Annotated in this window: 49 protein-coding genes and 6 pseudogenes; 23 read left to right on the forward strand and 32 right to left on the reverse strand. The window is 70.1% G+C overall.

The window, feature by feature from the left end:
- Positions 1-211 precede the first annotated feature (211 nt).
- The 5 genes from IE273_RS39380 (at position 212) to IE273_RS39395 (ending at position 4851) form a co-directional block, all read left to right on the forward strand.
- Positions 212-583 carry a hypothetical protein gene (locus IE273_RS39380; protein WP_189819939.1) on the forward strand — a complete coding sequence of 124 codons (372 nt, stop codon included), beginning with the start codon at positions 212-214 and terminating at the stop codon, positions 581-583.
- A gap of 434 nt (positions 584-1017) precedes the next feature.
- The gene (locus tag IE273_RS44850) at positions 1018-1143 is read left to right on the forward strand and encodes a hypothetical protein (protein WP_268257541.1); all 126 of its coding nucleotides are present in this window, start codon (positions 1018-1020) and stop codon (positions 1141-1143) included.
- 791 nt (positions 1144-1934) lie between these two features.
- Positions 1935-3386, forward strand: coding sequence for a peptidoglycan recognition protein family protein (locus IE273_RS44240; RefSeq protein ID WP_229888018.1), 1452 nt, complete (start codon positions 1935-1937; stop codon positions 3384-3386).
- Complete coding sequence (locus IE273_RS44855) at positions 3377-3499, forward strand: hypothetical protein (RefSeq protein WP_268257542.1); 123 nt, start codon at positions 3377-3379, stop codon at positions 3497-3499. Before IE273_RS44240 ends, IE273_RS44855 begins: the two co-directional genes overlap by 10 nt.
- Positions 3500-3624: 125 nt before the next feature.
- Positions 3625-4851, forward strand: coding sequence for a cytochrome P450 (locus IE273_RS39395; RefSeq protein WP_189819940.1), 1227 nt, complete (start codon positions 3625-3627; stop codon positions 4849-4851).
- 71 nt (positions 4852-4922) lie between these two features.
- Here the strand turns inward: IE273_RS39395 and IE273_RS39400 are convergent, their stop codons facing one another.
- The 5 genes from IE273_RS39400 to IE273_RS39420 all read right to left on the reverse strand — a co-directional run bounded on the left by IE273_RS39400 (position 4923) and on the right by IE273_RS39420 (position 9456).
- Positions 4923-6161, reverse strand: coding sequence for a cytochrome P450 (locus tag IE273_RS39400; RefSeq protein WP_189819968.1), 1239 nt, complete (start codon positions 6159-6161; stop codon positions 4923-4925).
- Positions 6162-6184: 23 nt separating this feature from the next.
- A complete protein-coding gene (locus tag IE273_RS39405; RefSeq protein WP_189819941.1) occupies positions 6185-6802 on the reverse strand; it encodes a GTP-binding protein in 618 nt (205 codons plus the stop codon).
- The gene (locus tag IE273_RS39410; RefSeq protein WP_189819942.1) at positions 6783-7139 is read right to left on the reverse strand and encodes a DUF742 domain-containing protein; all 357 of its coding nucleotides are present in this window, start codon (positions 7137-7139) and stop codon (positions 6783-6785) included. The genes IE273_RS39405 and IE273_RS39410 overlap by 20 nt, the downstream gene beginning before the upstream one ends.
- On the reverse strand, positions 7136-7555 hold the full coding sequence (locus tag IE273_RS39415) for a roadblock/LC7 domain-containing protein (protein WP_189819943.1): 420 nt from the start codon (positions 7553-7555) through the stop codon (positions 7136-7138). Before IE273_RS39415 ends, IE273_RS39410 begins: the two co-directional genes overlap by 4 nt.
- A gap of 128 nt (positions 7556-7683) precedes the next feature.
- Positions 7684-9456, reverse strand: a complete 1773-nt coding sequence (locus tag IE273_RS39420; protein WP_189819944.1) for a sensor histidine kinase — start codon at positions 9454-9456, stop codon at positions 7684-7686.
- A gap of 877 nt (positions 9457-10333) precedes the next feature.
- Here IE273_RS39420 and IE273_RS44245 point away from each other — a divergent pair.
- The 4 genes from IE273_RS44245 (at position 10334) to IE273_RS44260 (ending at position 12243) form a co-directional block, all read left to right on the forward strand.
- Positions 10334-10570, forward strand: a complete 237-nt coding sequence (locus IE273_RS44245; protein WP_229888020.1) for a hypothetical protein — start codon at positions 10334-10336, stop codon at positions 10568-10570.
- A gap of 342 nt (positions 10571-10912) precedes the next feature.
- Positions 10913-11377, forward strand: coding sequence for a hypothetical protein (locus IE273_RS44250; protein ID WP_229888021.1), 465 nt, complete (start codon positions 10913-10915; stop codon positions 11375-11377).
- Between the two features lie 197 nt (positions 11378-11574).
- A complete protein-coding gene (locus IE273_RS44255) occupies positions 11575-11886 on the forward strand; it encodes a hypothetical protein (protein ID WP_229888022.1) in 312 nt (103 codons plus the stop codon).
- The gene (locus tag IE273_RS44260) at positions 11887-12243 is read left to right on the forward strand and encodes a hypothetical protein (protein WP_229888023.1); all 357 of its coding nucleotides are present in this window, start codon (positions 11887-11889) and stop codon (positions 12241-12243) included. It abuts the gene before it with no gap.
- Here the strand turns inward: IE273_RS44260 and IE273_RS39435 are convergent.
- Together IE273_RS39435 and IE273_RS39440 are read right to left on the reverse strand one after the other, a co-directional pair.
- Positions 12237-12878, reverse strand: coding sequence for a hypothetical protein (locus IE273_RS39435; RefSeq protein ID WP_189819945.1), 642 nt, complete (start codon positions 12876-12878; stop codon positions 12237-12239). The two genes, IE273_RS44260 and IE273_RS39435, sit on opposite strands and share 7 nt — an antisense overlap.
- 227 nt (positions 12879-13105) lie before the next feature.
- Positions 13106-13853 (reverse strand): annotated as a pseudogene (locus IE273_RS39440) (phosphotransferase).
- A gap of 164 nt (positions 13854-14017) precedes the next feature.
- On the opposite strand from IE273_RS39440, the gene IE273_RS39445 reads away from it, so the two are divergent.
- Both IE273_RS39445 and IE273_RS39450 read left to right on the forward strand, forming a co-directional pair.
- The gene (locus tag IE273_RS39445; RefSeq protein WP_189819946.1) at positions 14018-14371 is read left to right on the forward strand and encodes a hypothetical protein; all 354 of its coding nucleotides are present in this window, start codon (positions 14018-14020) and stop codon (positions 14369-14371) included.
- A 100-nt stretch (positions 14372-14471) separates the two neighbouring features.
- Positions 14472-14630: pseudogene (locus IE273_RS39450) on the forward strand (IS5/IS1182 family transposase); the annotation flags it as partial.
- Here the strand turns inward: IE273_RS39450 and IE273_RS39455 are convergent.
- From IE273_RS39455 to IE273_RS39470, 4 genes are all read right to left on the reverse strand, one after another.
- Positions 14602-14937, reverse strand: coding sequence for an ankyrin repeat domain-containing protein (locus tag IE273_RS39455; protein ID WP_189819969.1), 336 nt, complete (start codon positions 14935-14937; stop codon positions 14602-14604). The pseudogene IE273_RS39450 and the gene IE273_RS39455 overlap by 29 nt on opposite strands.
- A gap of 450 nt (positions 14938-15387) precedes the next feature.
- Positions 15388-15690, reverse strand: a complete 303-nt coding sequence (locus tag IE273_RS44270; protein ID WP_229888024.1) for a hypothetical protein — start codon at positions 15688-15690, stop codon at positions 15388-15390.
- A gap of 569 nt (positions 15691-16259) precedes the next feature.
- Entirely contained in the window at positions 16260-16514 is a 255-nt protein-coding gene (locus IE273_RS44275; RefSeq protein WP_229888025.1) for a hypothetical protein, read from the reverse strand.
- 407 nt (positions 16515-16921) lie between these two features.
- The gene (locus IE273_RS39470; RefSeq protein ID WP_229888026.1) at positions 16922-17884 is read right to left on the reverse strand and encodes a helix-turn-helix domain-containing protein; all 963 of its coding nucleotides are present in this window, start codon (positions 17882-17884) and stop codon (positions 16922-16924) included.
- A gap of 747 nt (positions 17885-18631) precedes the next feature.
- Here IE273_RS39470 and IE273_RS44280 point away from each other — a divergent pair.
- On the forward strand, positions 18632-19072 hold the full coding sequence (locus IE273_RS44280; RefSeq protein WP_229888027.1) for a hypothetical protein: 441 nt from the start codon (positions 18632-18634) through the stop codon (positions 19070-19072).
- Between the two features lie 547 nt (positions 19073-19619).
- Here IE273_RS44280 and IE273_RS44285 read toward each other — a convergent pair.
- From IE273_RS44285 to IE273_RS39495, 3 genes and pseudogenes are all read right to left on the reverse strand, one after another.
- Positions 19620-19817: a hypothetical protein gene (locus IE273_RS44285; RefSeq protein WP_229888028.1), complete on the reverse strand. Its 198-nt coding sequence runs from the start codon at positions 19815-19817 to the stop codon at positions 19620-19622.
- Positions 19818-20005: 188 nt separating this feature from the next.
- Positions 20006-20287, reverse strand: a pseudogene (locus tag IE273_RS39490) (helix-turn-helix domain-containing protein); the annotation flags it as partial.
- Between the two features lie 49 nt (positions 20288-20336).
- A complete protein-coding gene (locus tag IE273_RS39495) occupies positions 20337-21677 on the reverse strand; it encodes an epoxide hydrolase family protein (RefSeq protein WP_308437082.1) in 1341 nt (446 codons plus the stop codon).
- A 628-nt stretch (positions 21678-22305) separates the two neighbouring features.
- Here IE273_RS39495 and IE273_RS45495 point away from each other — a divergent pair.
- A pseudogene (locus tag IE273_RS45495) lies at positions 22306-23183 on the forward strand (transposase); the annotation flags it as partial.
- A gap of 516 nt (positions 23184-23699) precedes the next feature.
- Here the strand turns inward: IE273_RS45495 and IE273_RS39505 are convergent.
- From IE273_RS39505 to IE273_RS39525, 5 genes and pseudogenes are all read right to left on the reverse strand, one after another.
- On the reverse strand, positions 23700-25229 hold the full coding sequence (locus IE273_RS39505; RefSeq protein ID WP_189819951.1) for an alpha/beta fold hydrolase: 1530 nt from the start codon (positions 25227-25229) through the stop codon (positions 23700-23702).
- Positions 25230-26067: 838 nt separating this feature from the next.
- On the reverse strand, positions 26068-26406 hold the full coding sequence (locus IE273_RS39510; protein ID WP_189819952.1) for a hypothetical protein: 339 nt from the start codon (positions 26404-26406) through the stop codon (positions 26068-26070).
- 305 nt (positions 26407-26711) lie between these two features.
- Positions 26712-27113 (reverse strand): annotated as a pseudogene (locus tag IE273_RS39515) (transposase); the annotation flags it as partial.
- Positions 27092-27550, reverse strand: a complete 459-nt coding sequence (locus IE273_RS39520; protein ID WP_373309475.1) for an LLM class flavin-dependent oxidoreductase — start codon at positions 27548-27550, stop codon at positions 27092-27094. The pseudogene IE273_RS39515 and the gene IE273_RS39520, both read right to left, overlap by 22 nt.
- A gap of 297 nt (positions 27551-27847) precedes the next feature.
- Positions 27848-28774 carry an alpha/beta hydrolase gene (locus tag IE273_RS39525; protein WP_189819953.1) on the reverse strand — a complete coding sequence of 309 codons (927 nt, stop codon included), beginning with the start codon at positions 28772-28774 and terminating at the stop codon, positions 27848-27850.
- 321 nt (positions 28775-29095) lie between these two features.
- Here IE273_RS39525 and IE273_RS45395 point away from each other — a divergent pair, with 321 nt between their 5' ends.
- From IE273_RS45395 to IE273_RS39545, 4 genes are all read left to right on the forward strand, one after another.
- The gene (locus IE273_RS45395; protein ID WP_373309476.1) at positions 29096-29584 is read left to right on the forward strand and encodes a hypothetical protein; all 489 of its coding nucleotides are present in this window, start codon (positions 29096-29098) and stop codon (positions 29582-29584) included.
- 276 nt (positions 29585-29860) lie between these two features.
- Positions 29861-30745 (forward strand): aldo/keto reductase, encoded by an 885-nt coding sequence (locus IE273_RS39535; RefSeq protein ID WP_189819954.1) that lies wholly within the window; start codon positions 29861-29863, stop codon positions 30743-30745.
- Positions 30746-31733: 988 nt separating this feature from the next.
- A complete protein-coding gene (locus tag IE273_RS39540) occupies positions 31734-32942 on the forward strand; it encodes an MFS transporter (RefSeq protein WP_229888029.1) in 1209 nt (402 codons plus the stop codon).
- Between the two features lie 365 nt (positions 32943-33307).
- On the forward strand, positions 33308-33865 hold the full coding sequence (locus IE273_RS39545) for a hypothetical protein (protein WP_189819956.1): 558 nt from the start codon (positions 33308-33310) through the stop codon (positions 33863-33865).
- A gap of 394 nt (positions 33866-34259) precedes the next feature.
- Here IE273_RS39545 and IE273_RS39550 read toward each other — a convergent pair whose 3' ends face one another.
- The 4 genes from IE273_RS39550 to IE273_RS39565 all read right to left on the reverse strand — a co-directional run bounded on the left by IE273_RS39550 (position 34260) and on the right by IE273_RS39565 (position 36232).
- Positions 34260-34604: an ATP-binding protein gene (locus IE273_RS39550; RefSeq protein ID WP_373309478.1), complete on the reverse strand. Its 345-nt coding sequence runs from the start codon at positions 34602-34604 to the stop codon at positions 34260-34262.
- 407 nt (positions 34605-35011) lie between these two features.
- Positions 35012-35371, reverse strand: a complete 360-nt coding sequence (locus IE273_RS39555; RefSeq protein ID WP_189819958.1) for a GntR family transcriptional regulator — start codon at positions 35369-35371, stop codon at positions 35012-35014.
- Between the two features lies 1 nt (position 35372).
- Positions 35373-35858, reverse strand: a complete 486-nt coding sequence (locus IE273_RS39560; RefSeq protein WP_189819959.1) for a hypothetical protein — start codon at positions 35856-35858, stop codon at positions 35373-35375.
- Complete coding sequence (locus tag IE273_RS39565; RefSeq protein ID WP_189819960.1) at positions 35855-36232, reverse strand: DUF1648 domain-containing protein; 378 nt, start codon at positions 36230-36232, stop codon at positions 35855-35857. The genes IE273_RS39560 and IE273_RS39565 overlap by 4 nt, the downstream gene beginning before the upstream one ends.
- 248 nt (positions 36233-36480) lie before the next feature.
- On the opposite strand from IE273_RS39565, the pseudogene IE273_RS39570 reads away from it, so the two are divergent.
- Positions 36481-37264 (forward strand): annotated as a pseudogene (locus IE273_RS39570) (IS5 family transposase).
- Between the two features lie 24 nt (positions 37265-37288).
- On the opposite strand, the gene IE273_RS39575 reads toward IE273_RS39570, so the two are convergent.
- The 3 genes from IE273_RS39575 to IE273_RS39585 form a co-directional block, all read right to left on the reverse strand.
- The gene (locus IE273_RS39575; protein ID WP_229888030.1) at positions 37289-37816 is read right to left on the reverse strand and encodes a transposase; all 528 of its coding nucleotides are present in this window, start codon (positions 37814-37816) and stop codon (positions 37289-37291) included.
- The gene (locus IE273_RS39580) at positions 37813-38448 is read right to left on the reverse strand and encodes a helix-turn-helix domain-containing protein (RefSeq protein ID WP_308437083.1); all 636 of its coding nucleotides are present in this window, start codon (positions 38446-38448) and stop codon (positions 37813-37815) included. Before IE273_RS39580 ends, IE273_RS39575 begins: the two co-directional genes overlap by 4 nt.
- Positions 38449-38533: 85 nt before the next feature.
- Positions 38534-38914 (reverse strand): radical SAM protein, encoded by a 381-nt coding sequence (locus IE273_RS39585; protein WP_373309479.1) that lies wholly within the window; start codon positions 38912-38914, stop codon positions 38534-38536.
- 11 nt (positions 38915-38925) lie between these two features.
- Between IE273_RS39585 and IE273_RS39590 the strand changes: the two genes are divergently transcribed.
- Positions 38926-39093 (forward strand): hypothetical protein, encoded by a 168-nt coding sequence (locus IE273_RS39590; RefSeq protein WP_189819961.1) that lies wholly within the window; start codon positions 38926-38928, stop codon positions 39091-39093.
- A gap of 410 nt (positions 39094-39503) precedes the next feature.
- Here the strand turns inward: IE273_RS39590 and IE273_RS39595 are convergent, their stop codons facing one another.
- Complete coding sequence (locus IE273_RS39595; RefSeq protein WP_014670093.1) at positions 39504-39950, reverse strand: MarR family winged helix-turn-helix transcriptional regulator; 447 nt, start codon at positions 39948-39950, stop codon at positions 39504-39506.
- A 130-nt stretch (positions 39951-40080) separates the two neighbouring features.
- Between IE273_RS39595 and IE273_RS39600 the strand changes: the two genes are divergently transcribed.
- A complete protein-coding gene (locus IE273_RS39600) occupies positions 40081-41337 on the forward strand; it encodes an alpha/beta hydrolase (protein WP_189819962.1) in 1257 nt (418 codons plus the stop codon).
- A gap of 507 nt (positions 41338-41844) precedes the next feature.
- Here IE273_RS39600 and IE273_RS39605 read toward each other — a convergent pair.
- The 3 genes from IE273_RS39605 to IE273_RS44305 form a co-directional block, all read right to left on the reverse strand.
- The gene (locus IE273_RS39605; RefSeq protein ID WP_189819973.1) at positions 41845-42180 is read right to left on the reverse strand and encodes a hypothetical protein; all 336 of its coding nucleotides are present in this window, start codon (positions 42178-42180) and stop codon (positions 41845-41847) included.
- A 433-nt stretch (positions 42181-42613) separates the two neighbouring features.
- Positions 42614-43720: a hypothetical protein gene (locus IE273_RS44300; RefSeq protein ID WP_229888032.1), complete on the reverse strand. Its 1107-nt coding sequence runs from the start codon at positions 43718-43720 to the stop codon at positions 42614-42616.
- Between the two features lie 5 nt (positions 43721-43725).
- Complete coding sequence (locus IE273_RS44305; RefSeq protein ID WP_229888033.1) at positions 43726-44262, reverse strand: hypothetical protein; 537 nt, start codon at positions 44260-44262, stop codon at positions 43726-43728.
- Positions 44263-45208: 946 nt separating this feature from the next.
- Here IE273_RS44305 and IE273_RS39615 point away from each other — a divergent pair.
- From IE273_RS39615 to IE273_RS39625, 3 genes are all read left to right on the forward strand, one after another.
- On the forward strand, positions 45209-46285 hold the full coding sequence (locus IE273_RS39615; protein WP_189819963.1) for a fatty acid desaturase family protein: 1077 nt from the start codon (positions 45209-45211) through the stop codon (positions 46283-46285).
- 22 nt (positions 46286-46307) lie between these two features.
- Positions 46308-46544 (forward strand): hypothetical protein, encoded by a 237-nt coding sequence (locus tag IE273_RS39620; RefSeq protein WP_189819964.1) that lies wholly within the window; start codon positions 46308-46310, stop codon positions 46542-46544.
- 133 nt (positions 46545-46677) lie between these two features.
- The gene (locus IE273_RS39625; protein WP_189819965.1) at positions 46678-47517 is read left to right on the forward strand and encodes an IS5 family transposase; all 840 of its coding nucleotides are present in this window, start codon (positions 46678-46680) and stop codon (positions 47515-47517) included.
- Between the two features lie 51 nt (positions 47518-47568).
- Here the strand turns inward: IE273_RS39625 and IE273_RS39630 are convergent, their stop codons facing one another.
- Together IE273_RS39630 and IE273_RS39635 are read right to left on the reverse strand one after the other, a co-directional pair.
- Entirely contained in the window at positions 47569-47988 is a 420-nt protein-coding gene (locus IE273_RS39630) for a hypothetical protein (RefSeq protein WP_229888034.1), read from the reverse strand.
- Positions 47989-48119: 131 nt separating this feature from the next.
- Positions 48120-49444, reverse strand: a 1325-nt coding sequence (locus IE273_RS39635; protein ID WP_189819966.1) for an NF041680 family putative transposase, incomplete at its 5' end; no start/stop codon positions are given.

The raw sequence follows: 49444 nt of genomic DNA on the forward strand, positions 1-49444 counted from the left end.
TCTGGTTCCAGGGGGCCGAATGGGGTGCCCACGACACCCGGACGCCGCGCTCCCGAGCTGCTGGCGGCACAGCAAATCCCCTGAGTAATAAGCAGATTGACATACCATTGGGCCATCAAGGTGATTCCCTGACACCCGCTCACCCCGCCCAGCAGCGTGTCGCTGCGGACGCGATGAGGCGGAGTGCGTTAAAAGGGCCCCCTCGCGCAGCATGGCGACGCCCCTCGACCCCGGCCTGCCGCGGCATGGCCAACTCCCCAACCCCCATTACGGTCTGATCGAGCGGAGCATCCAGGACACGAGCACCAAGGACCAGGCCTCAGCGGATGCTGCCGCGCTGTCGCGGTTGAACGCGTCGCTGCCGGTGCCGGTCCACCTGGACTCGCAGGAGGTGACGCTGTCGCCGGAGGCCGGGGTCGACGTCGCGCGCCTGGTGCCGGACTGGTGTGTGGACGTCACGACGACAGCGACGTGCCGGAACATCTCACAGCGGATGAAGATCACCGGTGTGGCTGTGTCGGCGGATGGCGAGAGCGAGCAGGTGAAGGTCCAGTTCGGGCCCGTGAGCAGTGCGGAGGACTGATGGCGTACCGGCCGGCGACGAGGTTGATCCCGGACAACCCGATGGCGGGCGTGCTGCGGGAGACGCAACGGGTGACGAGGCAGCCTGGGCCGCGGGCGGCAAGGAGACCAGGGACCGCCTGGCCCCGCAGGACCGCAGGGCGATCCCGGCCCTGCCGGTGCTGCTGGTCCTGCCGGCCCCGTCGGCCCTGTCAGTGCAGTCGGGCCCGTTGGTCCCGTCGGGCCGCAGGGAGTGCCTGGTCCGGCCGCCGGTCCGGTCGGGCCCGCAGGTCCGTAGGGCGCGCGCCGCCGGCTGCGGCCGTCATCACGACCGCGGCTGACGGGCGCGCAACCTGGGGGTACGCCAGGCCGTTCGCGCAGCCACCGGTCGTCACCGCGGTCGCCGTCGACCCTGACCCGGCCGACGCGCGCGGCTTGTTCGTCACCCTGGAAGCGGTGACCGCCACTCAGGCCACCGTGAGGGTGTGGCAGCCGACCGGCGTCCTGATCGGCGAGCGGACCGCGGTACCGGCTGGGGCCGGGGGGAAGGTCCACGCGATGGCGGCGGGTGTCCCCGCGTAGGGCCTCGCGGTTCGCGCCCCTGGCTGGGCTGGAACCGGAAGTCGTTGGTTGAGGGCCAGGCTACGGAATCGGACATGTGGGGTCGTTCCGTGTCAAGAGCCTGCGCAGACGGAAACTACTTCGAGATCTACGCCGGCGGTCAGCTGACGATGGTCCCCGGCTCCCTGGGCCTGCGGAAAGATCCTCACCTACGGCCGGCCCGGCACCTGCACCTTCAAGAGGAGCGACTACCCATGGCTGGCCCGCGTGCGGGTCATCGTGCAGGGTGCGGGCGGCGGTTCAGCCGGCGCGAACGCGGGATCGGGGCAGTGCGTCGTCAGACCTGGCGGGGCCGGCGGCGACAGCCGACTGGGGTTCGGCGGCCTCTCCCGGTCGACTGAGGGTCCAGGAACGGCGGCCTGCGGCTGGGGCGGTGGCGCGGGCGGTCCGGTCTCCTACGGTGCGGTCGAGAACGGCGCGGACGGCGGCGGCTTGGTGGTGATCGAGCTGTACGGATAGTCCTCGCGGGCGCCTGCTCGTACATGCGTGCGGGCTAAACTTCTGCGAGCCGCTGGTTGTGAGCCGGGCCAGGATCCCCGAGAGGCGGGAAGCATCTTGGCCAGGTGTCAATGCGGCGGCGACGGCTGCAAGTGCGTCATCGTCGCCGGCGACAACACGACGGTCACGGGCGGCGGCAGTACCGCCAATCCGATCGTCATCAGCGCGCATGTGGACTGCGCGGACGTGCGGCCCTGTATCTCGGCGGGCCGGGCGCGACGTACGACCCGGCCACGGGCGTCGGCGGCGCGCACGTGTCGACGGACGCGGGCAACAACCTCGTCCTGGACCCGAGCGGCTGCCTGTACGTGCCGACCGGTGCCGTCACGGTTTCGACGGGCTGTGGTCGTACCGGCGACGGCTCGGCGAGTGCTCCGGTGCGGGCGCGGACGGGCACGTGGGACTTCCCGTGTGACCTGGACGCCAACGCCGGCCGGGTGTTCTGCGACCCATCGGGCGTGCTGCGCTCCGAGCCGCGAGGCCGCACCTTCTTCCAGCAGCAGTCGACCACTGATAACAAAGTCGGTGTGCCCACGATCTACTACCGCACCGCGGGCGGCAGCCTCGTACAAGAGGAGGCGAGCGACGGCGTCCACCTGGAGGCCCCGGAGGACGCGACACCGCTGGACCATGCCTCCTACCAGGCCGCGCAGGCGGCAGCCAATGCCGTGCGCGATCAGGAGAGGGCCGCCGCGCAGGCGGCGGAGCAGGCCGAGGCGAAGCCCGCGCACGACGCGCTGGCGCAGCTGGGCCTGCCGGCGTCTGTCGTGCAGCGGCTGACGGCTACCGGACGGCGGACCACGAGCCGGACACCCCGACCGGCACCGACCCGGACGGGGGCCACTGATGTCCTGGTGCCCGTTCGCGAAGAAGCTGGAGCTTCCAGCCCCGAGAGCGACGCGCAGCCGGCGATCCGGCCCACGCAGTTCATCGTGCACGGCATCGTCGCGCCGTGGACGCCCGAGCGGACGTACGAGTACTGGCGCGACTCGACCAACTGGGAGTCGCACTTCGGCCTGGGCTACGACGGCAGCCTGGCGCAGTACATCGGCGCGCAAACCCGCGCCGATGTGCACGCGGCGGCGAACCGGCGCCCGGACGGCACGGGCGCGATTTCGCTGGATTCCGCGTCCGACCTTCTGGCGTCGGACCCGTGGACCGGCGAGCAGGTCGAGACGCTGATCCGGCTCGGTGTCCGGGTGCACCGGGAGCACGGCATCCCGCTGCGGCTGCGCCGGTCGGCAGACGACCCGCGCTTCGGCTATCACCGCCAGTTCTCGGCAGGGAACCCGGACGGCCACACGTGCCCCGGCGACGCCCGCATGCGCCAGTTCCGCGAGGTCGTCTTCCCCGGGATCGTCGCGCGCGCCAACGGCCAGACCCAGCCCCCGAAGGAGGACGACATGCCCGACCACCTGAACCTCGGCAACGCGAAGCCGTTCACGCCCAAGCCCGGCCAGTGGAACTCGATCGAGTTCACCAGCGAGTGGAACGACACCGCCGGCCAGCACATGGCCGGCAGCAGCGTGTTCGCCAAGGGCCCCGCCCGCTTCACCGCCAGCTTCTCCCTGGCGTTCAGCGGCCTGCCCATCGGGGACGTCGTGCAGGCCCGCATGTCCGAGTACCAGGGCGACACCCACAAGATCGCCACCCCATCCACGAGGTCATCGGTACGCCCGGCGACTCGTACGTCGTCGTGTCTCTGACGAAGCGCCTGGGCGCCGGAAGGGGCATGCGGGTGCGGCTGCTGAACCAGTCCGCCAAGCCGGTCACCGTCACCAGCGCCGTCCCGACGGCGCTCGTCTTCAAGGAGTCCTGACGTACTGCTGCCTTCCCTCCTTCGTACGCTCGCGGGACACAACTCATGTACGCAGAGGACTGTTTGGGGGAGTGGAAGATCCATAACCTTGCGGTGACGGTCACGCATCTGACTTGAGGAGTTCCGTGTCCGCTGCCCACCACCTCCCGGACATCCTGTCGCCCGAGTTCGCCGCGAACCCCTACCCGGCCTACGCGGTGATGCGGGAGCAGGAACCCCTGCTCTGGCACGAGGCCACCAAGAGTTACGTCATCTCCCGCTACGAGGACGTCGAACGCGTCTTCAAGGACAAGAAGGCCGAGTTCACCACCGACAACTATGACTGGCAGCTCGAACCCGTACACGGCAAGACGATCCTCCAGCTCAGCGGTCGCGAACACGCCGTACGCAGAGCACTCGTCGCCCCCGCGTTCCGCGGCAGCGACCTCCAGCAGAAGTTCCTGCCGGTCATCGAGCGCAACTCGCGCGAACTCATCGACGCCTTCCGGCACACCGGCTCCGCCGACATAGTCAACGACTACGCGACCCGTTTCCCGGTCAACGTCATCGCGGACATGCTTGGCCTGGACAAGGCCGACCACGCGCGGTTCCACGGCTGGTACACGGCCGTCATCGCCTTCCTCGGCAACCTCTCGGGCGACCCCGAGGTCGCCTCCGCCGGTGAGCGCACCCGCGTGGAGTTCGCCGAGTACATGCTCCCGGTCATCCGGAAACGGCGCGACACCCCGGGCAACGACCTGCTGTCCACCCTGTGCGCCGCGGAAGTGGACGGGGTGCGCATGAGCGACGAGGACATCAAAGCCTTCTGCAGCCTGCTGCTCGCGGCGGGGGGCGAGACCACCGACAAGGCGATAGCCGGCATCCTGGCGAATCTACTGAGCCATCCCGACCAGCTCGCGGCCGTCCGTGCGGACCGCAGCCTGATACCCGCCGCTTTCGCGGAGACCCTCCGCTACACACCGCCGGTCCATATGATCATGCGGCAGTCGGCGACCGAGGTGGAGGTCACCGGTGGCACCATCCCGGCGGGCGCCACGGTCACCTGTCTCATCGGCGCCGCGAACCGGGACGAGCGGCGCTACCGGGACCCCGACCGGTTCGACATCTTCCGCGACGACCTCACCACGACCTCCGCCTTCTCCGCCGCCGCCGACCACCTCGCCTTCGCGCTGGGCCGGCACTTCTGCGTGGGAGCGCTCCTGGCCAAGGCGGAGGTCGAGGTGGGACTGAACCAGTTGCTGGACGCCATGCCCGACCTGCGTCTCGCGGAGGGACATGAGCTCGTCGAGCACGGGGTCTTCACCCGGGGCCCGAAGACACTGCCCGTGCGCTTCGCGCCGGTCACGGCCTGACGGACTGGTTCCCTTCGCGCCCGGGACCCGCCCGGTGCGCGGGGGGACGGCCGGGCGCGGTCCGCGAATCCCTAGTTCACGGACGGGGTGAACTCGACCGGCAGCGACTCCAGGCCGCGCATCCAGATCGAGGGACGCCAGGTCAGCTCCCTGGGCTCCACCGCCAGTACGAGGTCGGGAAGGTGTTCGAGCAGGGTTTCCACCGCCGTGCGCGCCATGACGTCCGCCAGCAGCGGCGCGGGATACGGACAGCGGTGCTCGCCGTTGCTGAAGGAGAGGTGTGCGGAGTTGCCGGAGCCCGCGTGCTGGTCCGGCCAGATCTGCGGGTCGGTGTTGGCCGCCGCCAGGCCGAGCACGAGGCAGTCGCCTTCCCGGATGTGGCGCCCGCCCAGTTGTGTGTCGCGCACGGCCCAGCGGCCGATGAAGTTCTGCGTCGGTGTGTCCAGCCACAGAACCTCGTTCAGCGCCTCCCCGACGCTGACCCGGCCGCCGGAGACGTTGACCGCGAAACGCTCGTCGGTCAGCAGCAGACGCAGGGTGTTGCAGATCCAGTTCGCGGTCGGCTGCTGCGCGGCGGCGATGACGGAGATCAGATCCTGCACGATCTCCTCGTCGCTGAGTCCCGCGGGATGGAGAAGCATGCGGGAGGTGACGTCCGGGCCGGGACGCTCCCGTTTCTCCTTCACCAGCCGCATGATGCGCTCGCCGACACGGGTGTACGCGGCCACCGGGTCGTCGCCTTCCCGGGCGTCCAGGGAGATGCGCAGGTCGTCGACGAGGCGCTCGGTGTCCGCGTCGCCCACCGGCATGCCGCACATCCACAGCACGCCGCGGGCGGGCAGCGCGTGCGCGTACATGCTCATCAGCTCCGCCCGGCCGCTGCCGGAGAAGGAGGAGACCAGCCGCGCGGCGATCAGCTGGCACTCCCGGGCCAGCTCGAACTGGTCCACCCCCTCCAGGGCCTGGGTGATCACGTCCGCCCGGCGCTGGTGCTCAGCGCCCTCGGTGAAGAGCACCGACGGCTGGTACCCGACGTACGGCAGCAAAGGCCAGTCGGGCGGGATGCGCTCCCACTGGTTCCAGCGGCGGGAGTCCCGCGCGAACAGCTCGTCATGGGCCGTCACGTAGCAGACCTCGGGGTAGCCGAGCACCAGCCAGGCCGGGATGTCGCCGTCGAGCAGCACCGGCGCGACCGCTCCGTGCTCCCGGCGCAGGGAACGGTAGAGCTGCGCAGGCGTCTGCTGGTACTCCAGTCCGGCCAGGTGCACGGCGGAGCCGTGCGCGGGGCAGCCCGGGGGAGGGGCGTCCATGGACGGGAAACCGGTCGTGTCGCTCACGCTGTGCTCTCCTTGGCCAGTGCACGTGTGTACAGGTGGTCCACCAGAGCGATGAGGACCTCCTTGCCCGACGCCCGGACGCGGGCGTCGCACTCGATCATGGGCACGTGCTCGCCCAGGGCGAGTGCCTGACGGACCTCGTCGAGAGTGAACCGTTTCGCGTCGTCGTCGAAGCGGTTGACCGCCACCACGAACGGCGTGCCGTGGTGCTCGAGCCGGTCTATGGCGTACCAGCAGTCCTCCATGCGGCGGGTGTCGACGAGGACGACCGCGCCGAGGGTGCCGGAGAACAGGCGGTCCCAGAGGAACCAGAAGCGCTCCTGGCCGGGCGCGCCGAACAGGTAGAGCACCATGCGCTCGTTGAGACTGATGCGGCCGAAGTCGAAGGCGACGGTCGTGGTGGTCTTGCGTTCCACCCCCGTCGTCTCGTCTATGCCCTGTCCCGCCTGGGTCATCACCTCCTCGGTGTTCAGGGGGCGGATCTCGCTGACCGAGCGCACGAGAGTGGTCTTGCCGACTCCGAAGCCGCCCACGACGACGATCTTGAGACCGGTCTCGGCCGTTTCGGTCAGCGGTGTGCGCTGGGAGGGCAGCTCAGAGGTTGCGGAGCCCATGAAGCACCTCCTGGAGCAGGGCGGTTTCTGGAAGGCCCGCGACGGACGCGGCCGCACGCGGGTGACGGGCGCTGACCTTGCCCAGGGCGCACAGGTCGTCGAGCAGGATGCGCACCACAGTGATGGGGAGCCTCAGTTCGGCGGCGATCTCCACCACCGCGGTGGGATGCCGGCACAGCTCGAGGATGCGGACGTGCTCCGACTGCATGCCGGTGGTGGGCTCGCACTCGCTGACGATCAGCGTCACCAGGTCGAGGGACGAATCGGTTTCGCTCCGGCCCCCCGTGACCATGTACAGCCGGTCGGGGTCGCCGAGATCCACGGGCTTGCGTATCACGCCGGGGCGCCCCGGTCGACGGGCTGACGGGGCTCGGCCCGCAGATGGTCGCCGATCTGTTCGACCAGTTCGGTCATCTGGTGGCCCACGACGCCCGGGTCGGCGCTCTCCTGCGCGACGACCGCGAGGTGCGCGCCCTCGCCCGCCTCCACGATGAACAGAAGGCCGCCGTGGAACGCGGTCATCGAGTGCCGGACGCCGCCCGATCCGTCGCCGAACTCCACGGAGGCGCCCTGGGACAGTGCCTGCATGCCGGAACAGATGGCCGCCAGCTGGTCGGCCTGGTCGACGGTCATGTGTTCCGTCCAGCACAGTTTCAGACCGTCGCGGGACAGCACGAGCGCATGGCGTGTGCCCGGCGTGCGTTCCAGCAGGTTCTTCAGGAGCCAGGTGAGGCTGTTGTCGGTGGTCTCCATGATGGGTGGGGGCGGGAGGGGGACCGATGAGGTCACCACCCGCCCCCGTGCCTCCAATCCAGCGAAGTGCGGCGATTCGGTGTCGGGGTGATGGGCTGCTGGGCCCTGCCGAGGAAGGGGGGCCGGTCTCAGGCCTCGGGGGCGGTGCTGCGCGCGTCCTCATCGGGCGGGGCGCCGCCGGCGCGTCGCCGACCGAGGTGGAAGGCGCCGAACCGGGTTCCCGCGTCGCGGGCGGGACCGGACTCGCCTGGATCGGCGGGCTTCTGAGCGGCCGGCTTGTGTCGGATGCGCTCCGCCTCGGCCATGGCGCGGCCCGGGGACCGGATCGGCAGTCCATTGGGAGTGGCCCCACCCCGCCCGGCGGACTCGGACGACGTGGACGTCGGCGTGGTTGCGGCCGTGGACGTCGGCGTGGTTGCGGCCGTGGACGTCGGCGTGGTTGCGGCCGTGGAGAGCGGTGCGGCCGGTGCCGACCGCACCGCCCGGGGCCTGTCCGCGGGCGTCCGGGGAGCCGACGCGGCCTGCCGCGGTCGCTCGGCCGTGACGGGCTCGTGCCGCTGGGCGATCAGCTGCGGCGGGATCAGGACGACGACGCCCGTGCCACCGCGCGAGGAGGGCCGGTAACTGACGCTGATGCCGTACTTGACGGCGAGTCGCCCCACCACGCTCAGACCGACTCGGGTGCCCTGCAGCGAGGCGAGGTCGGTGACGCGGCCGGACACGGACTCGACCGCCCGCCGCATGGCCGCGTCGGACATCTTCAGGCCGCTGTCCTCGATGGTGACCACGAGGCCGGCGCTGCGTTCCTCCACGTAGACGTGGACCTCGTCGACGGGAGGCGAGAAGTTCGCCGCGTTGTCCATGAGTTCGGCCAGCAGGTGCATGACGCCCTCCGCCGCGAAACCGCTGATCGCGGCCCTGCTGGAGGAGTGCAGACGCACCCGCCGGTAAGCGTCGATCCGGCCGACGGCGCCCCGCAGGATGCTCTCCATGACGATGGGCTTGTTCCACACGCGGCTGGAGCGGCCGTCCATCAGCAGGGCGAGCCGGTCGGTCATCAGACCGAGCTGCGAGGTGCTGTGGTCCAGACGCAGCAGGTCGCCGAAGACCTCCTCGCCATGCCGTTCCTGCATCTCACGCAGATCGGCGAGCATGCTGACGGTCTTGGCCTGGACCCGGCTGAGGGCCTTGGCGGACGTGGCCTGCGCGGCGGCGGAACGCCGCTCGCTGTAGGCCAGTTCGCGTATCAAGCGTTCGGCCGCCGACCGCAGCAGGGCGTCCTGCGGCCAGTCGAACCGAGCGAACACGGTGTCGGCGGAGCCGCCCTCCCGCAGCAGGGCGACGGCGGCGGGAAGCGTTTCCTCGGTCAGACGCCTCAGCTCGGCCGTGCCCCGCTCGAGCCGTTCGCGTACGCCTTCGAGCCCAGCCTCGGCCTCACGGGCGCGTTCGACCGACGCGGACAGCTCGCCGGCGACCATGCGCAGCAACTGCTGCAGGTGCGGGTCGGAAGGAAGGGCAACGGCCGACAACACCTGCTTGGCGTCGCCGCCGCCGCGCACCTGCCGGGTGACGTCCGGCAGGATCACGTCGACGAGCCGGGAGGTCTCGGCGACCTGGTGCTGCCATGCGCTCCTGGCCGTCTCCAGTTCGCCGCCCTGCGCGGCGGCGCGCCGGTTGGCCCGGCGTAGCAGGGCCGAGGCCCGGCCGACCACCACGGCGATGCACACCCAGGCGACGACCACCGTGCCCAACACCCAGCGCCGGCCTTCCGCGGGAGCGAGGGCGACCGCGGCAGCGGCGCCCGCGGCGGTGAGGATCAGGGTCGCGGTCGGTGCGAACGGCGAAGCGGACGCAGCCCTTTCCGCGCTTCGGCGCTGACGGGAGCGAGCTGGCATTGGCATTCCGCGGTCCCTCGGTCTGTGCATACGGGGGTTGTGTGAACGATGAGCATCGCTGATGCCGCGGAAGGGCGGCCGAAGGCCGGTGCCCTTCCGGGTGTGGGTCGCCGTTCATGCTAGCCACCGGGCGAGGTGAGAATACCCGGGCGATGCGCGCGGCTGGCCAGGAATGCACTTCGTCGCGAAACAAGTATCACAAGACACGTGTGTGGTGGCAGGTTCACCGCTTGCGGCGCCGCCCTGCGGCGGTGCGAAGGCGGACATTCATGGACTTGGTCTTCGGCCCGGCACGCCTTGTGAAAATTTTGAACGTCAGGATTCGGCCAATCACCGTTCGGGGAGATTGGGCTCGGACTGGAAGTCCTCGACCGGGGCTTCACCGACCGCGTTCGAACTCGCGGCACGTCCGAGAACCGTACCGCCCGCGCTACTGTAAGGCGTCTGCGGTCCCCTTGCGGCGGTGTGGGCGCCGGGGTTGTGGACCGGGCGCGGCGCGGTTGCCCGAAGGTACTCCCGGCATCGTAGCGGGCGCCTCGGACATCCGCGGGGCCGGCCGGAGGTGGCGAGCACGTCTCGTCCGGCCGCGGAGACGATCGCTTCACCACGATGCGCACGGAGCTCGCGCCGTACGCCAAGACGCGCGCGGTGAAGGAATTGTCCGGCCGGGCGCGGCAGGTCGCGGCGGCCAAGGCCTGAAAGATGGGGGCCTCCGGGGGAGCTGTCGGCAACCCCGGAGGTACAACCCAAAGATACGTCCGTCTCGGTGTGACAGCCGCTGAACGGCGTCGCCTTACTGCGGTGCCTGCTGTGCCCGAATACCCGTGGGACCCGCCGGCGCGATCCCGGAAGAACATATCGGAGGGATCAGCATGGGGTTCGATTGGAACCGCGCTCTTCCGTCCTCGCGACGATTGCCGCGCGCCGTCGCGCCCAGTTGTCGGCGACCGAGTCGATCGCCGCGCTCCAGCAGCAGACCGCCGCGCCGGGGCAGTTGTCGGCGGAGTTCGCCGACGTCGCCGAGCGTGCCATCACCGCCCGGCTGACCGGCCTGCTCGAGCGCACCCAGGGCGCCCGCCGGGCCGCGACGTTCATGGCCGCCGACGCCTACCCGGCCTGATACGCCCGCTATACGACGCCGAGCGGGCCGGGTTCGACCTGCCCCGGCTGCTGGGAAACACCGTACGCCGGCGCGGCCTCGGCGACGCGGACGACCCTCGGCGGTACTGACCTGGCGGCTGCGCCAGCGCCTGCAGGATGCCGCCGAAGCCCAGCAGGAGAGGAGGCCCCGCTCGCTCGCAGTGCTCACGCTGGCCCAGCTGCACACTCTGAACCGGATCGCCGCCTCCCACCGGGCCACCGCCCGCGAGGCACTCAAGGCCGCCGGCGCCGCCCTCACCCACCTGCCCGCCCCCTCACCACCCGCACCGGCCATACCCACCCCGCATGGGACCAGCGGCCGATGGGCGACCTCTCCCGCCGCGAGCTCGCCGCCCAACTGGCCACCGTGCGCGCCCAGATCCGCCGCGCCCAGGCGAACAACACCCCGCTCACCGACACCGCCCGGCACGTGATCGCCGACCTCACCCGCGAGGCCCAGCTGCGCCGCGCCCTTATCTGGCGCGACGCCGCACGCGAGGACTTCCAGCGCGAGCGGGCCACCACCGGCGCGGCGCCCGGCGACGCTTCACTGGCCGCGATCCGCCGCACCCTGAAGACGCGGCGCGCTACCACCCACCAGCGCCGGCACTTCGCGCGTGCCGCGCTGACCCGCACCGACGCCGTCTCCGACAAGATCCATGCCGAACTCCGCTTCCGGGAGCGTCTGCCCGACCATGCCCCGCACCGGCCCTACCATCGCGGTGAGCTACCCGACTGGGTCGCCGACCGGCACGCCCTGGTCCATCCCGAGACCCCCGAGCACTGACGCGTGCACCTCGCCGAACGCCACCGCATCCTGGCCCGCTCGCTCGCCGACCGCGGTCACACCCTGGCCGACTTCCCACCTCCATGGGCCCGCCCGCTCGGGAATCCGCCGCCCACCAGCTCCCCCCGGCGCCGTCACGTGTGGGCCACCACCGCCGCGCTGGTGAGCTGTGGCGCACCCGCCACGCCATCACCGCAGTGCCCGGACTGGGCCCGCGCCCGGCCGATCCGGGGGACGCGGCCGCCTGGGACCTGGACGCCCGGGTGCGTGCCCTGACGGGACGGCGCCGCCCGGTGCTGCTCCCGCCGCCGGACGCGCCCGCCTCAGCCGTGATCGAGGCGGCCCTGGGTCACCTCGATGCGCCGCCGCCCGGCGGACCCCTGCCCGACCACCCAGCCCTGCGCGACCCCTTCGGCGTCGCCCCGCTGCCCAACGGCGCCGTGGACGCGCGCCTCGCGCGGCGCGCCCGGGCCGCCGTCCGCGCCGGCGAACCGCTGCCGGAAGCGTGAATGGGGGAGATCACCGCCCCCGGCGACGCCGAGGACGAACAGCGCACCTACACCAAGCTGCTCACCGCCATCAACGAGTATCGGCGCCGCCGCCACCGCGCCGGCCCCGAAGTCCTCGGCCCGCGCCCGGCGGGCCTGGACGGCGAGGACTGGGACCACCTCATCTCACCGACGCGATCGACCTGTACACCCACGCCCGCGTCCAACGCCGCCTGGAACAGACGCGGGCCCGCACCGCCGCCGAACGCGCCACCCTCCTGCCGCCGATCTCGCCGCTGCGCCGGCAACCTCCGCCCGGCCCGCACCGGCACGGCCGGCAACACCCGACCTGCTGAGATAGGCAGCCCAACTCAGTAGATGGTGACGGACACCCCGCACAGCCCGCGTGCGTCCGCCGCGGCCTGCCGCCACATCCGCAGCGGACCGTCCAGGACGCTCTCCTCGCCGTCGCCGTAGTCCAGCCAGTCCTGGTCCTCGGCCTGCGCACGTTCTTTCGCCGTGAAGCCAAGCGCCTGCTCGACGGCGGGAAGCGTCTCACGCACCTGGGAGGAGGTGAGGAGGAAGTTGCCGCACCAGCCGGGCAGGAGGATGGCCCGGGCGGGGCCGATGGCGTGGAAGAAGGATCTCAGCGCGTACTCCTTGCTCTGGACGGAAAGGAAGATGTCTTCCGCGTCGGCGATCCGATCCCACACACCGTTGAGCAGGGAGAAGTCGTCGGGCGGCAGGCCGTCGTACAGCTTCTGCACGTGCTCCCCGGAAGCGGTCAGCTCCAGGAAGGACTCCAGCGCGTCCGCCTCGCTTCGGCGGGCCTGACCGGAGTGCTCCCACCAGGTTCTGAAGTCCGGCAGGGGCTCCCGGCGCCAGCGCTCCCAGCGTTCTCGTGCGAACGGCTGCTCCCGCTCAGCACCGATCAGCGGGAGCAGCCGCGGGCCCAGAGCGCTGATGAAGTCGTCGTCGTGGGCGCTGACGGACCAGGCCGAGGTGATACCCATGGCAGGACCGTACGAGGCGCCACTGACAGACGCGTATCTTCGTCGGAGCCGGCTGACCTCTTCGTGCACGGTCGCAGTTCCTCTGCCCCGGACGGCGCACGGCATCCCACTCGCCTGGTGACGATTTCGCACCACACCGTGCCCGGAGTGTGGCAGACAACTCGCCTCAGTAGATGGCGGCTGGATGCGCCAGAACCACTCGGTGCGCCCGGGCTGACCGCGCGGTTTCACATCCGGGATCTGAGCACGTCGACTCCGCAGCCCGGCGCGAACGGGTCGAAGCCGTGCTCGGTCAGCCAGCGAATGGCCAGCAGGCATCGCACCGACCACCACGCGCGGATCACGTCGAGGTCGACGTCGGTGCCGTAGCCGGCGACGACGTCGTCGAGGTGCTCGGCGTGTCCGAGTGTCAAGGTGGCGAGGTCGAACAAGGCATCCCCTTGGCCTGCCTCGAACCGGTCGATGAGGCCGGTGATCTCGTTGCCGTCGGCGAACACGTGAGTGATCTGCAGGTCGCCGTGGGCGAACACAGCAATCCGTGGCCGCAGCGCGGACTCGGGCGATCTGGCGGTTGCGGGTGACCAGGCCGGCGGGCAGGACACCGTTCGTCACGAGCCACTCGCACTCGCCGTCGAGATCCGCCGCCAACTCGTCAAGGCCCCGACCGCTCCGGCCGGGCCAGGGCGGCAACGGCGCGTCGTGCAACGTCCGGAGGGCGGCACCCGCCGCAGCCCACGCCGTCGGCGACGCGGTCGACCGCTCGCCGAGGCGGCCGAGCGCTCTCCCGGGGATTGCGGTGATCGCGAGCACCGGCGGCCAGCGCCACAGGACCTGCAGGATCGGGAGCGGGGCCAGGGCCATCGCCTCGACCTCGACGTCGGTGCGCGCCTGATCGGCGTCCACCTTCAAGAACACGTCACCGACGCGCAGGGTCGCGCGCTGGGAGTGGGCGACGACGACCTGGACCTCATCCATGGCGGCCAGGATCCGGATGACCGTCCGCGCCGCCGGAATCATCGCCGGCGATTGCGCGGCCGACTGCCTCCCGCTACTCGGCGGCCCCGTGCAGGGCAGCGACAGCTGACCAGGTCAAGGCCACCACCTCAAAGAGTCGTAAGACGTCGTGAAAGCCTCCGGACATGAGCTATGACCTGGCCGTCTGGGAAGGTGACCGGCCGGCGGATGAAAGGACCGCCGGCTGTGTCTTCAACGACTTGTACGACCGCTATCTCGACGGTGAGACCCAGGAGCCTCCGTCCGGGAGCATCGCGGACTACGTCACCGCACTTCTTGAGCGGTGGTGCGACGTCACTGAGGACAAGGCGGGGACCCCGCCCTGGCCGGTCGGACCGCTGATCGACTGTGCGAGTGGTCCGCTCATCTGCTTCAGGATGGACTGGAGGAGGGCCGAGGAAGCCTCGGCCTACGCGGCACATGTGACACATGTGATGCTGGTCTGCTTCGACGTGCAGCAAAACCAGCTCCGGCCCTGAGCACGGTGGCCGATCGGCGGTCGCTCGATGAGAGCTGGGGCGGTGCCGACGAAGGTGAGGAAGCGTTCGGCCTCGCGTTCGTAGCAAGGCGATCGAGACCTCGCAGCGGCTCGGCCGCCACTGCTGGACCGTCGAGCGCCCCATGTCCTGGCTCGCCGGCCGCCGCCTCCACCGCCGCTATGAGCGCAAGGCCGATCACTTCCCCGCCTTCACGAGCATCGCTTGTGCCCTCAGCTGTTCTCGGCGGCTCGTCCGCTGATATGGGCTTGCAGCAGCTTCATCGCCAGGTCGTGTCCGTAGTGATTGGCCATGTCCATGGGGGTGTGGCCGTCTGGGTCCGCGAGTTCCGGATCAGCCCCGAAGGCCAGCAACACGGCCGTGGTGTGCACAGTGAGCCGCTGACCGCTCTGCAGGGCCCCGTCACCCTCAACGTCGATCGCGTGCGTCAGCAGCGTCATGTTGCTGAACACCTCGTCGGGATCACCACCAGCGGCCAGCAACCGGGCCAGGGCCTCAGCGTCGTCCTGCTCGACCGCTTCGTGCGCGGGTGTCCAGTAGTTGCGCACCACGACATTCAACCGTCCCCACAGCACGCCTGCCAGCGACTATCTACGCGATCAGTCACCCATGGGTACTCAGGGGGGCGGCGTGCGCGGGGATCGCATGCCGAGCCACTGTTCGGCATCCCAGGCGTGGAACCGCTCTACCTCGGTGAACTCCAGCAACCGGACCCCACGGAGCGTCCAACGGATCCGATGGGATTCAAGCCGCCACGGACCCCCGGGGCACACGGGTTCATTGGACGCGTCGGCCGCTTGGGCAGATCGCGGATCGGGGCGTTGCCGTGATGACCTACGAGCCCCCACTGACTGCGGAGCCCGGAGCCGGTCGATGAGTGGCCGCCGCTGCGGGAGGTCGGCCGGAGTACGGCAGAAACGTGCCGCACCGGTGCACCCTTCCCGACGGCGCCGACCACCGGACCGACTGCCCTGAGAACAAGCTGGGCCGAGTGCGGATCAGCCGTCGTTGACCGCTGTAGTCACGGCTCCGCAACTTATGACGGTATCCGTGGGGGAGTTGTAGGTGCACGCCCGGAAGACCAGCTTACTTCCCTTGGCGCCGTAGGCGTTCGTGCTGGTGTTCTCGTAGAAGTCGTAGTTGCAGATGCCCGTGGTGCCCGCGCCGGCACTGTTGTAACACCCCCCCGAACGGTAGAGCTGCCAACGTGAGCCGTCCCAGAGGTAGTTGTCCCACGCCACGGCGGCTGAGTAACCGTCCGACTTGGTGTCCTCGACGGTGAACTTGTCACCGTACTTCACGAAACACCCCTCCGCGCCGCTTGCTGTGGCGCAGACCTGGTCGGCGGCGGGACTTGTCGCAGGCGCCGTGGCCGGCCGGGGGACCGTGATTGCCGAGGCTGTCGGAACACCGGCGGACGATGAGCCGGCCGAGGCTTCAGAGGCCAGGGCGGGGACCAACGAGACGGTGCCGACGACGAGGCCAAGTGCGGTGAACGCGCGCTTCATGACGCAACTCCTTGACGTGTGGATGGCGCGGTGACTACCGAACGGACGCGTGCATGCGCCATGAGTATGGGAATGTCGGCCGGTGAACGGGTTGCCGCCGCAGCGGTAGGCGCCACTCACTTCGACGTTGGCATTCCCGTATGGGCGTTGAACTCGGCCTGTCGGACGGACTACGGCGTGTCGCTAGCAGCGAGTCCAGATCTGTTTGGCGTTGGGTCCACTACCTCGCCCGCTGTGACCTCCACGGTCAAAACGTCCCCCGGCCCCCGGCGGGGCCGGGGGAGACGCCCAGGTCAGGGACGTGGGCCAGCGGTGCCTGGGAGCAGGACCGCATAGACCGACAACCGACTACTGAGCGTCAGTCACCGGTTGGTGTGAGTTGCCCAGACAGGCCGGCGGTGCTTGTTGTAGACGACGACGTTGCCGTCGTCCTGGATGGCGAGGTAGGCGCCCTTGCGCCAGGTATTGGCGGCCCAGACCGGTTTCCTGGACCTGTCGTAGACCACGAAGTTGCCGTCCTTCTGGAAAACGGCGCAGTTGCCGCGCCTTAGAGTGTTGGGCGCCCGCCACACAGCACGCCCGTTCTTGTAGAGAACGAAATTGCCGTCCTCCTGCATACGCAGGACCGTTCGCCCGTTGCCCGACGTCCACGCCTGGTTCCTGCAGATCTTCGCCGGTGGCCGGATGATGTAATCACTCCTTGGGTCCGTGACCGCAGCCCTGGCCAGTGCCCCTGCAGGGCTCACGGGGGCAACTGCCTGCGAGCTGACTGCGCCCGTGCCAGCGAAAGCCAGCACTCCCGCAGCAATACACACAGCTCTACGGAAGTTCATCACAACCCACCCCTTCAAACACGACGGTTCACATGCGCTGACGTGACCTATCGGCGCGTACGTGATCTACGTGATGTGTCGAATCCCGGTCGATGCAGGCGCCCGGTCCCAGGCGACTGATGTCATCTTCCAGACAGCGGATGCGGAGATGTTGACGCCGAGTCCACGGTTGTTTGACGATCCGTCCTCACTCAGTCGGCTGCGGGTCCATCGCCGGCTTCCTGGAGCAGGGCACGGCGGCGGTAGTCGCGGGGCGACATGGCGTAGGCCGAGCGGAACGCGCGCGTGAACACCGCATGGTGCTCGAAGCCCACGCGCACGGCGACGAGATGTACGGGGACGTCGCTCCGGGCGGGGTCGGCGAGCTGTTCGCGGGCGCGCTCCAGGCGCAGGTGGCGGATGCAGCCGGACACGGTGGTCTCGTGGTCCTGGAACAGCCGGTGGAGATGACTGGTCGAGATGTGGTGCGCGGCGGCGATGGTGGCCGGCGTCAGGTCGGGGTCGTGCAGGTGGTCACGGATGAACGCCTGGATCCGCAGGGTCAGGGTCCGGCGCCGGGACTCGGCGGGCAGGGAGTTCATGGCATCGAGCGCGGTCGCGAACACGGCCGCGAGCAGGTCGATCAGGACTGTTCCCAGCCGGGGCCCGTCGGCGGCGGTGTACGAACGAGGTTTGTCCACCAGGGTGGTGAGGAAGGCCGTCAGCAGAGCCCCGATGCCTTCCTGTCCCGTCATCCGGTGACCGATCACCCGGTTGAGCTCGTCCGAGGACAGGGGCAGGCGTGCCCGGGGTACCTCGACGCTCACGGCCTCCACGGCTTCCCCCTGAGGGCCCATGAAGATCTCGAAGGGGCGGGAGGAGTCGTTGGTGCGGAGCTCGCACGAGCCGTACAGGGCGTCCGGGCCGCCCATACGGAAACCCAAGGTGCCCTTGGTGATCAGTGAGAGGTGGATCATCTCCGGGTCGGAGCCACGGATGAGTCGCGGTGTCCGCCTGATGGTGAGGGGCGACATGACCGAGGGCCACACGAGCGCGCTCCCCAGTTGGACGACGCGCTGCTGTGCACGGAAGTCGGAGTCGGGACGGCAGACCAGGTCCACGGGTGCGTGTGTCTGGGACAACTTCTCGCGCCACGCGTCGACCCGGTCGGCCACCGGTAAGTCCTCGGACCTGAACACTTTTTCGATCACCGCTTTTGCCCCTGTCGCAGCGTGGATGAAAACCGGACCCTGGCCGGCCCGGCCACACCACCAGCATGCCGAAGGGCAAAGGAACAGTGAAGTGTTACTCGTTCGCAGCCCCGGCGGAGTAATTGTCACGGCCTGTGGATCGGTGGCTATGAGTGGGGTCCGACTTCGGTGTCGTTGTGAGCTGCCCCGAGTTTCGTAGAGTCCGGCGGTCCTGTTTCTGGCGGACTGCGGGGTGGCTTCCTGCTGCCGCCACCAGCCGCGTTCGTACTCGGCGGGTGGTACGTAGTCGAGTGCTGAGTGCAGGCTGGCTCTGTTCACAAGAACGGGCAGCAGATGTTCATCACTTCGCGGGGCACTGAAGTGTGCCTTTCGATTCGAAAAGCATGTGGGCTCCGCAGCGTCTCCCTCGCTGCCGCGACCGGTGACGGGACGGCAGCCGGGACGCGTGCAGGGAACAATCTGGATCATGGACTACGGCGTGTACGAACCAGCGAGGCTCGGACAGACCCGGCTGTTGGACGGTCGACTCCTGGGCTGGGCGGAATGGGGACCAACCGACGGCACCCCAGTGCTGGTGTGCCCGGGGGGCAGCCACGAGCAGGTGGCTCGGTTTCGGCGGCGGTGTCATAGACGCAGCAGGCATCCGGCTCATCAGCGTGGACGGGCCCGGCCTTGGCACCTCCGACCCAGCCCCGGCCGTACCCTGACCAGTTGGGCCACCACATGCGGCACCTCATCCAAGAGCAGGCCCTGCGAGCCCCGTCGGCGGTGGGGTTCTCGCAAGGAGCACCGTTTGCCCTCGCCCTGGCCGCAAACGGTCTGGTGAACGCGGTGGCCGTGGTGTCCGGCAGCGACGAACTCGCCCATCCCCGCTTCACATACGCCCTGACCCCGCAGGTGAGGGACATCGTGAACGCCGTCGCAGCCGACCCCGAGGCTGCTGCGGCCTCCTTCGCCGGCTTCGGCAGCGCCGACGCACTGTGGGATCTGATCATCACGACGAGCCCCGAGGCGGATCGCACGGTCTACACCGACCCGGTCTTTCAGAGCGCCTTCCGGCGCGCGATGGACGAGGCATTCAGCCAGGGCCCAGCAGGCTACGCACGCGACACCGTCCTGGCTATGGGCATCTGGCCATTCGACCCAGCCTGACATCACCGTCCCGGTCGAGCTCTGGTACGGAGAACAAGACACCAGCCCGGTCCACTCCCCGGACCTGGGCGAATCACTCACGCAGATGATCCCAAAGGCGACCCGGCACCTGCTTCCCGCCGCCGCGGGATCCTTGCTCTGGACGCATGCTGAGGCCGTCCCGCGCACCTTGCTGGCCCACGCCCGATGACGACGGTGGAATCGAGCAGCCCACCTGCGACCAACGGCCGGACTGGGAATCGAACGACGCTCTGTGTCGATGCCCCCCCGAGGTAGTGAACATCTGCTGCTCATTCTCATGAACAGATCCAACCGCTCCGACACCGCGACCCTGCGCAACGACCGCGGCCGGTTCGTCACCGAGCTCTCCTGGGGCCACCGCCGCGATGCGCGAGCTGCCGGCTGAGCGGGGGTGAGTGGTTCTCGCCGTATGCCGACCTGGCGCCGCCTCGGCAGCTCCTCCCGCGGCCCAGATCGTCAGCGGGCCAGTGTCACGGTCACGGGCACGTCCGGACAGTTGTCGAGCACCTCGCTGAGCGCGGCCTGTTCACCGGTGTCGATACTCAGGGCCCCAACAGGTCTTGTCGGCCACCCAGTCGGTGGCGTACTGGCAGCGGTAGCCGACGGCCGGCGGCAGCCACATGCTGGGGCCCTGGTCGGCCTTGGACCGGTTCGACGCAGCCGACACCGCGATCAGCGCACGCTCGTCACCGAGATCGTTGGCGTAGGCCTCCCGTTCCTTCACGCTTCAGACGGAAGCGCCGCAGCCCCAGGCCCCGGCGACCGGGACCAGGTGGTCGATGTCCACACCGCCGGGCCCTGGATGAAACGGTCATCCCCATGGGTCACCCTGCGACAGCGCGCGCCTGCCAGCCGCGGGCTGAGCGGTGGCTGGGGTCTCCTTCCAGTCTGGTTGGGGGTGGTCGGGTGGTCACGGGGGTGTGGTGGCGCGTACGGGCACGGTCGCAGACGCTGGATGACCTGGCAGGCGGTGGCAGGTGAGCAGCTGAAGAGCGGTGTGAGCTGCCGCATGGTGAGGTTGGTGCGGTAGTACACCGCGACCGGCAGTACCCGCTCGGCCGGCGGCAGACATCACGGCCGGCCGCCACCGGGGCCGTTGCCGTCCCGTTCCCGCAGCACGCGCAGCAGCTTCTCGAACCGGCCGATCTGCAAGCCGGTGGATGTCTCCGCCCACGCCGGCTCAGCCCTCGACACCCCCGCCCCCGCGGGCGAGTTGCCCGCTGCCGGCCTTCTGCGGCACCGTTTAGCGCAGGGACCTGAACGCGGTACGGAGCTCCTGGGCCAGTAGGTGCGGCTGCTCCCAGGCCGCGAAGTGGCCGCCCTTGTCGACCTCGTTCCAGTGGATGAGGTTGCCGTAGGCCCGCTCGCCCCAGCTGCGCGGCGCAGGGTAGATTTCGCCCGGGAAGACGGTCACCGCGACCGGGACACTCGGGATGTCGACGGCGTTGAAGGGGCCTCCGCCTGCTTGTGTTCCCTCCCAGTAGAACCGGGACGACGATGTCGCGGTGCCGGTCAGCCAGTAGAGCGAGATGGCGTCCAGCATCTCGTCGTAGGTGAGGACCTTCTCGGGCTCGCCGCCGGAATCGGTCCACTCGGCGAACTTGTCGTAGTAGTACGCGGCCATGGCGACCGGCGAATCGGTGAGCGCGTAGCCGATCGTCTGCGGAGTCTGGTTCATCATCGCCGCATATCCGAAGCCGTCGCGGTAGAAGTGCAGCAGTCGGTTGTAGGCCAGCTTCTCGCGTTCCGACAGACTGGCCGGCGCGGGGTCGAAGTTGCGCAGGTGACGCAGGACGTCCGGGGGTACCGTCCCGGGCATGTTGACGTGGATCCCGAGGAGCCCCTTGGGCTTCTGTGCCGCGAGCACCTGGGAGATGATCGAGCCGTGGTCGCCTCCCTGGGAGACGTACCGGGTGTAGCCGAGCCGGAGCATGAGTTCGTTGAACGCGACCGCGACCCGGGCCGGGTTCCAGCCGGTCGATGTCGGCTTGCCCGAGAAGCCGTACCCGGGCAGCGTCGGGAGGACCAGGTGGAAGGCGTCCTCTGCTCGGCCACCGTGAGCTGTGGGGTTCGTCAGGGGCGCGACGACCTTCAGCAGCTCCACGATCGAGCCGGGCCAGCCGTGCGTCATCAGCATCGGCATGGCGTCGGCATGCGGGGAGCGGATGTGCGCGAACTGGATGTCCAGCCCGTCGATCTCGGTGATGAACTGCGGCAGTGCGTTGATCTTCGCCTCGGCCTTGCGCCAGTTGTACCCAGTGCCCCAGTATTCGATGAGCGGGCGGAGCTTTGCCAGTTGGGCGCCCTGGGACCGGTCGCGGACCGTCTCCCTGTCCGGCCACCGTGTCTCCTTCACGCGCCGCCGCAGCTCGTTGAGCTCCTTCTGCGGGACCCTGACGCGGAAGGGACGGACAGCGGCACTTCGTTGCGCGTTGCCAGAGGCGGCGGCGCCGGCCGGCGATGTCCCGCTCGTCGCGGCCTGCGCCTGACCGGACAGGCTCATCTGCGTGACGGCGACAGCACCTGCGGCAAGGCCCAGGAAGCCGCGACGGCCGGTGTTGCCGCGTCCAGTGTGGTCGGTCATACCCATAAGACTTCCGTTTCCTCGGACGAGCGACAGCTCGTTTCGTGATGGTCTGGGGCGAGCGTCATGGAGGCGCCTCGATGGAACACCGGAGGCATCACCGGTCGAAGCGGTGACGATCGTGACATGTGTGTGAGTTACCGGTCAACCAGGTGACGATCGGTTTCAAGCCACCGTGTGGGGCTGGGCGGCCTTCCTGCCGGCACGTCGGGCAGCGGGCCCGTGCCGCCCGCAAGCTTGCTGACAGCGCTCTCGATCACGAGGTCACGTGGCCCCGCGGTGCCTAACGGATGTGTGTACGGGTGCCGCATCTCGGCGCTGTGCCGCGTCGGCCGGACACCGGTCGACCGCGGACGCGCCGCTTGGTCACGCGTGAACACGGCAGGGCCGCGATCAGTCCTGGAGGGGGTGTGGCTGACCCGCTGTCGAACGGGACGCCACCTCGGTTGGCCTGATTATGCGGTGGTCCGGCGTGATGTGCCGGCTTCTGTCGGCTGCTTCGACCTCGCCGCGTGACGGCCGGGCCCACCCGTCGTATGACCCGTGCCGCTTACTTGACTTCCGCTTGTCAGGGTGACTGTTGCGAAGCTCCTCACGGCTGCGGGGCGGTGCTTGTATCCGGTGGTGTGTGGGGTATGCGGATGGGGGCGGGCTGCCCCTGCGGGGCGGTTGTGCCGGGAGACGGTGCGGATGCGGGCGGCCGAGGTGTTCGAGCGGAAGTTCAAGCCGGCCGAGGTGGCACGGCGTCTTCGGGTGGGCCGGAAGTCGGCCTGCCAGCGGCGCCAGTTGGGGGGGAGTGGGGTGTGCGGGCTGTGTCCTCCCGCGGCCCGCGCGGGTCGCGACGCCGTCTGTCCCCGTGCTGCCCGGAGAAACTGGCCGCGTATCTGGAGCAGGCTCTGGCCGTGCGTGGCCGGGTGGGGGACCAGGTGTGGACCGCGGCGCGGGTGGCCATGCTGATCGGCAGGATGTTCCACGTCTCCTGCGGCGTCTTCGGGGCGGCGAGGCTGATGCACCGGCTCGGCTTCGGCCCACAGATTCCCGCGCGGCGGGTCGCCGAGGGTGGCGGGCACGTCGCCGTCTGGAAGGAGGCGACCGGGGCGGAGGTAGAAGAGCCCGTGTGGCCTGCGGAGGCTGCATCTGCTTCGAGGACGAGGCCGGGTTCACCCGCCGGCCGCCCAAAGGACGCACCGGGGGCCGGCGTTGGCGGTACCCCGGTCGTCACCGTGAGCGGTGGCTGGTGGGGGTGTCTGTCGGTTGTCGGCCTGATTGTTATGCGGTCTGGTTCCCGGGTCTGGCTGTGCCACTGCCTGGGTACTCACCGGGTAGGCGCCTGGCAGGCGCGGCAGCCCGGGCGAGCGGGACTTCATGGCGCTGATCGAGGGCGTCCACCGACTCGTCAGGGCGCGCATCGTGCTGGTGGGGGACCGTGTGGACATTCATGTCTTCCGGGTCATGCGCGGGTTGGTGGCTGAAGGCGGGTGGCTGACGGTGTTCCTGTGGTCGGCCACACGGATCGGGGCTTGGACGTGTTCATCCGCTCCCCTGTCCGGACCGGTTTTGATGGCTGGTTCGCCGGGCGGGTGCTGGTGGGAGGGCCCGTGTGCGAGTTCCCGGTGGGGTTCGTGTGTGCGTTGGGTGTCCTCGGTAGTCGGCTTGATCATGGCGTGGGGATCGTTGCTGGTCTTCGCGGCGGTGGGGGTGTCGGTGAGTGGGTATGCCCGTGAGGGTCGAACTGATGCTCGCGGTCCTGTCGGGGCCGGTGCAGCCGTTTCTGCCCGCCATGGGGCAGTCAGGGGGCGGAGGGGGCTTGGGGGTCTGCGCGGGACGGGATTGTGATCTCGGCCTGCGTCGTCAGGGGGCAGGGTGCTGTCGTGGTCGCCTGTGAAGCTGGAGCGCATCGCGGAAGGTGGCGGGCCGGCCGCCCTGGAGGTCGCACACGTCAGTCAGGGCGGCGGTCGGCGGCGGGCGCGAGTGAGGACGGCGGGCGCGAGTGAGGACGGTGGGAGAACTCCCGTCCAGCACCTACTGGCCCGGGACTCCGGGGCAGGAGCCGTTGGTGGGGCGGCCGGTGGTGAAGAACTCGACGGCTTTGCTGCCGCACGGGATCTGGTTCAGCGAGCCGTGTACGCCGTCCTCGACGGTGAGCAGAGCGCCGCCGATGCGTCGTTGCATGCCCTGTGCCCAGCGGTGGGGAGTGACGGTCTCATAGTGGTGTCCGACCAGTTGCAGTGCGCTGGCGCCTCGCTTCAGGTGCCATGGCTGGGCGGTCAGTGGCCAGCCCGCGCACCAGTGTTCGTAGCCGGCCATCCAGCTGAACAGGGGTGAGGATTTGAGGTTTTGCTGTTCCTGCTGCCACATGGTCGGCTCGTCGGGGTCCGGCCCCTGGTCGTTGCACAGCACGGAGATCTGCATGAGCAGCCCGCCGGTGGGGGAATCGCGCAGGCCGGCGCTGTTCCTGACGCCTTGTGCGTCGTCTTCTTCACCCGACAGCGGTGGGGTTGCACCGTCTCGCAGTGCTGCGATGCTCGCTGCCATGGCCGGCCAGCGTCCGCGCTGGTAGGTCATGATCCTCCGGAGCCGTCCGCCGTCGTATGCCACGGTGCGGCCATCGGGCAGGTGGACGGTTGGGGGGTGCTTGTCCAGTTGCCGTGCCAGCTTCACCACGGTGTCCGTCACGGCTTTCGGGGTCCTGCCCGCGTGGAACCGGCTGTCTCGCGCGGCGGTCCATCGGGCGAAGCGCGAGAAGTTGGACTCGGCGGCATGGACGGGGCCGTCGTTCATGGCCTTCATGCTGAAGACGGGGGGCATGACGGAGTCCAGCAGCATGCGGTCGACGTGGTCGTCGTAGCGGCTGCGGTAGACCGCACCGAGGGCGGTGCCCCATGAGATGCCGTAGAAGCTGATCTTCTTCTCGCCGAGGGCTGTCCGGATACGGTCGAGATCCATGGCCACCACGTTGGTCGACAGGCCGGTGATGAACGCGGGGTCGTACGCGGCGCATCGCGCGTTGTATCTGGCGGTCTTCTGATAGCCCTGGCGGAACTGTTCGGCGGGTGTCGCCTTCGGGTCGGGGTCCGGGCCGTCCTGCGCACTCGGATCGCACACTTTGCCTTCGCTGAACCCGACTCCGCGCGGATCGAACCCGATGAGGTCGTGGTCGACGCCGATTCCGGCAAGGGAGGTCTTGCCCAGGATGGCCGGCATGTCCAGTCCGGGGTTTCCCGGTCCGCCGGGATTGATCACGAGGACTCCACGCCGTTTCTTCGGGGAGGTGGCCTTGATCCGGCTGACCATGAGGTGGATCTTCCGGCCCTGGGGGTGGGCGTAGTCCAGCGGGACCGTGACGGTGGCGCACTCGGTACGTCCGTCTTCGGGGTCCCATGCGTGGATGAGGGTGCGGCATGGTTTCCAGGGCAGCGATGAGTGTTCCGTGGAGGCAGCGGCCGGCGCTGTGTGATGCGGGCCTGCCGCTGCGGCGGGGACGCCGGCGGTAACGGACAGGGCTGAGGTGAGTGCCAGCAGGGTGCGGGTCAGCTTCTCGGTGATGATCACGGCGGTGAAGGTGCTGTCCTTTCGTCTTGTCGCTTGCGCCTGGGGAGAAAAGGCGTTCGTCTCGTTCTGTTCGCCCGCTCCGTTCCCGTGAGCGAAGCCTTGGAAGGGTGCGGAAGGGGCGCGGCGGGTGCGTTGCGCGGCGGGTGGGGCGTCGGCCTGCCGTGGGCGCGGAGGCGGGGTTGCCCTGGCCGGTCCTCGGGCCGGCCAGGGCGGGGCATGCCCTCATGATCTCGGCGGGCGCTGCCTGGTTGATCAGCCGGAAGGACGAACTGCGGCGGGGGTCCGGTCAGTCGATCGGTGGAGGCCGGGCCGCTGACGGGCAAGCGATGTCTGCGGCTTCGCGGTCCCGGCGACGGCCGGTGATGCCGCGGCTGGAGTCGTCCCGCTCCTGGGCGGTTCGGGCGCCGCCGGGTCACCCGGCAAGGGCACCAGTGCGTCCTGCCGGCCGGCCCCGGCCTGCTGTTTGGACGGTTCGGGCTGTCTGACGGCGGGGGCTGGGGCGGAGGAGGTGTGAGCCGGCCTGACGGCGGGGGCTGGGGCGGAGGGGGTGTGAGCCGGCTGCTCCCCGGGGAACGACACGGCAGGTCGGGTGTCCGTCCGTCATGCCTGTGCAGCCAGAGCACGTGGCTGAGCGTCCTGGTCTACATCCCCGCCTGCCTTCAGATCGTCGACGGCGTCTCGGTGATCCTGTCGGGTGTCCATATGCTGCCGTGTGGTCATCGGGCTGGTACTGAGCCGGACTTTCGCCGGTCGCCTGTCTGCCCGCCCCCTGTGGCTGCGCCCGTTCCTCATAGGCGGCCTGACTGTCGGCCTTGCGGGTTTTTGCTGCTGGCCGTGCTCAGCCGGGGCATGCATGCGACGGGCTCTGGGCCTGTACTTCTTCGTCACCGGTCTCGGTGCGGGGGCGATCCCCATGGTCGCCCTGACCGTGGTGCGGAACTCCGTTCCCGCCGCCCGCCTGGGCGCGGCCGGCGCCGTGGTGACCTTCGCCCGGTCGATCGGGGCCGCTTTCGGTGTCGCGGTGTTCGGTGTCCTGCTCGTCAGCGCATGTGCCGTCCGGGTCCAGGGCCTGCCGTGTGCCGGGGGTTTCGGCCCCTTTCGTCGCGACGCCGTCGGCCGGCTGGCGGGACGTGCGCACGGCGCTGCGCACGGCAATGCGCACGGCGTGTTCGCGCACGCCACCGCGACCGGCTTTCTGCGGCTCGTCCCTGCCCTGGTCATCGGCGTGGTGCCGGCCCTTTCCCTCCGGCGCGGCCCCGGAGTGCGCTCGTTCTCGCTGCGCGGCGGCGCCGGCAGCCGAGGCCGGGGGCCGGGTGGCCGCCTTCTGGGGCTTCCGGTGCGCAGGCGTTTCGCACCGCGGCGAGGCGGGAGAGTGCCACGCCCGGGCTGTCCGTCTTGACGGCGGACCGGCTCGGGCCGGGGGGCCGGCTCGGGCCGGGGGGCCGGGGGGTGCCTCTATGTCCTTCGTCAACTCTGAGCTGGTCAGGCGACGGCTGCTTCGGGAAGGCGGGGTTCGTAGAAGGTGCCGTCGCGGAGCATGGCGAACAGGACGCTGACGCGGTGGCGGGCGAGGCGGAGGAGGGCCTGGGTGTGGGTCTTTCCGCGGACCCGGCATTTGTCGTAGTAGTCGCAGGAGGCGGGGTCGTGCAGGGCGGCGAACGCAGACAGGAACATGGCCCGTTTGAGCTGCCGGTTTCCGCCTCGTGGTGCGTGTTCGCCGTGGATCGAGGTTCCCGAGGATCTGGTGGCCGGTGCGAGGCCGGCGTAGGAGGCGAGGTGGGCGGCGGTGGGGAAGCTGGTGCCGTCGCCGACGGTGACCAGCAGAACTGCGGCGGTCCTGACCGCGACCCCCGGCATCGAGGTCAGGACCTTGGAAAGAGGGTGGTCCCGACCTGATCGCGGAAGGCGTTCGGGCCGGGGTCCTCACCGGTGCGCCGCAACGCCTCGGCGACACTGGCGAGTCCGCCCGGGCTGCGGCCGATCCCCGGATCGATGCGCCCGGGGTGGAGGGCGTTGAGCACGCCGAACTGCTCGCTCACCACGATGGGTGCGTGGTTGGTGAGCATGACGCCGCCGGAGCCGAGCCTGATGCTGCTGGTCACGCCTGCGAGGTGGGCGAGCAGTACCGCCGGGGCCGGGCTCGCCGAGGAGGGGAAACGTGGTGCTCCGCAACCCAGAAGCGCCGGTACCCTCGGCGCTCTGCCTCCTGCGCCAAGGCGGCGGTCTGGCTCAGTCCACGGCGACGACGGCGCGGTCCGCGCCGTCGTCGGGCTCGCTTGGACGGACGAACGCGACCTGAGCCCGGAGGAACTCACCGTCATCGGCGAAGACGCGTCAACGCTGCCCGCCACCGCGATGCCGGCCTGACCACCCGGGACGCCCAGTTCTCGGCGGCCGGGCCCGGAGCGTCGGAGCAGCGCCCCCCGCTCCGACGCCCGGCCCCGCCCGGGTGGTGGAGATACAAGCACCCGGGATCGCGTCCCGCCGTGCACCGCTGTGTGGAGGGCCCCATCGCACACAGACAGCACACACTTGCCGAGAAGACGGCATCGGTGGGTCCGGGGGCGACGGCGGGTGCTGCCGGCCCCCACCCGGGGTTTGTGGGGCGTGCGGGCCGTTCAGCTCGTGGTGCCGAGGTGGGTGGTGAAGTAGTCGGTGAGCTTGTCGACGGCGGGGTCGATGTACTGCTTCTTGTCGTAGAGGTCGACGTGGCTGGCGCCCTTGATCCAGTGGATTTCCTTCGGGCCGGTGGCGCGGTGGTGGGCCTCGACGGCCATCCAGGAGGTGACGGCGCGTTCGCCGATGATCTGGAGGATGGGGCGGGGGCCGATCAGCGGGACGGCGTGGAAGGCGTCGTGCAGGGCCATCCGGTCGATGCTCTCCCAGGCCAGGAACTTCGCGGACCGTTCGTGCTCACCGCGCGGGGTGCAGTAGTACTCGAAGCCCTCGACGCCGTGTTCGCCGCCGAGCGCGGCGGCCTGCTCGGCGGTCTCCGGGAACATCGTCATCACGCCCGGGTCCTCGCCGCGGGCGGCGGCGGTGCGGGCCTGGGCGGCGGCGTCCAGCAGGGCCTGGAAGACGGCCGGGTCCTGGGCGCCGTCCGCGCCGAGACGGAACTGGCGGGCGGGCTCGGCGGTGGACACCGTGGCCACGGCCTTGACGCGGTGGTCACCGCCGGTGGCGGCCAGCGAGTAGCTGCCGGAGGCGCAGATGCCCAGCAGACCGATCCGTTCGGCGTCCACCTCCTCGCGGGTGGTCAGGTAGGACACGGCGGCCTTGAAGTCCTCCACCCGCTGCGCGGGGTCCTCCAGACCGCGCGGCAGACCACCGGAGGCGCCCTGGTAGGCCGCGTCGAAGGCGAGGGCGACGAACCCGCGCTCGGCCATCAACTGCGCGTACGTACCCGACGTCTGCTCCTTCACACCCGTCCCCGGGTGACCGACCACCAGCGCCGGCCGCGGACCCTCCGCCCGCCCTTCCGGCACATACATGTGCGCGGCGATCTCGATACCCACACTCTGGAAAGACACACTCGACCTGGACATCAAAGCGCTCCTTCTGTTCGATGTTTTCCCTTCGGGCCCCACTATGTGTCGGTGATGTCGGTGCTGAAATCAGTCAGATGACGGTAAGTACCGCAGTCAGCACGCGGGCTCCGAAATCCATTCACCCACCGGGTCATGTTCAGCATCGCACGAGCTCAGCAGGGGTAACAGAGGCAAAATCCTGTCTGGGAAGAAATCTGCCCCCTCACACATATGTCTTAATCTGCCGTCACACGTGACACTGGAGGACATGAATCCGGTACCCCCTTCCCGCCTCGGCGTCTTCCCGCGGGGGCGTCGGGCGCAGATGACTCCTGAGGAGTGCGGCCTGCCTGGAACGGACTCTCCCCGCAGGGTCATACCGGCCTGCGCCGCGAAGAGGGCGCCCAGCTCGCCTCCATCAGCGTCGACTACTACACCCGCCTCGAAGGCCGCGTCCCCGCCTCCGCCGCTGTCCTGCTCATCCTCCTCCGCGCCCTGCGCCTCGACGACGACCGGAAGCAGTACCTCCACGACATCGCCGGCTGCACCGACGACCGCCACCGCCGCCTCTCACAGCACACCCGACCCGCCCTGCGCCGCCTCCTCAAGCAGCTCCCCACCCCCGCCGTCGTCCTCGGCGAACGCCTCGACTGCACAACGACGCCCGCGACGCCGTTGCCACCCCTCCGCACCGCGAAGGGGTGGAGATCGGGATGGTGGTCGTGCGTAACGAGCTGTACGACCGCGCCTACCGGGGAGTCCGTTCCCTCTGGTACCGAACCGCGCGGGACCGCGGACACGGACGGATCCAGGTGGCGGCCCCCATGACGTCGGCCGGAGACCCGCGGCCTGGACCTTCCCCGCCGACATCGACGCCGCCTTCTGCACCAAGTATGGAGCGCTCGCCGACGACCTGGTCATCAGCCCGGGGGCGCGGGCCTCGGCGATCCGGACAGACCCCGTCTTGGAGCCGGGCGCGCGGCCCACATCGTCCCGCTGAGGAGCGGCGTTCCGGGCAGCCGTACCGGACGCCGATCGGCCGGGATCCGAAGAACCCGGACGGCCCCAGTCGCGGGACCGTCCACCTCAACGAGAGCACAAATCATGACTGAACGAACCAAGATCACAGTAGGCGCGAGCCTGAAGGTCGGCCGGATCGGCTACGGCTCCATGCGGCTGACCGGGCCGGGCCTGTTCGGCGACTACCCCGACCGGGAGGCCGGCAAGAAGTTCCTGCGAGAAGCGGTTGAGGCGGGGGTCGATCTGATCGACACCGCGGACGTCTACGGACCGCACACCGCCGAGGCACTCATCCGCGAGGCACTCCACCCCTATCCCGAGCACCTGGTCATCGCCACCAAGGGCGGTCTGGTCCGCAGCGGTCCCGACCTGTCGACGATCGGCTACATCGGCAACCCCCAGTACCTGCGGCAGTCCGTCGTCCTCAGCGCGCGGCGCCTGGGTGTGGAGCAGATCGACCTCTACTACCTGCACACCGGCCGGGCCACGGACGCGTCCTTCGCCGACCAGGTCGGCACCCTGGCCGAGCTGCGGAAGAAGGGGCTGATCAAGAACATCGGGCTGTCGAACGTCACGGTGGAGCAGCTGCGCGAGGCGCGGGAGATCACCGACATCGCCGCCGTGACCGCGCACTACAACGTCGCCGCGCGGCACGAGCAGCCGCTCCTGGACGCCGCCGTCGGCGGCGGCGCCGTCTTCGTGCCCTGGCAACCCGTCTCCCTCACCGCACCCGGTGACAGCACCGACACCAACGGCCCCGAGGCGATTGCCGCCGTGCTGTCCCCCATCGCCGAGGCGCATGGGGCCACCGTTCCCCAGATCACCCTGGCCTGGTTGCTGACGCGCTCGCCGTCGGTGCTGCCAGTCCCGGCGACCACGACCATCGGGCACCTGCGGGAGAACCTGGACGCCCAGGACCTGGTCCTGACGCCGGAGGAGATCAGCACGATCGACGCCCTCGCCCAGTAGTGCCGCCGCGGCCCGCCCCCGCGCGTCCGCGGCCGGCGTGGCCGCGCCCGGACGGCGCCGCACGGCTGCCCGGTCGCTGTGTGACACACCCCGCGGCGCGCCGGTGAGGGGAGCACGGTGTTCCGCCGTCGCTGGGCGGCGAAGCCGAGCGGATCCGCCACGGCGTGGCCCAGCGGGTCCGCCAGGGCGGGGACCGTGCGCAGGAAGCAGTCCGGGACGGTCGAGGAAACCACCCGGACCGCCGGCCACGGTCCACAGCCCAGGTCGAGTGCCAGGCAGGAGTCGGACTTCCCGGAGCCTTCGGGGTCGTAGGAGCCCTTCACCGCGTTGGTCGGCAGGGCTGCGACCTCTTGGGTCATGTCCTCGAAGCGAATGCGCTCCGGGAGCTGCCCGAACCGTGCCCTGCGCAGTGACGCCGCGGCGGTGTCCGCAGTGAGCCTTGTTGTAAAGGCTTGGTCACTCCCACGCAGGGTGAACTCAAGAACGTCACACCTAGCTGACACGATCAGCCGTGTCCCGGGGCCTTCGGGCCCGGCCGGCGCGTCCGGGCGCTGTGCGCCGGCGAGGCCCCCGGGCCGCACGTGCCGCTGGCGCGGACGCTGCCCGGTGCTGCTGCCCTTCCGCGACCGGGCGGTCCGCCAGGGCGAGCCGGACGGCGTCCGGTGCGCCACCGCACCGAGCCGGCGCGAAACGGTCCGCCGTGCCACCCGGGATCGCTTCAGAAGGGGTCACGTTGCAGTCGGCGTCGCGTGCCACGGGTGGCGAGCGGGCGGGCCGTAGGCCGCGCAACGCTCAGGCCGCCTGGTGGCCGCTGATTCGAAGACTCACCACGCACCGCTGAGCCTTGCCGAGAGCACTGCCGCTCCGGCACGGCGCGGTACAACGTGCCCACTTCACCTCATCCGGCCGGTCTCCGGCGTGCCCCCGTTCGTCGCGCCTTCGCGCGGACATGTGGCCGTCCGCCGCCCGGCCCTTCCCTCACGAGGCCATGAACAAGAAAAAATTCCTGCCCACGCTGCTCGTCGTGGCGCTGATCGGCACCATCATTGAGCTGGACATGTCCGTGCCCAGCTTTCCAGACATCGCCAGAACGCTGGACGCGTCCGAGTCGTCGGTCCAGCTGACCGTCACCTACAACTTCTTCGGCTACTGTTTGGGCGCCCTCGCCTACGGACCGCTGTCCGACCGGTTCGGCCGGCGCGGCGTCATGCTGGCCGGCAACGCCGTCATGCTGGCCGGCGCGCTGGGCTGCGCGGTGGCGCCCACCATCGAGTTCCTGCTGGCATCCCGGTTCGTGCAGGGCATCGGCGCCAGCACCTCCGTCGTGCTCGTCTTCGTGATCATCGCGGACGTCTACGAGGGCACCCGGCTGCTGAAGATGTTCGGCCTGACCAACGCCGCCATGTCCACCTTCATGACGGCGGCCCCGGCCCTCGGCGGGCTGATCAACCGCACTCTCGGCTGGCGCGGCAACTACGCGGTGGTCTTTGCCGTCACCCTGGTGTCGCTGCTGCTCATGGCGCTGTTCCTGCCCGAGACCAAGACCGAGCGGGTCAAGGTGAGCGCCCGGCGGGTGGCCGGCGACTACCGGCGTCTGCTGGGCAGCGGGGAGTTCCTCGCCGCGTCGCTCGTCCCCAGCCTGCTGTTCGCCGCCTACATGGTCTTCATCGCCGCCAGCTCCTTCCTGTACACGGACACCTTCGGTCTGTCCACGGTGGCGTTCGCGGGCAACCTCCTGGTCATCGTCGCGTCGTTCGCGATCACCAGCCTCTTCGCCACCAAGATCATGGAGCTCCTCGGCAGTCCCGGGCGCACCGTGGCGTGCGCCATCACCGCCACGCTGGCCGGAGTCGCCCTGTTCCTCGCCTTCGGTGACGGCCCGGTGTCCACCACCGTGTCCCTCGCCGTCTTCTGCGTCGGCTTCGCCGCCGTCTACCCCGTCGTCTTCGGCCGTTCCCTGCAGGTGTTCCCCGAGCTCCAGGGAGCGGCGTCCTCGCTGAACATGAGCAGCCGGGCACTGCTGGTGACCCTGTTCACCGGCGTGGCCAGCAGCCTGTTCACGGGCGACGCCGTCGTCACGGCCGGGGTGATGGCGGTGGCCACCGCCGTCGCCGCGCCGCTGGCCGTCCTCACGTCCAGAACTCCCGCCGGCGAGCAGACCTCGCACCCGTCGGACGCGATGACCGGGGCCGGCTGACCCGGCCCGCCTTCGGCTTCCCTTTCAACCCCGTGAGTGCGGGCGGCACTGTCCGCCGCCCGCGCCTTTCGACCCGTCGTCACAGGGCACGCCGGCCGTGCGTCGCGCCGGCGTGCCCGGGAAGAGGCACGCCATGTCCACCCTGCACCAGGAGAACGCCCCGTCCGAGCGGACGCTGTCCAGCCTGACCGCGCAGTACGCGGACCGCTGGGAGGCCCGCTCGTCCGTCCGCACCCGCCCCCGCAAGACCATCGACTTCACGCAGAGCGGCTTCTTCTTCCCCGAGGACAAGCAGCCCCTGCTGCTCGCCGAGGAGGTGCGGGGCCTCGGACGGTCCGCCAAGGACGAGATCCCCGTGCAGGAGCTTGGAGCAGGCCGAGACGATCTCCTTGGTCATGATCGACGAGTACTACCACGTGTACATCGCCCAGGACATGATCCTCCAGCTGCGGCAGCACTACCCGCACCTGAGCGACATCGACTACGCGCTCCCGGACTCCCGGCGCGCGGTGAGCGAGATCCGCGCGAAGCTGGCCCCCCGCTACCACGACGTCTTCGAGATACTCGCCAACTGCTGCTTCGAGACGACCCTCGTGCGCGAACTCGTCGAGTTCTTCACCCCGTCGCGGGCAGACGGGCCCGCTGTGCCCTGGACCGACCCCCCGAGGTCCGGGGCACAGCCACGCCTCGCGCGGGCGATCTCCCGCCCCACGCCGACACCCGCTCAGGCACGGGGGTTGGCCGTGGCGGGCCGGACTGCCGGTGCCGCCGCTGCCCGGCGCGGATGCGCCGGGGGATCTGCTGGACCCGCGCGAGGCGACGGCGTTGGTGGGCGTGACGTCCAGGCCGTGGGAGAGCTACCGGCACGATCCGGCGCTGGCCGCGCATGGGGTTCAGGTGCGCGGGCAGCAGCCGGACGCTGAGGCCGCGGAGGTGGAGCACTGGCGGCCCGCGGCGGTGGTGGCCTGGCTGGAAGGCAGGCCCGGACGCGGCCACGGTGGGGGCCGTCCGCTCGACGCCCGTGACGGGGTGCCCCGTGAGGAGATCTCGCCGCGCACCGCCGCCCTGCTCGCTGTCCAGCCCGCCGTCACGGCCGAGGAGGTGAGCCGCCGCCTCGGTATCCATCCCGACCGTGCGCACCGCGCCCTGGAGGAGCTGCGCGCGGCGGCGGTCGCGGCGCTGCTGGAGCGGGAGCGGGCCGCGAGCGCGGAGGACGTCGCCGCGCGGCTGGGGTACCCGCTGCGCACGGCTCGCCCGTCCTCACGGCTGCGCGCACCGGAGCTGGTGATTAGGGAGCGGCGAGCGCGGGGCTTGATGTCACGTGAGCTGGCGGCCGGCGACGTCGCCCGGGTCGTCGGCGAGCAGGACGGTCGCGGTGATCCGTTTGCCCACCGGTTCTTGCTCGACACAGAAGGTGTGGGATGCCGTCATCACGATTTCCAGGCCGTGCTGTCCGACCCGGTCCGGGTCGGTGGACTGTACCGAGGGCAGCGTCGTGCTGCTGTCCCACACGCTCACCTGGACGGCTCCGTCGCGGATCTCCAGGTCGAGCAGATAGGGGCCTGGCGCGTATTTGTGGGCGTTGGTGATCAGCTCGCTCACCACGAGCTGGACTGTCCCCATCACTCGGCTCGGCACCGCCAGCCCGTGCTCAGCCTGCATCGAGGTGGCACAGCGATGGTGGGCGCGGCCGCCCAGCGCGACGGCCGCACCCCGGACGCGACGGGCTCAGCCCCTGGCACGGCCTTCGTGGCCGTCCTCGTCAGAACTTTCCGGCTGGCCTTCGTGGCCGTCCTCGTCAGGACTTTCCGGCTGCCCGCCGAGCAGCCAGAGGCGCGCCCGCCTCCGCAGCCACGCGGCCAGCGCCCGCCCACGGGCACGGACCCACTCGATGCTGGCCCGTACCGCACCCCGCCACCAGGACAGGGCGGGCGGCACGAAGAACAAGAGGACAACCGCGCGGAGGGACACGTAACCACCTGTGCAGATCGCTGGTGGCCGCTGGCCCGCCGCAGCGTCGAATCCGCCCCCACCTCTCCCGCTCCACCGGGCGCTCCCTGCACATGTCGTCAGACGGTTGGTCTGAGGTGGTCTGTGACGAGTTGGAGGATGTCGGGGTCTGCTATACCCGTTCGCTGGGCGAGGTGGATGAAGTGTCGGCATGCCTCGATGACCAGGGCATGGCTGGGGGCATCGGCGGTGACCACTGCGCCGCGCCCGGGGCGGAGTTCGATGAGTCGCTCGTCCTTGAGGATCTGGTAGCCGCGCAGGACGGTGTGCATGTTGATGTCCAGGCTGCGGGCCAGCGTGCGGGCGGGAGGAAGACGGTCTCCCCTGGCGAGCTTGCCGTCGGTCATGTTGCGGCGGACGGAGGCCGCGATCTGCTCCGCGAGGCTCTGGGGTGAGGAGCGGTCGATGGTCACCAGCATGTCAGCGACCTTTGCGTCGATGCGCGAGGAGTTGGTTGGTGAGCTGGACAGCGGTGTTGGCGTCGTCGATGGTGATGACGAACTGGTTGCCGCTGGTGAGCGTGAGCCACAGGGCGTCGCCTTCGCGGAGCGAGATGGAGCTGAGGCCGGGGTTCCAGCGGTAGCCCCACCCTCCGATCTCGGTGGGTCGGGTCCAGCGGGCGGAAGCGCTCTGTATGCGGTCAAGAGGGAAACTGCGTCGCAGGAACGGGACGAGAGCCGATCCGGCGGTGACCCCGCGGGGGGAGACGGTGACACGGATGGCACCGGTGATGAGGAAAGCTGCGGAAACGATCAGGAGCCACAGGGCGACGGTCCGGTGTGGATGGTCGACCGCGGCGATGACCAGCAGGCCGGCTGCCGAGACGATGCCTGTGGCGAGCATCCAGCCGTTGGCCAGAGACCGGTGCCAGACCGTCACCTGGTGTGGAGTCGCGTCCTGGTTCATGCGCGCCTCCTGGAGATGAGCCAGGCGGCACCGCCTACGACGGCGCCGACGACGACGGCCACGGGCAACTGGAAGAGAGGCAGTTGGGCTGTGTGTCCGTCGGAGTCATTGGTGGTCCACATAGCCGCGATGAGGAGGTAGGCGGTCGCGGCGGCCAGGCCACAAGAGAAGACGCACAGCGACCTGGTGCTCTTGAGCGCGGACCTGGTGGAGAAGCCTGCGGCGATGGTGCCGACCGCCTCGATCGCGAACAGCAGCATGTACTGGCCAAGTGCTGCGGCGGGGGAGCTGTAGCCGTCGGCGGTGCCGTCAAGTGTGAAGTGCGTGGCCACCTTGTCGGGGAACGAGTCCCGGATCAGCAAGAACGCGATCACGGTGGCTAACGCCCCCCCGGCGAAGGGCGCAGCCACCAAGGCCATGCGACGGGCAAGTCCGGGAGGTGCTGTGCGGGTCGTGGACATGAACATTGGCCCCATCTGTGAATCAGGTCACTGAAATTGTTTGCATCGTTGTAGAACAACTGTAGCTGTCGCTGAAGCACGTACCCGACTTACTGATCATTTCAGAATGAGTTGAGCTGTGGGTCTTGTGCTTGCTGATCTTGGTCGGCAGGCTGTCCGGAGTGCGTGCTGATCTTGTTCCTGACGATCTGTGGGAGCGGGTGGCCCCGCTCCTGCCACCTGCTCCCGGCTGCGTGTTCCCGACCGGACGGCGCTGGCCGGCGTCATGTACGTGCTGCGCACCGGTGTCGCCTGGCGCGATGTCCCTGCGGAGACGGTGGGCTGCTCCGGGGTGACGGCCTGGCGCCGGCTGCGGGACTGGACCGAGGCCGGTGTATGGCCCCGCCTGCACGCCGCCCTGCTCGGCGAGTTGCGCCGCGCCGAGCTCTTGGACCTGGACGACAGCGCTGTGGACGGCTCGCACGTCCGGGCCTTGAAAGGGGGGATCACGTCGGCGCCTCGCCCGTCGACCGGGCCCGCCCCGGCTCCAAGCACCACCTGATTGTCGACCGTCACGGGACACCGCTCGCCGCCACACTCACCGGCGGCAACCGGCACGATGTCACCCAGCTCCTGCCACTGCTGGACGCGGTCCCGCCGATACGAGGTGTGCGGGGGCGCCCCCGTCGCAGGCCCCGACGGCTGTACGCCGACCGGGGCTACGACTTCGACAAGTACCGCCGCCTGCTGTGGAAACGCGGCATCAAGCCCGTGATCGCCCGACGCGGTGTCGCCCACGGCTCCGGACTGGGCAAGGTCCGCTGGGTAGTCGAGCGCACCTTCGCCTGGCTCCACCAGTTCAAGCGACTCCGCATCCGCTACGAAAGACGCGCCGACATCCACCAGGGCCTGCTCGAACTGGCTTGCAGCCTCATATGCCTCCGCCGCCTACGAACCTCATTCTGAAACGATCAGTTAGTGCTGGGTTCCTCAAAGGATGTACACATATCGGCGGCGTAAGCGCCTGGTGGGTGGGGCGGGTCTGCCCCATATCCAGGGGCGCGCTCGGGCGTTGAGCTGAGATGTCGCCTGGCGGGTGGCGTGTTCGATCTCGGCTGGTCCCGCGAAGGACTGGCCGGCGAGGGCGGCCTTGCGGAAGATGCGCCACCAGCCCTCCTGGAGGTTGAGCCAGCAGGCGCCGACAGGGATGAACACGTGCCGGATTCTGGGGTGATCCTCCAGCCAGGTGCGGGTGGACAAGCTGTTGTGCGAGGACAGGTTGTCGGTGACGACGTAGATGTCCCCGACCGGATTGGCTGCCTCGATCTTCTGAAGAAACTGCTGGTAGAAGACGCTGTTGCGGGAGGATGCGGCCATCGTGACTTCCTGTCCGTCCCGCACGCGTAAGGCGCCGTAGACCCAGGTCTTCTCCGGCCCCCGACCGTAGTCGACCTCGGCCTTGATTCGGTGGCCGTCCGGCGACCAGCCCGGCGCCGGAGGGAACGTTCTGGGGATCACCGGTCCGAGCTCGTCGGCGCAGATGACCGTCGCGCCTTCAGGCGGGCAGGTGTAGAACTCGATGATCCTCGTCCTCTTCCCTCGAAGTCCGGGTCCTTCGAGCGGATCCAGGACCGGGCGCGGCGCCAGCGCACCCCCTCGGCCAGCAGGATCCGGCGGACCTGGCTGCGGCCGATATCGATACCCAGCCGGCGGGCCTCGACGGTCAGGGTGTCAAGGGTCCACTCCGGCGGCCCACACTCGTCCGCCGCGGCCAGCTCTCCATCGGCCTGCACAGTCAACCGGCCCGGAGGCGGCTGCCTGACCAGGCCAATGATCCTGGAGCGTTCCGTCTCCGTGATTCGCCGCTTGCGGCCCTGTCCGCCCAGGTCTTCCAGCCCATCCAGGCCCAAGCGGTTGAAGCGGTGCAGCCAACGCCGCACCGTCTTGGGGCTGCACCTCAACTCGTCTGCGATGGTCGGAACTCGCTGTCCAGACCAGCTCAGCTCGACCATCCGCGCCCGCAGCACCAGGTCACGCGGCGCCTTACGCGCTTGCGACAGTCGACGCACAACCCGCTGCTCGTTCTCATCACGGCTTGGCCGTGCCCGTAACACCACCGTCCAGCACCCGCCCCCGAGCACCCGAACCACCCCGCCACCCGGACATATACCCAGCGAAAGAGGAATCCAGCACTAGTTGACCTTGACCGGGGACAGGTCCGCGTCGCGGACGGCTTCAGGCCGCCAGGAGGTCCTGGCGGCGGTCGCGGCTGGTGAGGGTCTTGAAGACGTCCGGGCTCGGCGTGTTCAGGGAGCCGTTGGCCCGGTCCAGGCCCGCCGTCTTGAGGACGGCCGCATGCCCTTGAGGCCGATGCCGTAGGTCATGGGGGACGGGGGCACGTTCCAGGACTGTGACCGGGCCGACGATGCCCACCAGGCCAGGGCGCAGCAGGGGCTCGCCGCCGGTGAAGCGGATCTCCTCGATACTGAGGGAGGTGACCGCGATGTCGATCAGGCGGACGATCTCGTCGTCCGTGAGCAGGTCGGGCTTCGCCAGCCACTGCAGGCCGTCCTCGGGCATGCAGTACGTACATCGCAGGTTGCACCAGTCGGTCAGGAGACGGGCTGATGGCCGAGCCCGATGAGCAGCGGCTGTTCACCGAGGCGTGTCTGCACGGGCTGCGGGCCAAGCTGTGTGATGACCTCGGATCGCTGGACCGGTTCCCGCCGGAGGTGGCCGCGATGGCGCGCCGGGTCGCTGAGTGCCTCGAAGTGCCGGAGCCCGCTACCGCGTGAACCGCACCACGGAGGGCGGGACACCGACGTTGGCATCCCGCCCTGCCGTCACCTCCCGGCACGCTCGTAGCTGACAATGGCCTCGCCCAGGCGGCGTTTGAGCTGTGAGGGAAGGTCGCTGTTCGACGTGTCCAGGAACGAGCCCTTCGTGAGCGGGTCCGGGGCGTAGGAGGAGACGCGCTGGGGGCTGATGTCGTTGTCCAGCCAGAAACGCCGGTGCCGTCTTCCAGCAGCAGAATCGGCGACTCCATCCAGTCGTCTTCCAGGTCGCCGTCTTCATCGCGCCGACGACCGCCCCAACCGCCGGCCATGACCGCACGCCTACGCGTGCGCGGCCTGCGACCCATCTGGCAGGAGCGGGCTTGTCGGCCGGTGCCTGGTCCGGATCGACGGCTGGCTCCGGGCGGGCTTCAGAGCTGGTCGTAGATGGCGGCGAGCTGCCGTAGGACGCCGGTCGCGGTACCCAGGGCAGTGGTGTCGTAGTGCGCGAGTGCGGCGTCGAGTGCCTGGGTCAGGGCGGCCTGGCGTTCGTGGTGGCGGCTTCGGCCTGCGTCGGTGAGAGCGACCAGTACCGATCGCTTGTCGTCGGCGGGGCGTTCGCGGGTGACGTAGCCGGCGGCGGCGAGGCCGTTGACCAGTTGGGTGGTGGCGGCGCCGGTGGTTTCGGTGGCGGCGGCGAGCCGGCCGATCGGCAGCGGGCCCGCCTCGGCCAGCACTCGCAGGGCGCGGGCGTGGGTGAGGGAGAGTGCGCCGGGGGTGCGGGTGGCGCGTCCACGCAGGCGGGAGTCGGCGGCGCTGAGGCTGTAGGCGGCGCGGGCGAGTTGGTCGAGGGCCGCATCACGGGTGGTGTCGGACATCAGTGGGTCTCCGTGTCGCTGATCGGTGGGCGGGTTGACAACCAGCCTAACCTAAGTACTTAATAAATAAGTACTTAGGCGTTGCCCGGGCGGGACGTCTACCACTCCCCTTCACCTGAGGACACCTGTCATGACTGCTCGTTCGACCGGCCAGAGCTGGGCCCTGGACATCGCCCTCGCCCAGGGCGGCTTCGACGCCCTGCACCCCCAGGCCAAGGGCACCCTGGAGCAGCTGGGCCACGACCACACCGACTTCGACAAGGTCTTCGACCTGGTCCAGAGCGGTGTGATGCTGCCCAAGGCCTGGGCCACCATCGCCGGGCAGGCCGAGGAGCGCGCCGCCCACCACGAGCGCGGCGGCTTCGCCCAGACCGCCGCCGACCTCTACGTGCGCGCCTCGGTGATGTGGGGCCGCGCGCAGTACTCGATCTTCGACGCCACCGACCCGCGCAAGCTCGCCTTCCGCGAGCACGCCAACCACTGCGTCGAGCGCCTGGGCGCACTGCGCGACAACCGGGTGCGCCGCGCCGTCCTCGACTTCGAGGGCAAGCAGATCTTCGCCCTCCTCCACCTGCCCGCCGGCGAGGTCCGCAACGCCCCCGCGGTGATCCTCGGCCCCGGGATGGACATGATCAAGGAGGACTACATCTACGCGGCCGAGCGGTACTACACCTCGCGCGGCATCGTGGCCCTGTCCATCGAGGGCCCGGGCCAGGGCGAGAGCCGGGCCAACGGGCTGACCGTCGACCTCACCAACTACGAGCGCGCCATCAGCCGCTACATCGACCACCTGGCCTCGCTCCCGGAGGTCGACGCGGCCCGGATCGCCATGTTCGGCATCTCCATGAGCGGCTACTGGGGCTCGCGCGCCGCCGCCACCGACCCGCGCCTAGCCGCGCTGGCCGCCTTCGAGGCCGTCACCGGCGACTTCACCACCATCTTCGAGCGCGCCCAGCCCACCTTCAAGAACAACTACATGTTCATGGCCGGCTACACCGACGAGGACGCCTTCGACACCGAGCTGGTCGCCCACATGCCGCTGGGCGACCTGGTCCAGGAGATCACCTGCCCGGTCCTCTACGGCATCGGCGAGTTCGACGAGCTCACCGTGCTGGAGCAGGCCCTGGCCAACTACGAGCGCGTGCACGCACCCAAGGAGATGCGCGTCTACGAGAACGAGTTCCACCCGTTGGGCGGCACCGCCGCCGAGGTCTTCCGCTTCGGCGCCGAGTGGGTCGAACGCGCCCTGAACGGCGAGTTCGCCGAGCCCGGCCGCGACGTGCGCCACTACGTCCACAGCGACGGCCGCACCACCGACGGCACCGCCAACCCCACCTGGTGGCTCGGCACCACCCCCATCCAGATCACCGCCGCCCGCCAGGCATAACGCCATGACATCGATGAAACGTTCATCGACAGGAGAGGGAGCCGACAAACAGCGGCCGCGTGCCTTCCCTACGTTGAACTGAAGCGACGAATCACCGAACAGCACAGGGTGATCCGGATCACAGGCCGGCCGGACCTTCGAACGGCAGGGCTGCGAACAGCTCCCAGAACGGTTCGGTCAGCCGCGATGGCAGGACAGGTACAGGTCTCCCTGGCAGTCACGGAGTGCCACAACTCCGTGATCGCCGGGACTTGTTGCCTGCCTTCCTGCCAGAGCGCCCCTCCCTGCCTATATGTGCAACCTCTTAGCGCAGGGACGTCGGTCGGTACCGTGACGGATCGGGTTGTGTGGTCATTGGACCAGACGACTCCATAGAGCCGGGCCCCGGGGACGTCATGGCTGATCCCCCGGGGCCCGCAGTGTGTCCGGCCGGTCAGATCTTCTCTGCCGCCGTGGCGGCGGCCCAGCCGGCGGCTTCGACGTCGGTCATCAGCACCGCCTGGGCCCTCAGTGGGAGACGAGGTCTTGCAGTTGGTGGGCCAGGTCAGGGCTTGGCTGTGGGATGGCCAGGCCGTCGAGCGTGTCAACGGCGAGGTCGTCGACGGCGCCCCTGACCGCTTCCTCTGGTACGGCGGTGACGTCGCCGGGCAGGTCGAGGTGGACGGTCACGCTTCCGGGGCCGAGGGTGGTATCGAGGACCTCGTGAGCAACGGGCGCGTACTGGCAGGGTTCCGCCTCCAGGACGGTGATCTGCTCCGCCCAGCACTTCGCGTCACGCCACTCCCCGCGGGCACTGTCAACGACGGACACCGCCTCCAGCTCGACCAGTGCCCTCGCCGGCATGAGGCACAGCGGTCGAGACCGGCTTCCATCAACCACTGTACCGGCGGGATCGCGTGGGCCAGGCCGACGACCTCTGCCGTCTCCCGGTCCGGGGCGAGCAGCAACGTCGCTGCGCCGAACTTTCCGGCATCCGCCAGCAGGAGCGCATCCGGTCGTGTACCACCTGGGGGTCGTCGCCGGGGGTGGCCGGACGGATCAGGTAGCGGCCCTGCACCTGCGGCGCTTCGGTGTTGTCCGGCCGCGCCGGCTGTGGCGCGTTGCGGCCGCTCTGCCCGGCGCCTCGAAGCGCGTCCCATGCCAACCATCCTGCACCCATGCCGACGTGCCGGGGCGGGTGTTGGTACGGCTGCCATTCAGCAACCCGGCTGAGACACGTGGTTGACGGCGGCGAGCCCGTCGTCGTCCGCGGCGAGGTCTACCTCGCCGGCTTCGATCAGTGCCTGGCGCAGCTGCGCGGCCTCGGCCGGGCGGTCGGGCTCGGGCAGGGCTTCGGCTCTTTGCAGCAGGGCGCTGGCGTGGCGGCGGACGTCGCCGTCGTACGCGCCTTCGGGGGCGGGCGGGTGAGCACATACACGGCCAGGAGCAGGGCATCGGGCTCACGCGGGGGCGCGGCGGCGTGTTCGGCGACCCGGCCGGCGTCTTTCTGGGCCGGGGAGTGGGCGGCGCTGCGCCGGGCCAGGGGCAGCCACACTTCGTCCGGCAGCGCCGCGGCGAAGTAGCCGGCGTCCGCGAGCGCGCCGGGCGGCAGGCCGGCGTCGAGGGCAGCGGTCCACCACACCTGTTCAGTGTCCACCGCGGTCCGGTCGACCGGCCGCATCGCGGTGAAGAGGGCGAGGTGCCCCAGGAAGGCGGAGGCGGTCTCGGCGCCGCCCGGGCCGGCGGCCAGCTCACGCCAGGTGGCCACGGGATCGCCGAGCAGCTCGTCATGCCCGGTCAGCAGGGCGTGGATCACGCTGAACGCCGCGCGGCCGGACGGTTCCTCGCGCAGGGCTGCCAGGAGCTGGCCGCGGTCCAGGGCGGCGAGCAGCAGCGGATCGAGGCCGGGGCCGCGGCGGTCGTGCAGCCACGCGGCGGCCGGCGAGGGCCGGCCGGGGACGAGTCCGTACACCTCGTCGTGGTGGGCGGCGGTGAAGGCGGTGGCGCGGCGGTGCAGGAGGGGCAAGCGCGCTCCGATCACGGCGGCGACCGCCTCGTCGCCACCGCGGGCGGCCAGGACGCCGGCGACCAGGTTCAGGACGTCGCCGGGCATCTGGCCGTCCCGCAGGGCCCGGCTGGCGGCGTAGTCCAGGAGGCAGTCCAGCGCGCGCACCGCCGGGTGGGCGTCCAGCAGGCCCGCGGGCAGCCCCTGTTCCTCCCCGGCCGCCCGGTCGGAGGGCGGGCCGGCCGGGCCGCTGGCGGGCGTTGCCGGAGCGACCGCCGCCGCAGTCGGCGGCCGGGCGGCGGCGGGGTGGGTGAGCGGCTCGGTGAGGGCGTGCAACTGGTCCAGGACGGCCGGCAGGTCACCGCCGAGATCGCCCAGGCCGTCACCGGTGCGCCACACGAAGGTCAGCAGGCCGGACCACGCCCGGCCTGCGTACTCGCCCGCGTCCGGGAGTGGGGGTCGGAAGGTGCGGGCAGAGCGCGGCTGAGCGCGAGGGCGGCGAGCACGGCCTCGGCCGGGCCGGCGGGGAAGACCTCGGGACGGCGCGCGGCGGCTGCGGCGGCGGCGAGGTAGAACGCGCCGAGCCCCGGCAGGACGAGCGCGGCGAGCACGGCGGGGACATCGGCGGTCCAGGCCGCCGGGTCGGCCGCCACCACACGCTGCAGCACGGTCGCGTAGCCGGATGCACCCGCGTCCGGAGCGCCGGCCAGGGCCGCCGCGGCGGCGAGCGCGCCGGCCGCGGCGACCCGCTCCAGCAGGTCCTCCAGTTCGATCGTGGTGTGATGACGCGACCGCGGGCGGGCGGCACTGCGCGGGTCGGGCGGGCCGTCCGGCCGGGCCCGGCGCAGCGCGGCCAGCAGCGGGGCGAAGCCGGCCAGCAGCGGCGCGGGCAGGGCCGGCGACCAGGCCCACACCCGCAGCCAGGACACCAGCGGCTCCACGGCCTCACCGACCCGGCCGCACTGCTCGCCCAGGCGGCGCCGGGCAGGACCCGGTCGATCTCTTCGACGGCGGGGGCCGGACCGAGAGCCGCGCGGGCCCGCTGGTGCAGGCCGGCAGCCCGGCCGGGCGGGCAGGTCTCCAGCACCAGAGCGGCCAGCCGGGCGCCTTCCGGCGTCGGGCGGCCGGCCAGCAGCCGTACCGTGGCCTCCACCGCCCGGTCCCACCACTCCCCCACCTCCGCGGCGTGGGGGCCGGCGGCGGGCGGGTGGGCGGCGAGGTGAGCGGCGAGCACCCGGTCGTGCAGGTACTCGTCCGCGGCGGCGATCCGCGGCCAGGCCCGCGTCCGCTCGTCGAGCGGCAGGCCGGCCGCGGTGTCCGCCGCGGCGAGGTCGAGGACCGCGCGGGCCAAGAGCGGGCCCATCTCGAAGGACCGGGCCAAGGAAGACCCTCTCGTCCAGGACGCGGACCTCGTCCAGGTCGACGGAGGCGGAGGCGTGCCAGGACTGCCTGACAGGCGCGGTGATGTCGCGGTGCAGCAGGCCCGCCAGGGCGTTGCGGGCCGGGCGGGCCCAGCGGAACGGGCCGCTGGCGCCGGCATGGACAGTGAGCACCAGCTCCCGCAGCAGGCCGATGACGTCGTGGTCGGGCAGGCGGGCGGCCCACTGTCGCTGCAGGACCTCGGTCAGCTCGGGGAGCGGCTCGCGGCCGGCGTGCGCGCGCCGGCACGCGGCGTGGTAGGCCAGGTAGCCGGCGTGCCCGAGGTCGACGGTGTCCTTCAGCAGTGCCTCGACGACCAGGAGCCAGTCCCCGTCACCGGCCCCGGGCATTGCCCCCAGGGCCGGTGGGCCTCGGGGCAGCACCCACGCCCTCCTGGGGTAAACCCCCTGTGCGAGAGGGTGACTGGCAGGCTGTTTCGGCTGGTCGCAGGCGCGGAGACTCGGTGGCATGACGATTTCCCCGCAGGCCGTAGCGGCCACCGTGCCCGGCGCCCGCCCCCGTCCCTCCGGTGCCGGAGCCGGCAGTGACTTCGCGCGGCTGTCCCGTCGTATCACCGAGGCGGGGCTGATGAGACGCCGTCCGGGCTACTACACGACGCGGCTCGGTCTGGTGATCGCGCTGACGGCGGGCGGATGGGGAGCCTTTGCCGCGCTCGGGGACACCTGGTGGCAGATGGCGACGGCCGCCTTCCTGGCGCTGATGTTCGGCCAGATCGCTCTCGTTGCCCACGATCTCGCGCACCGTCAGGTATTCCGGCGACGCCGGCCGAGCGAATTGTGGGGCCGGCTCTTCGGCAATCTCGGGATCGGCATGAGCTACGGCTGGTGGATGAACAAGCACACCCGTCACCACGCCAACCCCAACCACGAGGAACTCGACCCGGACGTCGCCCCGGACATCCTGGTGTGGTCCACGGAACAGGCCCGCGACGCCCGGGGCCTGGCCCGTCTCATCGGCGGTCACCAGGCGGGGCTGTTCTTCCCGCTGCTGACGCTGGAGGGCTTCAACCTGCATGCGGCGAGCCTGCGGGCGCTGCGCTCACCGGGCATGAAGCACCGGACGCTGGAGGCGGCGCTGCTCCTGCTTCACCTCGCGGCCTATCAGTCCGCCCTGTTCCTGGTGCTCTCCCCGGGCAAGGCGGTGGCGTTCCTCGCCGTGCACCAGTGTCTCTTCGGCGTCTACCTCGGGTGCACCTTCGCGCCGAACCACAAGGGCATGCCCACGTTCCGCGGCGACGAACGGCCCGATTTCCTGCGCCGCCAGGTGCTCACCTCACGCAACGTGCGCGGCGGACGGCTGACCGACGTTCTGCTCGGCGGGCTCAACTACCAGATCGAGCACCACCTGTTCCCGAGCATGCCCACGCCCCATCTGCGCCGTGCGCAGACCGTCGTCCGAGCCTACTGCGCGGAGATCGGCGTGCCCTACCACGAGACCGGCCTGATCCAGTCGTACCGCGAGGCCCTCACACATCTGCATCAGATCGGTGAGCCGATCCGGCAGCAGCGCCGAAGGGGCGCCTGACGTCGTCGGTGCAGTCGACGGCGTGGAGTACGACGCCGCCGGGTCCGCGGCCGCCGGCAAGCAGACCGCGGCCGCCGCGCGCGAACCGCTCACCCGGGCCGTCACCGCCGCCGCCCCGCTCATGCGCTGCCCCGACCCCCCCGCCATCGCTTTCAGGGTTCGGAAACAGGCACTGAAGGAGCGTTTTGTCCCGGCAAGGTTGTTTGGCGTTGAGTTGCGGGATGTTCCGACATGGGGCCGCTGGGGCAGATGTGTCTGATGCGGGGCGAAGGATTCGTGTCGTCATTCGACGGCCCGGTTCGTTCTGCTAGTTCCTGTCTGATCCCAACGCGCCCCCGGTTGGCCTCGTTTGCGCCCTGGGGAGGCGGCCTGCTCGACGGTACTACCGAAACATGACGCGACACCGCCCGTATCCCAGCGACCTCTCCGAGGCACGCTGGGAGCTGATCGGACCCACGCTCACCGCCTGGCGGGCTGAGCGCAGGGGCAAGGGCCTCGCCATCGGCCGCCCGCCTGAGCATGACCTGCGTCGCATCATGGACGCCATCCTCTACGTCGACCGCACCGGTATCCCCTGGCGGTATCTGCCGCACGACTTCGCCCCCTGGGAAACCGTCTACGGCTACTTCGCCACCTGGCAGAAGGAAGGTGTCTTCGACCAGCTCAACGGTCTCCTGCGGCACCTGGTCCGCCAGGCCGAAGGCCGTGACGGCGAGCCGAGTGCCTGCGTGCTGGACGCGCAGAGCGTGAAGACCTCCAGCAATGTGCCGGCGGCCGGCCAGGGCATCGACGCCGGCAAGAAAATCGCAGGCCGCAAGCGCCATATCGGGGTGGACACCCTCGGCCTGCTCCTGGCTGTCTGGGTCACCGCGGCGAGCGTTCCCGACAACGTCGGCGGCATGCACCTGATGTCCCACATCGCCGTCGCCCACCCGCGTGTGACCAAGGCATGGGCCGACACCGGCTACCGCATCAAAGCCATCGAGCACGGCGCCCGCCTCGGCATCGACGTGGAAGTCGTCCAACGCGACCCCGGTATCAAAGGCTTCAAGGTGATTCCGCGACGCTGGGTGGTCGAGCGGACCTTCGGCTGGCTCATGCACCACCGCCGCCTCGCCCGCGACTACGAAACCCACCCCCACCGCTCCGAAGCCATGATCCACGTCGCCATGATCGACCTCATAAGCCGACGCCTTACCCGAGATTCCACCCCGAACTGGCGCGACACCTGAACCTCGAACCAAACAACCCTGCCGGGACAAAACGCCCTTTGAGCTTGGCATTTAACCTACCGGGCGTGTGAGTCCCTGCTCCGTGACGCTGACGCGGTTGTCTTCGACCACAATCCGCCAGGGAGCACCAGTCTCGCCAAGGGCCTCGATGTGTCCGCTCAAAGTGTGGTCGAAGGTGAAGTCGGGGAATTCGGGTGCGTAGTACCTGCCCTGCAGGGGGCTCTGGAGCTCAGGGGCGAGCTCCGCGTCGGGCTTCAAGAACTGCCTGATCAGGTAGGCCATCCACTCGGCCGCGAACGGAAACTTGGTGCGCCGGCTCCACTCAATGCCCGTCCCCGATTCGGTGGGCACCCACTGGCAACGCAGGCCGGGCTGGCCCTGCGGAGGCTGGTTGATGTCGATGATGTCCCCGTCAGGCAGCACCAACCGGCCCGTGGAGAGGGTGGTGTAGGGACCGGAAAGCCGAGCCATCCGGCGTGTGCCGGCGAATCTGGTGAGATACGCCGACTCCGAGGCGTTCAGCGGCGGTGATACGTCTATGCGGCCTCTGAAAGTTGACGTACTCCGGCATCTGGCTCCTCCCGCAGTGCTCGCCTCGCCGATTATTCACCGCCACGCCTGGGCTTGGTGCCCTTCTTGTGGTGGGCCGGGCGGCTGTATGCCTCGCCGGTCACGAGGACTCTGCCCACGTCGTGACGGGTGGCTGTGCGGCGGTTCTTCGAGCCGGGCGGTCGGCCAGGCCCGGGGCGGAACGGTTTCGGTGCACCTGCTGGAGAGCCGGTTTTCGCTCGCAGGTTCCTGAACCCCCGCCGGACGCGGGCGGGGGTGAGTCTGTTCGGTTCGGCCGGCTTCTCCCAGGGACGCCGTAGGTCGGCGGCCAGCGGGCGGGCGAGCCGGAGCTGGGTGTAGGCGGCGATGACCAGCCACGTCCACCGGTCTGCCGCCTCCGGGCTGCGGAGCCGGGGCTTGGTCCATCCGAGCGTCTGCTTGAACTGGCGGAACATGTGCTCGATGTCGAAGCGTCGCAGGAAGGACTGCCAGCAGCGGTCGAGGTCCGTCGCGGTGGCGGTGGTGCCCGACCACCACCGCCAGAGCGGCTTGTCCACTCCGCCGCTGGGCAGCTTTTCCACGGCCAGGCGAATGACGGTGCCCTCGACGATGGGCAGTGGCCCTTCGTGATCGAGCCAGGCCGCCCGCCGGGTCAGCCTCGGGTGGAGCCGGTCCCACGCCTGGGCGGTCGCCTTCCCGTAGCGGCGGGTGTCCGTGACCGTCACGGCCTGCTCGGTGCCCCAGGTTGCCGAGTCGCCGAAGACGAATTCACCGCCGTGCTTGGGCGGTCGCCCACCTTGGGGATAGGACTGGGCATACTCCCTGAACGTGGGCGTCGGCCGGCGCATCACGCGGTCCGACCGCAGTCGGCCCAGGACCTCGACGGGCAGGTCGCCCATCAGGTGGGCGATGCGGGGCGCGTCATATCCGGCATCCAGTACGACCAGGACGTTGGGGTCGCCCTGCTCCCACTGCCCGGCGGCGACGAGCCGTTCAACGACCTCTCGGAGCTGGACCGTGGTCACTGCGGCGACATCGGCGCCGGGGTTCAGGCGGACCGCGTCCAGTACCGCCGTCCATGAGGTCCGGCCAGCTTCCAGCGCGGCCACGACCGAGTAGGGCCAGCCCGGAACCATCTGGTGCTTTGCCCCGCCGCGGCCGAACGTGTGGCAAAAAGCCCGGTCAGGGCAGGTGTTCGCGTCCGGCCGCAGCCACGGCGAGACGTCCGCGGCCAGCACGATCCGGCCGTCCGCGGCCCGCGGCAGCGGCACCGAGGCCAGTGCGCGGCGCAACCGGGCCACGTCGATCCGCCCCTGATTAAGACCGTGTCCTATGTGGTGAGGCGGACGAGTCGCTTGCAGCAGCACAGGGCTGCGGC

Origin of the sequence: Streptomyces olivaceoviridis (assembly GCF_014650115.1) — a bacterium.
Taxonomy (GTDB): Bacteria; Actinomycetota; Actinomycetes; order Streptomycetales; family Streptomycetaceae; genus Streptomyces; species Streptomyces olivaceoviridis.

Coding starts and splice junctions, on each gene's coding strand:
- IE273_RS39420 (WP_189819944.1), bottom strand. CDS start 9,456: ATGCCAATGCCAGCTCGCTCCCGTCAGCGCCGAAGCGCGGAAAGGGCT.
- IE273_RS39630 (WP_229888034.1), bottom strand. CDS start 47,988: ATGGCTCGGCTTTCCGGTCCCTACACCACCCTCTCCACGGGCCGGTTG.
- IE273_RS44260 (WP_229888023.1), top strand. CDS start 11,887: ATGGGGGAGATCACCGCCCCCGGCGACGCCGAGGACGAACAGCGCACC.
- IE273_RS39520 (WP_373309475.1), bottom strand. CDS start 27,550: ATGACGGTGAGTTCCTCCGGGCTCAGGTCGCGTTCGTCCGTCCAAGCG.
- IE273_RS39405 (WP_189819941.1), bottom strand. CDS start 6,802: ATGGGCTCCGCAACCTCTGAGCTGCCCTCCCAGCGCACACCGCTGACC.
- IE273_RS39590 (WP_189819961.1), top strand. CDS start 38,926: ATGGCCGAGCCCGATGAGCAGCGGCTGTTCACCGAGGCGTGTCTGCAC.
- IE273_RS39605 (WP_189819973.1), bottom strand. CDS start 42,180: ATGCCGGCGAGGGCACTGGTCGAGCTGGAGGCGGTGTCCGTCGTTGAC.
- IE273_RS39380 (WP_189819939.1), top strand. CDS start 212: ATGGCGACGCCCCTCGACCCCGGCCTGCCGCGGCATGGCCAACTCCCC.
- IE273_RS39560 (WP_189819959.1), bottom strand. CDS start 35,858: ATGAACCAGGACGCGACTCCACACCAGGTGACGGTCTGGCACCGGTCT.
- IE273_RS39595 (WP_014670093.1), bottom strand. CDS start 39,950: ATGTCCGACACCACCCGTGATGCGGCCCTCGACCAACTCGCCCGCGCC.
- IE273_RS44250 (WP_229888021.1), top strand. CDS start 10,913: ATGGGCGACCTCTCCCGCCGCGAGCTCGCCGCCCAACTGGCCACCGTG.
- IE273_RS39415 (WP_189819943.1), bottom strand. CDS start 7,555: ATGGAGACCACCGACAACAGCCTCACCTGGCTCCTGAAGAACCTGCTG.
- IE273_RS39615 (WP_189819963.1), top strand. CDS start 45,209: ATGACGATTTCCCCGCAGGCCGTAGCGGCCACCGTGCCCGGCGCCCGC.
- IE273_RS39495 (WP_308437082.1), bottom strand. CDS start 21,677: ATGACCGACCACACTGGACGCGGCAACACCGGCCGTCGCGGCTTCCTG.
- IE273_RS39550 (WP_373309478.1), bottom strand. CDS start 34,604: ATGCAGGCTGAGCACGGGCTGGCGGTGCCGAGCCGAGTGATGGGGACA.
- IE273_RS39435 (WP_189819945.1), bottom strand. CDS start 12,878: ATGGGTATCACCTCGGCCTGGTCCGTCAGCGCCCACGACGACGACTTC.
- IE273_RS44275 (WP_229888025.1), bottom strand. CDS start 16,514: ATGCAGGAGGACGGCAATTTCGTTCTCTACAAGAACGGGCGTGCTGTG.
- IE273_RS39600 (WP_189819962.1), top strand. CDS start 40,081: ATGACTGCTCGTTCGACCGGCCAGAGCTGGGCCCTGGACATCGCCCTC.
- IE273_RS39525 (WP_189819953.1), bottom strand. CDS start 28,774: ATGTCCAGGTCGAGTGTGTCTTTCCAGAGTGTGGGTATCGAGATCGCC.
- IE273_RS39555 (WP_189819958.1), bottom strand. CDS start 35,371: ATGCTGGTGACCATCGACCGCTCCTCACCCCAGAGCCTCGCGGAGCAG.
- IE273_RS39540 (WP_229888029.1), top strand. CDS start 31,734: ATGAACAAGAAAAAATTCCTGCCCACGCTGCTCGTCGTGGCGCTGATC.
- IE273_RS39535 (WP_189819954.1), top strand. CDS start 29,861: ATGACTGAACGAACCAAGATCACAGTAGGCGCGAGCCTGAAGGTCGGC.
- IE273_RS39625 (WP_189819965.1), top strand. CDS start 46,678: ATGACGCGACACCGCCCGTATCCCAGCGACCTCTCCGAGGCACGCTGG.
- IE273_RS39400 (WP_189819968.1), bottom strand. CDS start 6,161: ATGGACGCCCCTCCCCCGGGCTGCCCCGCGCACGGCTCCGCCGTGCAC.
- IE273_RS39445 (WP_189819946.1), top strand. CDS start 14,018: ATGAGCTATGACCTGGCCGTCTGGGAAGGTGACCGGCCGGCGGATGAA.